This is a genomic window from Streptomyces humicola (assembly GCF_024436035.1).
Lineage (GTDB): Bacteria > Actinomycetota > Actinomycetes > Streptomycetales > Streptomycetaceae > Streptantibioticus_B > Streptantibioticus_B humicola.
On the sequence record NZ_JANFNG010000010.1, the window covers coordinates 115343 to 172778 of the forward strand.

A 57436-nucleotide genomic window follows, 5' to 3' on the forward strand; every position below is an offset into this window, starting at 1 on the left:
TCGCTGGTGATCGACAAGACCGAAGCGATGGTCGTGATCGATGTCAACACCGGCAAGTTCACCGGCCAGGGCGGCAACCTGGAGGAGACCGTCACCAGGAACAACCTGGAGGCGGCCGAGGAGATCGTCCGCCAGCTGCGGCTGCGCGACCTCGGCGGCATCGTCGTCATCGACTTCATCGACATGGTGCTGGAGTCCAACCGCGATCTGGTGATGCGCCGGTTGCTGGAGTGCCTGGGCAGGGACCGCACCAAGCACCAGGTTGCCGAGGTGACGTCGCTCGGCCTGGTCCAGATGACCCGCAAGCGGGTCGGGCAGGGGCTGCTCGAGTCCTTCTCCGAGACGTGCGCCCACTGCAACGGCCGCGGCGTGATCGTGCACATGGACCAGGCCACGACCAGCGGCGGTGGGGGCGGCAAGCGCAAGCGCAAAGGCCGTGCGGCCGTCGCGCCCGCGCCCGCTGCCGAGGCCGCCGAGACCGCTGAAGCCGTGGAGGAGCCGCAGGCCGCATCGCCGGACGGTGAAGTCGCCGAACCGCGGCCCGAGCTCGAAGCGGCGGCCGTCGCCCCGGCGCCGGGTGACGAGGAGGAGTGGTTCGGCAGCGCCGCCGAGGCCGAGGCGGCAGCGGCTTCACGCGGCCGTGGCCGCCGCCGCGGACCGCGCGCCGCCAGCGCACCGGCGGGCCCGCCGAAGTCGGCGGAGGCCCAGGTGGTCGTCGTGGCCGAGCAGCCGGAGCAGCCGGCGGAGGAGCCGGTTGCCGTGGTTGCCGAGGTGGCCGAGCCCGCGCCGGTGCGTACGCGGCGCCGTGCGACCCGCAAGGCGACGGCCCCCGCCGGCTCGCCGAAGGTCGCGAACGAGCCGGCCGAGGCCGCGGTCGTGGTCGTGCCGTCGGCGGGCAAGCCCCAGGAGCAGCCGCAGGAGCAGTCGGTGGCCGAGCCGGTCGCGCAGGCCGCGGAGCCGCTGCCTGCGCGGCGGCGCGCCACCCGCAAGGCGACCGCTCCCGCGGGTCCGCCGCCGACCACCGAGGGCGAGGCCGTCATCGTCGTCCCGGCCGCTTCCGAGGCGCAGTCCGAGCGCGTCGGCGAGACCGAGGCCCTGCCGAAGAAGCGGGTCCGCAAGTCGGCCGCGAAGAAGACGACGACGGCCAAGAAGGCCGCGGCGAAGAAGACGACGGCGAAGAAGACGGCCGCGAAGAAGACCACGAAGAAGGCGGCGGCCAAGAAGACGGCCGCGGCGCCTCAGACGCCTCCGGCGTCGGTCTCCGCCACGGCCGACGAGTAGTCGACCTCCAGGGGCCGCTCGTCCCGTCCCCGGGACGGGCGGCCCGGTTTGACCGGGGTGAATGCGCCCCGTAACCTTGTCCTTCGGCGATTCTGCGCCCGCTCCTGAGCACCTTCCTTCCGGTTCGCCGGGAGAGGCCCCTCAACCTTTGGCCCATGCCATCCGGGGTGGCTGGCATCAGGAGTGCCACTTCGAGCGAGAGAGTGAGATCCGCGTGTACGCAGTTGTGCGTAGCGGTGGCCGTCAGCACAAGGTTGCGGTCGGCGACATCGTTGAGGTTGACAAGCTTTCCACCCACAACGTGGGTGACACGGTCGAGCTCTCGACCCTGCTGCTCGTCGATGGCGACTCCGTCACCAGCGACCCGTGGGTCCTGGCGGGCGTGAAGGTCCAGGCCGAGGTCGTGGACCACCACAAGGGTGCGAAGATCGACATCCTTCGGTACAAGAACAAGACCGGTTACCGTCGGCGCCAGGGCCACCGCCAGCAGTACACGGCGCTGAAGATCACCGGCATCCCCACGGCTGCGAAGTAAGGGACTGAGGAGAGATGGCACACAAGAAGGGCGCATCGTCCACCCGGAACGGTCGCGACTCCAACGCCCAGCGGCTCGGCGTCAAGCGCTTCGGCGGCCAGCTGGTCAACGCGGGCGAGATCATCGTCCGTCAGCGCGGCACCCACTTCCACCCGGGCCTGAACGTCGGCCGTGGTGGCGACGACACGCTGTTCGCCCTGGCCGAGGGCGCGGTGCAGTTCGGCACCAGCCGTGGCCGCAAGGTCGTGAGCATCGTCCCGGCTGCCGCTGAGTAAGCACCAGCCGTAGACATCCACCCGAGGGCGGGCCGCTCTCCTCGTCTCCACGGCGAGGAAGACGGCCCGCCCTCGGTGCGTCAGCCTGCACATGGGAACCCTCAGGAGGCCCAGATCATGACCACCTTCGTGGACCGCGTCGAGCTGCACGTCGCCGCGGGTAACGGAGGCCACGGCTGCGCCTCCGTGCACCGGGAGAAGTTCAAGCCGCTCGGCGGCCCCGACGGCGGCAACGGCGGCCGTGGCGGCGACGTCATCCTCGTCGTCGACACCTCCGTCACCACGCTCATCGACTACCACCACTCGCCGCACCGCAAGGCCACCAACGGCAAGCCGGGCGAGGGCGGAAACCGCTCCGGCGCGGACGGCCAGGACCTGATCCTGCCCGTCCCCGACGGCACCGTCGTCCTCGACAAGCGCGGCAACGTGCTCGCCGACCTCATCGGCGAGGGCACCTCGTACGTCGCCGCACAGGGTGGCCGCGGCGGCCTCGGCAACGCGGCGCTCGCCTCGGCCCGCCGCAAGGCACCCGGCTTCGCGCTGCTCGGCGAGCCCGGCCGCAGCGAGGACATCGTCCTCGAACTGAAGACCGTCGCCGACGTGGCGCTGGTGGGCTATCCGAGCGCCGGCAAGTCCTCGCTGATCTCGGTGCTCTCGGCGGCCAAGCCGAAGATCGCGGACTATCCCTTCACCACGCTCGTGCCGAACCTCGGCGTGGTCACGGCGGGCGACATCGTCTACACCATCGCCGACGTGCCGGGGCTCATCCCCGGTGCGAGCCAGGGCAAGGGCCTGGGCCTGGAGTTCCTGCGGCATGTCGAGCGCTGCTCGGTGCTGGTGCACGTGCTCGACACCGCGGCGCTGGAGTCCGAGCGCGACCCGGTCACCGACCTCGACGTCATCGAGGCCGAGCTCGCGCAGTACGGGGGTCTCGACGACCGGCCGCGCATCGTCGCCCTCAACAAGGTCGACGTGCCCGACGGCCAGGATCTCGCCGATCTCATCAGGCCCGACCTGGAGGCCCGCGGCTACCAGGTCTTCGAGGTCTCGGCCGTCGCCCACATGGGGCTGCGCGAGCTGTCCTTCGCGCTCGCCCGGATCGTCGCCGAGGCGCGGGCGGCCAAGCCGGTGCAGGAAGCGACCCGGATCGTCATCCGGCCCAAGGCCGTCGACGACGCGGGCTTCACCGTCACCCGTGAGGGCGACATTTACCGCGTGCGCGGTGAGAAGCCCGAACGCTGGGTGCGGCAGACCGACTTCGCCAACGACGAGGCCGTCGGCTACCTCGCCGACCGGCTGGACCGCCTCGGTGTCGAGGAGGAGTTGATGAAGCTCGGTGCCCGCGCCGGCGACGAGGTCGTCATCGGAGACGAGGACGACGCCGTCGTCTTCGACTGGGAGCCGTCCCTGGCCGCGGGCGCCGAGATGCTCGGCCGGCGCGGCGAGGACCACCGCTTCGAGGCGCCCCGCCCCGCGGCGCAGCGCCGCCGGGAGCGCCAGGCCGCGCGCGACGAGTCCGAGCAGGAGTACGAAGGGTTCCAGCCGTTTGGTGAGTGACGCACCTGAGCGAGCGGAGCCCGTCCACGGGCCGATACACGGAGGCAGCGGCCGCTGCAGCTCGCGTAGCATCAGCGCACGGCCGATAGTTGTGGGGTACATGAGGTGTCAGGCGTACAGCAGCGGCAGCACGACGGGACGACGGTCCGGGACGACGTGGCGTCGGCCCGCAGAATCGTCGTCAAGATCGGCTCGTCGTCGCTGACCACCGCCGTCGGCGGGCTCGACGCCGACCGGGTGGACGCTCTCGTCGACGTGATCGCCAAGGTGCGCGGGGGTCGCGAGAACGCGGCCAAGGAGATCGTGCTGGTCTCCTCCGGCGCGATCGCCGCCGGCCTCGCCCCGCTCGGCCTCGCCAAACGCCCCCGCGACCTCGCCCGGCAGCAGGCCGCCGCCAGCGTCGGGCAGGGTCTGCTCGTCGCCCGCTACACCGCCTCCTTCGCCCGCTACGGCGTGCGGGTCGGCCAGGTGCTGCTCACCACCGACGACATCAGCCGCCGCGCGCACTACCGCAACGCCTACCGCACGCTGGAGAAGCTACTGGCGATGGGCGCGCTGCCGGTCGTCAACGAGAACGACACCGTCGCCACCGACGAGATCCGCTTCGGCGACAACGACCGGCTCGCGGCGCTCGTCGCCCACCTGGTACGGGCCGATCTGCTCGTCCTCCTCTCCGACGTCGACGGGCTCTACGACGGTGACCCGCGCAGGCCGGGCACCAGCAGGATCGCCGAGGTCACAGGGGAGGCCGACCTCAAAGGGGTCGTGATCGGCAGCGCGGGCAAGGCAGGTGTCGGCACCGGCGGCATGGTGACCAAGGTCGACGCCGCCCGGATCGCCGCCGAGGCCGGCATCCCGGTCGTCCTCACCTCCGCCGTCCATGCCGCCGACGCGCTTGCCGGCCGTCCCACCGGCACCCTCTTCCACCCCACGGGGAAGCGCTCGGCGAACCGGTTGCTCTGGCTCGCCCACGCCTCCGCGCCGCGCGGAGTCCTGCACCTGGACGACGGCGCCGTCACGGCGGTCGTGGAGCGCCGCACCTCGCTGCTGCCGGCCGGTCTCACCGGGGTGGAGGGCCATTTCGTTGCAGGTGACCCGGTGGACCTGGTGGACGAGTCGGGGCGCACGGTCGCCCGCGGCCTGGTCAACTTCGACGCCAAGGAACTGCCGCGGCTGCTCGGCCGCTCCACGCATGAACTCGCCGCGGAACTGGGCCCGGCGTACGAGCGCGAGGTCGTCCACCGGGACGACCTGGTCGTCCTCGGCTGAGCGCCGGGGTGCCCGCGCCCGCAATCATCCGCGATCCGGTGTCTTATTGCCGAAAAGCGCCCCGCGACCGTCCGGAGGCTGGTCAACTTTGATGCGGGGGACCGAGGGATACGCACACAGGAGGCCGCCGTGAGACGAGCGCGCCCGGGGGCTGTGCCCCGTGGAACCGGGGGGACCTCCTCAGCCCGCCGGACTGGGGAGGAACGAGCACTGGCCAGCGTCGACGGCATACACGCCGAGAACAGCCGGCGGGAGCCGGCGGCCGACGCGGAGCCGCAGGCCCGTGAGCGCAACGCATCGCGGCTGTGGCATGTCACGCTCAGCGTCTCCGGTGCAAAGGCGCCGGTCACCGAGGTCAGAAGAGCCCTGGAGCAGCTCGCGCACGATCACCCCTTCCTGCTGACCAGCCGCTACGCGGGTGATCACGCGGAGATCCGCTACTGGGAGGAGGCTCGCGACCTGCACGACGCGGCCGCGATGGCGCTGCGGCTGTGGGGCGAGCACCGGGCCACGGCCAAGCTCCCGCCATGGGAGATCGTGGGCCTTGAGGTGATCGACCGCGAGACGTACCACCAGCGCGTCGCGGAGGGCTACGGCCCGCCACCGGCGACATCCGTCGGGGTGCACCCGTACTGACATCGGTTCCGTGAGATCTGCGAGGTCCGCGAGAAGCTGCGGGTCCGCCATCTGAAATGGCGGCGCGGTACCGGCCGCGAGCTCAGTACCCTTCCCACATGACCCGTAGCGCATCCTCGCCCGTGACCGACACCGCCCGCCGTGCGAAGGCGGCCGCCGCCGTGCTCGCGCCGCAGCCGCGGACGGTACGGGACGGTGCGCTGCTCGCGATCGCCGACTCCCTCGAAGCGCGTTCCGGCGAGATCGTCGCGGCCAACGCCGACGACATCGCCAAGGCCCGCGCGGCGGGAACCAGCGAAGCGATCACCGACCGGCTCACCCTCACCCCGGAGCGCATCGCGGCGATCGCCGCGGACGTGCGGCACGTGGTGGGGCTGCCCGACCCCGTCGGCGAGGTGGTGCGCGGCTCCACCCTTCCGAACGGCCTGGAGCTGCGGCAGGTCCGGGTCCCGCTCGGGGTGGTCGGGATCATCTACGAGGCCCGGCCCAACGTCACGGTGGACGCCGCCGCCCTGTGCCTGAAGTCCGGCAACGCGGTGCTGCTGCGCGGCTCCTCCTCCGCGTACGCCTCGAACAGCGCGCTCGTCGCCGTGCTGCGCGACGCCGTGGAGAGCGCCGGGCTGCCGGCCGACGTCGTCCAGCTGGTGCCGGGGGAGAGCCGGGAGTCGGTACGGGAGCTGATGCGCGCCCGTGGCCTGGTCGACGTGCTCATTCCGCGCGGCGGTGCCTCGCTGATCAGGACGGTCGTGGAGGAGTCCACGGTGCCCGTCATCGAGACGGGCACGGGGAACTGCCATGTGTACGTCGACGAGCACGCCGACATCGAGATGGCTGTGAAGATCCTCGTCAACTCCAAGGCGTCCCGGCCGAGCGTGTGCAACGCCGCCGAGACGGTGCTCGTCCACGCCGGGATCGCCGACGCCTTCCTGCCGCGCGCGCTGGCCGCGCTCTGCGAGGCCGGCGTGACGGTGCATGGCGACGACGCCTGGCAGCGCGCGGGCAAGGACGCCGGGACGCACGTGATCGCGGCCACCGAGGAGGACTGGGCGGCCGAGTACCTCTCGTACGACATCGCGGCGGCCGTCGTGCCCGGCCTCGAGGCCGCTGTGGAGCACATCAGGCGCTGGAGCTCCGGCCACACCGAGGCGATCGTCACCCGCGACCAGGGCGCGGCCCGGCGCTTCGTGGCGCTGGTCGACTCCACTGCGGTCATGGTCAACGCCTCGACGCGGTTCACCGACGGCGGTCAGTTCGGCTTCGGCGCCGAGATCGGCATCTCCACGCAGAAGCTGCACGCCCGCGGTCCTATGGGGCTGCCGGAGCTCACCTCGACGAAGTACGTGGTCACCGGCGAGGGCCACATCCGCTGATCCGCGCCGGCCTCCGGCCGTGGCGCGTCAAATCGTGCGGTCCGCCGCGGATTTCGCCGGCGCCCTGCCCAAGGCGCCGCCATCGGGCTTACCCTGGTGGGGTGTCTGAGGAAGTGGGCGGCACGCCGTTCCCGGACGGTGAGGACCACGGCGGCGCGGACGACGAGTTCGCATCCGTGGTCTTCGACGAGGCCTTCATACGCGCTGCCGTGATCCACGAGCCCACCGCGCACGAGCGCATGCTCGCCGCCGCCCAGGCGCGTGCGGAGGCCGATGCGGCCCGTACCCGTGTCGGCGCGGTCGACGACGAGGGCGTGGACGACGACGGCGGCCCCTACGACGGCTACCGAGCGGGCCGCCACCACTATCAGGACGACGAGGACGAGGACGACGAGGGCCGCCTCTGGCAGCGCGGCCCGCACCGCCACCGTCGCCCGTACGGCGGACACAGCCGCTGGCACCGCACCGTGGCCTGGCTGCTCGCTCTGGTCATGGGCATAGGCGTGGTCGCGCTGACCTTCGCCGCCGTCTACCGCGGGGCGGCAGGCGGCAGCCGCCAGCCCTCCCCGCCGCCCGCGAGCGGACGCGTCGACACCCCGGCCACCCCGACCGCGCACCCGTCGGTCCGCGCCGCCTCACCCGCGGCCGCCCCCTGACCTCCGGTCATACGTTCGACATACTTCTGTCATTCCCCGGCGTGCAGCCATGAGCTGTGCTGACGTGAATTCAGAAGTTGTCCCGTACCGGGACGTTTACCTGGGCCATGACAGACCTACTCTTGTCGTATGGCCGGGCGTGGAGACCCTCCGGAGGGGACACCGCAGGGCGTCCCGGGGGGTGGTGACGACGAGTACGGGTCCGTCGTATTCGACGAATCGTTCGTCCGTGCTGCCCGCATACAGGAGTACTCGGCGCGCGAGCGCATGGGCGACGCCGCACGTGCGGTCCGCACCCGGCACCCATGGTCGCGCGGCGGCGCCCAGCGGCAGGTCTTCGTCCTCCTCCTGCTGATCGTGCTGGCCTTCGGTACCGCCGTCTACATGGGCGTACGCCACCCGTACCGGCCGCCGCTGCCCCCGCAGGCCCAGCCGCTGAGGATCACCCTGATTCCGCTCGCCCCGCAGGGCCCGGTGCCCGAGGCCTCGGCCGACCCGCTCTTCACCGCCGACGGAGGCGCCCGCTACCGGGTCGGCGCCGACGGGTACACCCTGCCGCCCGCCCACGCCACCGCGGACTTCTCCGAGGGGGAGGTGCTGCAGGCGCTCACCATAGCCAAGGACTACCTCGTCGCCTCGTCCCTCGACCCGGCCGCGCTCACCGGCGGCGATGTGCGCGGGGTGCGTGAGCTGCTCAATCCCGGCCAGCTCGACCAGTTCGACCGCAGCCTCGCCCGGCCCGCCGACGACGGGCAGTACGCGGCGACCGGCTGGCTCGTGCGGTTCGACCCCGCCCGTTACGCCCTTGCCGCCCAGCAGGTGCTGGTGCAGGGCACGATGTCGGTGAGCGAGCCGAGCGCCGACGGCATCCTCGTCACCACCGACCACACGCTGGTCTACACCGTGCGGTCCGTGGTGGACGGCGCGGTCGCGGGCGCCGCGCTGGGGGCCGACCGGCCCGTGGCGACGCCCGCCTCGCACTTCACCGTCAGGCGCCAGCTGCAGCTGTACTTCACCCGCGACGATCTGCAGGGCCACGAGGCCGAGGTCCTGCAGGCCGCAGTCGAGGCCGGTCCGCTCGCGTGCACCGCCGACTCGGCCGCGTACTTCCGCCCCCTGCTCGCCGGTCAGGCCGCCGGTGCCCAGGCGGCGGGCATCGACCCGTACGACCACGGCAGGCCCGTCGCCTCCGGCTGCGGTCTGCTCAATCCCGGTCCGGTCCCGTCCCGGACTCCGTCCCCGTCCCCGGCTCGTCCGTCCCGCCCCAGCCGCTGAACCGGCCGCGCAGCCTGCCCCCAAGGTCGCCCGCACCTGACGAGAGGTCACGGATCAGCCCCATCAGCGGATCCTTGCTGCTCTTCACCGAGTCGGCGTAGTGGCCCGCGGACTCCTTGAACGACTCGTACACCGAGGCGTCCTTGTCGTCCTCGCGGCGTGGGTAATGCCCGTCCATGATGCGCTGGTAGTCACGGCTTTCCGCCCATCTCTTCAGCTCGGCGGCGCGTACCGTGGTAAACGGGTGCGTGCGGGGCAGCATGTTCATCAGCTTCAGCACGGAGTCGCGCAGATCACCGCCCGCCTCGTACTCCTGCGCCTGTTCGAGGAAGGCGTCGACATTCATCTGGTGCAGATGGTCACCGCCGGCGAGTTTCATCAGGCTGCGCAGCGACGCCTGCAGATCCTGGCCGACGAGCAGGCCGGCCCGGTCGCCCGACAGCTCCGACTTGCGGAACCACTCGCGCAGCGCGCTGACCACGGCCGAAACGGCCAGATTGCCCAGGGGTATCCACGCCACCCGGATCGCCAGGTTGGTGAGGAACAGCAGGATCGTGCGGTACACGGCGTGGCCCGACAGCGCATGGCCCGTCTCATGGCCCACCGCGGCCCGCATCTCCTCCTCGTCGAGGAGCTCCATCAGGCCCGTGGTCACCACGATCACCGGCTCGTCGAGCCCGATGCACATCGAGTTGGGCTGCGGGTCCTGGGTGACGTACAGCGGCGGGACCTTCTCCAGATCCAGGATCGAGCAGGCGTCGCACAGCATGTCGTACAGGTGAGGGAACTGCTGCTCGCTCACCCGCACCGAGTCCGAGAGGAACAGCAGCCGCAGCGAGCGCTCAGGCAGCAGCCCGCCGACGGCCTTGAGGACCGTCTGGAAACCGCTTACCTTGCGCAGCGCCACCAAGGCAGAGCGGTCCGCCGGATGTTCGTAGGCGCGCGACGACATGCCCGGGTAACGCGTGCGGGTGCGGGCGGGCACGTGCGGCTGCTCAGGTCCCTGCGGCTCGGTCATCGGCTCACGCTCCCCTGCGGTCGGTCCCACACCCCACCATAGGCCGGGCCGGCGACAGGGCTACTCTGCTTCTCATGTTCCCGATGCACCATCTCGCCGCGCTGCTCGCCGACGCCTCCGCCGACTCGCAGCAGGGCCCCGGCACGCTGCTGCGCGTCGTCATCGTCGTCGCGGTCCTGGGCGCGGCCTTTCTCGCCTGGTTCCTGCTGCGCGGCTACGGCGACAAAGACTGATCGCCCGACACGGCTACACTCCTGATCGCACAACCGACCGCAACAGAGCACTGACAGACGACCGCGAGGGGCACCGCCGATCATGACTGCCGCACGCATCCCCGCCGCCCTGGCCTCGCTCGCCGAGGGCGGGCACCACAACAGCCTCAACCCCTATCTCACGGGCGGCGGCGCGCTGTTCGCCCTGCTCCTCCTGCTGTGGATCACCACCCGCTTCAACCGGGACCGCTGAGCCGTCCGCGGCTCTTCGCCCCTCTCGGCGCCACGCGGGGCCACGCCAAGTAGGGTGTGCTCGCATGGGAGAGCAGGCAGTGCCCGTGCCCCCCTCCGCGAACGCCGACGGAGGGGTCGGGCCGGCGAGGAAACGACTCGGCGTGATGGGCGGGACATTCGATCCCATCCACCACGGCCACCTGGTCGCGGCCAGCGAGGTGGCGCACCTCTTCCGCCTCGACGAGGTGGTCTTCGTCCCGACCGGTCAGCCCTGGCAGAAGGAACACAAGCGGGTGTCCCCGGCGGAGGACCGCTATCTGATGACGGTCATCGCGACCGCGTCCAACCCGCAGTTCTCGGTCAGCCGGATCGACATCGACCGCGGCGGCCGTACATACACCATCGACACCCTGCGCGATCTGCGCGACGAGCATGGCGAGGCCGACCTGTTCTTCATCACAGGGGCCGACGCGCTCGCGCAGATCTTCTCCTGGCGCAACGCCGAGGAGCTCTTTTCACTCGCACATTTCATCGGGGTAACCCGGCCGGGACACACTCTCACCGACCCGGGCTTCCCCGAGGGGGGCGTCTCGCTCGTCGAGGTTCCGGCGCTCGCGATCTCGTCGTCGGACTGCAGGGGGCGGGTGGCCAAGGGGGAGCCGGTCTGGTACTTGGTGCCGGACGGCGTCGTGCGCTACATCAACAAGCGCAGGCTCTACCGGGACACCTGATGAGCCTGCGGCACTGAAACGATCTGGAGGGGCGCTGGTGAGCGGCGAGCAGGAGCAGTACGGGCAGGACCCCTATGCCCAGCGGTACTACCCGGCGCCCGAGGACCCGTATGCCGCCGGCGGCTACCAGCAGCAGTACCCCCATCCGCAGGTGCCGCCGCAGCAACCCTCCTACGACTCCTACGACCACGCTGCCGGCTACTACCAGGAGCAGCAGGGCCAGGGCCATGCGCACCCGCAGCAGCCCCAGCAGCAGTACGCACAGCAGCAGGTGCACGGCTACCCGGTGCCGCCTCAGTACCAGCCCCAGCCCCACCCCCAGACGGAGCCGCAGCCGCAGCCCGAGCCGCAGCCGCAGGCGGAATCGCAGGGCGGCTTCGACACCGAGATGTTCGCGTTCATCGAGGAGGAGAACGAGCAGGCCGAGGACGTCATCGACTGGCTGAAGTTCTCCGAGTCCCGCACCGAGCGGCGCGACGAACGCAAGCGGCGCGGCCGCAAGCGGGTGACGGCGCTGGTCGTGGTGCTCGTCCTCGCCGCGGTCGGCGGTGTCGGCTATCTGTGGAAGACGGGCCGGCTGCCCGGCCTCGGTGGGGCATCGGCGGCTGCGCAGGCCGCCACGGGCGCCCAGAAGCGCAACGTGATCGTGGTGAATCTGCGTCCGGTCGACAGCAACGACAGCTCCACCGCGCTGCTGGTGGACAACCAGACCACCGGCAAGGGCTCGACCGTCCTGCTGCCCAACTCTCTCACCGTCCCGACCGACACCGGCGGCACCACGACCCTGGGCAACTCGGTCATCGACCAGGGCGCGGGGCCCACTCGTGATGCGCTGAACACCCTGCTCGGCGCCAACATCCAGGGCATCTGGCGGCTCGACACCCCGTACCTGGAGATCCTCGTCGACTCGCTCGGCGACATCACCGTCGACACCGACGCCACCGTCAAGGCCGACGCGCAGGACGGGGGGAAGACCCTGGTCACCCCCGGTAAGCAGCAGGACCTCGACGGGCAGGCGGCCGTCGCGTACGCCACCTACCGCGGCCCCGGGGAGTCGGAGCAGAAGCAGCTCGCCCGCTTCGGGCAGGTGATGCAGGCGGTGCTGATGAAGATGCCCAGCGACGCGGAGAGCGCGACCAAGATCGTCGACGCCATGGGGGCGATCCTCGACCCGTCGCTCACTGACCAGCAGCTCGGCGCGAGCCTCGCGCAGCTGTCCAACCAGGTCAAGAACGGCGGCTACCAGACCGCGATGCTGCCGGTGCAGCCGAACGGCACGCTCAGCGCGCCGTCGAGCGACAGCGTGGTCAAGGACATCCTCGGCGGAGCGGTGAAGAACAGCGACCCGAGCGGGACGCCGACGGTCGCCGTCAAGAACGCCAGCGGTAACGCGGGGGCGGCGAGTTCGGCCCAGGTGGCCGTTGTCAACTCCGGCTACACCTATGTCGACGGCGGCACGGCCTCGCCCGTCCAGAGCAGGTCCCAGATCGTGTATACCGCCGACGCACAGGCGCAGACGGCGCACGAGCTCGCCAAGACCCTGGGGCTGTCCGACAACGAGGTCTCCAAGGGCCAGGGCCAGCCGAACGCCACCATCACCGTGGTCCTCGGCAGCGACTACAAGGGCTGACCGACGACAAGCGCGGCGGGGAGGACGCCGGGGCGGTGCGAGAACTGGAGGCGGGCATGTCACTGGGACATGAGACCCTTGAGGGGTACCCGTCTCCGACCGGAAAGCTTGGCTTGTGACCGCCACGGACCGCTCCATCGAGCTCATCAACGTCGCCGCTCAGGCGGCGGCCGACAAGCTCGCGCACGACATCATCGCCTACGACGTCAGCGATGTGTTGTCCATCACAGACGCGTTCCTCCTCGCCTCCGCGCCCAACGACCGGCAGGTCAAGTCCATCGTCGACGAGATCGAGGAGCGGCTCCAGAAGGAGCTCGGCGCCAAGCCGGTGCGCCGTGAGGGCGAGCGTGACGGCCGCTGGGTGCTGCTCGACTACGTCGACATCGTCGTGCACGTTCAGCACTCCGAGGAGCGCGTCTTCTACGCACTGGAGCGGCTGTGGAAGGACTGCCCGGAGATGGAGCTTCCGAAGGACGCCGTGGCCACCCGCGGCAAGGGTGCGGAGTACGCCGCAGCGCGGGCTGCCGAGGCGGACGGAGACCTGAGCTGAGCACGCAGCAGACCTCACGCAATCACGACGGCGGCCGAGGCCGCCGCGTCGTGCTGTGGCGGCACGGCCAGACCGCATGGAACCTGGAGCGCCGTTTCCAGGGCTCGACCGACATACCGCTCACGGAGACCGGCCGCGCCCAGGCACGGCGTGCCGCGCGGCTGCTCGCGGCCCTGGGGCCGCACCGGCTGATCGCCTCCGACCTGCAGCGGGCCGCCCACACGGCGGCCGAGCTGACCGCCGTCACGGGTCTGGAGCCCACGTTCTACGAGGGCCTGCGCGAGACGTACGCGGGCGCCTGGCAGGGACTGACCAGTACCGAGATCAGGGCGCGCTACGGGGACGAGTACGCGGCGTGGAAGCGCGGCGAGCCGGTCAGGCGCGGCGGGGGAGAGCTGGAGACCGAGGTGGCCGACCGCGCGGCGCCCGTCGTGCTGCGCGAGGCCGACAAGCTGCCCGACGACGGCACGCTCGTGGTCGTCAGCCACGGCGGCGCGATACGCGTCACCATCGGGCGGCTGCTCGGCCTCGAACCGCACCACTGGGAGTCGCTGGGCGGGCTGTCGAACTGCTGCTGGTCGGTGCTGGGCGAGGGCGCGAGCGGCTGGCGGCTGCTCGAACACAACGCGGGCACGCTGCCCGAGCCCGTCCTCGGCGACGACGACTGACAGCTGCTGATTTCGTATCCGGGCAGGTCACACGCTAAGCTCTCCTCGTTCCCGGCAGGAAGCGCCGGGAACGGCGGGGCTATAGCTCAGTTGGTAGAGCGCTTGCATGGCATGCAAGAGGTCAGGGGTTCAAATCCCCTTAGCTCCACACCTTCAGAAGGTTCAGACGCTGCTGCATGTTTTCGCGGCGAGTATCTGTGACACCGGCCGTGCGTGAGCGGGGCACCCCACCAACGGGTCCGCCACTGCGCGCAACCGCTCGACACGCTCCCGGGACTCCTCGTCGTTCGGCGTGTAGACGACGATCCGGTGCTCCGGCATTCCGTCGATCGTCAACGACGAAGCGGTCAGCCGCATTTCGCCGACCGAGGCGTGCTGCACCATCTTGATGCGCGGTCCCGGCGCCGCCACGTCACCGGTGGCCCACATCTGCGCGAACTGCGAACTGGCCCTGGTGAGCCGCTCGATGAAGGACTCCCAGGCCGGCTCGCCGACATGCCGCCCGTACGCGGCACGGTCGGCCAGTCGGCGGGCGGCCTGCTGGTCACCGTCACCCAGCTCGGCCGGCTCATCGGCGTCGCGACACTCGGAACGCTCTTCCTCAACCGGCTGGCCACGGAGCACTCCTCAGCGCATGCGCTGTGGGCGACATCGGTGGCGCTGACCGCGACCGCCCTGGCGGGAGCGGCGGCCGGAGTGTTCCGGCAGCGCGGCCAGGCGCGGCCGGGTGCGGTCAGGGGACCCTCGCGAAGCCGGCCTGCTCGGTTCGGGTCTGGCCCAGGATGGCGGGCCCCGCGTACGGGGTTCGCAGCGCCCGCAGCGCCTGTACCCCCGCCACCGCGAGGAAGGCGATGCCGGCCAGCGGGTAGGCGGCCGAGAGCGCCATCTGGCCCACGTTCTGGTGGAGTTCGGGGCGGCCGGGGGCGTGCGGCACGAGCCACAGCACGTACGAGCAGAACAGCAGACCGGACGCGACGGCTCCCGCCCGCCAGACGGCGCTGCGCCGCCGCAGCGCCTCCGAGGCCAGCAGCAGCACCATCGGCACGCACCACACCCAGTGATGCGACCACGACACCGGGCTCACCAGCAGTGCGGTGGCCGCGCACGCGCACGCCGCCCAGGCGCGGGCCGACGGCAGCCGGTCGCCGGCCACCGCCGCCGCGACGGCCACCGCGAGGCCGAGGACCCCGACCACGGCGGCGGTCAGCAGCCAGGAGCGGCCGGGGTCTGTGGTGTGCAGCAGACGCGCCAGCACCCCGCGTACGGACTGGTTCGCGGTGTCCTCGGCGCGGCCCACCCGGTTCGCTGCGAAGACCATCCGGGTCCAGAAGGCGTGCGAGTCGCGCGGCAGCGTGAGGGCCGCGACCGCCGCCGTACCGGCGAAGGCGGCCGCCGCCACCGAGGCGCGGCGCAGCGCCGTGTTCCACAGCGCTCCCTGACCGGTGCGCAGGCTGCGCCACGCCTGCGCCGCGCCCACCAGCGCGAGGAAGACGGCGAACAGCGCCGGGGTGAGCTTGATCCCCGCGGCGACTCCGATCCCCGTCCCGGCCCAGCGGTGGCCCGAGCGGCGGGTCAGGTCCCACAGCACGAGCACCGCGAGCAGCAGGTTGATCTGCCCGTAGCGCAGCGTCGTCCACACCGGCTCGCACCAGACCGCGACGGCGGCGACGGCGAAGGTGGCGGCGGTGCGCGGCACATGCTGCGGCCGGCCGATCAGGCGGAGCGACAGATCGACGACGACCAGCAGCAGTCCCAGGTTGACCACCGTCGCCGTGGTGCGCACGGCCGGGACGCCGATCCAGGTGAGCGGCTCGAACAGCAGGGCGGCGAACGGCGGGTACGTGGTCGGCAGATCGGCGTGGGTGGCGACCATCGCGTACAGGTCCTGCCCGGTGCGTACCGTCCACCCCTCGGCCCGGTACACCATCAGGTCGATCATGGACACGTGCGCCGCCCGCTGGGCGACCCAGAACGCCGTGAACGACGCCAGGCATGCCACGACCGCGAGCGGCGTCGCCCGGCGGGCGGCGTACCCGCGTGCGGCCGCCAGGGGCCGGCGGCGTCCGGCGGTCGGCGGCGGCGCGGTCACGGCCTGCGGCTCCCTGTCGTGTCCCGTGGTGCTCTGGAGTGCTCTGTGGTGTGTGAGCTCGGAACGCCGACAGTACCCGTTGGCGCCTGCGCTCAGCAGGCCCCGTCTTGCCCGGGAATGGATTTGGCGAAACGCCCCCGGGTCCGTGTAATGTTTACGCAGTCGCCAGGACCGAGGACTGGCGGCGACGCACCTGGGGCTATAGCTCAGCTGGTAGAGCACTTGCATGGCATGCAAGGGGTCAGGGGTTCAAATCCCCTTAGCTCCACATTTCGGGAAGGCCTCCTGGACCGGCGGAAACGCAGGTCCAGGAGGCCTTCTGCTTCGTCGTTGTCGGCCGTCGGGCCAGGTCGGCGTACCGGCGTCACCAGCCCCGCATTCGGTTGTTCGCGGCCGCCTCCTCGCGCCTGCGGACCCGTCGTTGCCGCTCGGCCGCCAGCTCTCCCACCGCCTCATCGACGGCGTCGAGCACGGTCTGCACGGCGTCGTCGGCCACGCCCGGCGAGTCTCCCGGCTGCTCGTCGCGGAGCCCGACGGACGCCGCAAGCGAGGCCAGGACGGGCTCCTCCGCTGCCCAGCGGTCCTCCGCCCGGCCGCGAGCGGACGAATCGACGACCGTAACCCGAGTGGTACGGAAGAGCAGCCAGCGGCGGCATGGCTCCCGCGTGATCTGTCCTTCCGCCTCCAGGTCGGCCAGATAGGCCACGGACAGGCCGCGGCCTCTGCGCCACAGCCACTCGGCGACCGACTCGTACGGCGTCTGCCGCACGAGCGACGTCGCGGCCTGGTCCAGCATGCGATCAGCTGTCACCGGCGGGCCGTTGGGCACGATGCGATCGCCGTCCAGTCCGACCGCCTCGGTGCCCAGGAGGTCGATCACCTCGGCTCCCGCCAGCGCCAATGACAGATCGCCTTGCTCCACAGGGCGAACGGGCGCCTTGTCCAAAGCGGTGATCAACAGGTCCCGTGCTGTGGTCATGAACGTCTCCGAGCCGCGTGTTCGGGTTCGGCGTCAGGTGCTGTGCAGCGCGTCCCGCAGCGCGGTGGTGGCCACGCGAGCGTGGCGGGCATGGGATCTCCTCGTTGAATCGAGGCGGGCCGGGGGCGGGGGGCAAGGGCGGTGCGGCGACGTCCGGTGCACTGCGACGCGAGCGGCATATGACCCGTATGTGGAAATCGTACGGGCTTTTGGGTCGCGTCGCCCCCGCGAAGGGTGTGGCGGGGCGGCCTGCGGGGGCGGATGATCGTCGCATGGGCGTGGTGTGCCGGGAGGCACCGACTACCTATCGCATGGGGACCAGCCGAGGCCGGTGGGTCATCGTCGGCGCTGTGCTCGGGTCGGGCATGGTGATGCTGGACGGGACCGTCGTGAACGTGGCGTTGCCCCGCATTGGAGCGGACCTGGGCGCGTCCATGGCGGCCCTGCAGTGGATTCTCACCGCCTACCTGGTGACGCTGTCGGGGCTGATCCTGCTCGGCGGGTCGCTCGGGGACAGATATGGCCGCCGCAGGGTGTTCCTGACCGGGGTGATCTGGTTCGCGGCGGCCTCCGCGCTGTGCGGCCTCGCACCCGGTACGGGAGTACTGATCGCGGCCCGGGCGCTCCAGGGGTTCGGCGGCGCGCTGCTGACGCCCGGCTCCCTGGCGATCATTCAGGCGACCTTCCATCCCGACGACCGGGCGGCGGCGGTCGGCGCGTGGTCGGGTCTCGGCGGTGTGGCCGGTGCGGTGGGGCCGTTGCTCGGCGGCTGGCTGGCGGGGGGCCCGGGCTGGCGGTGGGTGTTCCTGATCAACGTGCCGGTGGCATTGGTCGTGCTCGCGGTCTCGCTCCGGCGCGTCCCCGAGAGCCGGGACGAGGCCGCGACAGGGGCATTCGACCTCTGGGGCGCGGTACTTGCGGCTCTTGCGCTGGGCGGTGTCACCTACGCGCTCACCGCTGCCGGCAGCGGTCGGCTCACGGCGGCGATCTGGCTGCTGGGGATCGCCGGTCTGCTGGCGGGCGGCGTCTTCGGTGCCGTCGAGCGCCGCCGGGCCGCGCCGATGCTGCCGCCTGAGCTGTTCCGCTCGCGGCTGTTCACCGCCGTCAACGCGGTGACCGTCTGCGTCTACGGGGCCTTCGGTGGCGTCCTGCTCCTGCTGATGGTGCAGTTGCAGACCGTCGCGGGGTTCTCCCCGCTCGTGGCGGGCCTGGCCATGCTCCCTGCCACGGCGCTGCTGCTGGCGCTGTCCCCGCGAGCCGCGCGCCTCGGCGAGGCGATCGGGGCCCGCCTGCCGCTGACCGTGGGTCCGGTCGTCGCCGCCGGGGGTGTGCTGCTGATGCTGCGGATCGGCGCACACGCCTCGTACTGGCGGGACGTACTGCCCGCGACGGCCGTGCTCGGCATCGGGCTGACCATGCTCGTCGCTCCGCTGACGGCGACCGTTCTGGCATCGGTCGACGTGCGGCGGGCCGGGATCGCCAGCGGAGTCAACAACGCGGCGGCCCGGGTGGCCGGGCTGCTCGCCGTGGCCGCATTGCCTCTGGTGGTCGGCCTGTCGGGAGACGGCTACCGGGTGCCGGCGCAGGTGGACCACTCCTTCCGCGGGGCGATGGTCATCTGCGCGGCAGTGCTGGCCGCGGGCGGCGGTCTGGCATGGCTGACCGTGCGCGGTGGCCGGCCGGCACCCGAGCCGGAACACCCGGTCGCCGAACCGCAGTGCGTCTGGAGCTGCGGCGCGCCCGCCCCGCCGCTCGACCCGGGAGAGCCCTCCGCACGACAAGGTCCCCCCTGACCGCGGATGCGAGGGGGGGCCTTCTCGTGGAGTGCGCCTCAGCCGGTGGCGATCGCCGGGTCGCTGGTGCTGGGGCTGCCGGTCTCGACGTGGCCGGCGAGACGGCGGAGGAAGCCGGCGTCCTGGGCGCAGGTCACGCTCAGGTCGTACCAGCCGTGGCTGCGCCGGGTGGGCGCGGCGTGGACGACGGAGGCGCCGGGGGCGAGCCGGTACGTTGCATCGGGCGCGTTGCCGTAGGCGTCGGCGACCGTGAGCCGGGCGGGCGTGGTGGCGTGGTTGGCGAGGCGCACCTGGACCAGCGCGCCCTCCGCGTCGTGGCGGGCGCTGACCTCGGGGCCGTTGCTCGTGGCGTGGCCCTGGTACTGGCGCACGAAGCCGCCCGGCCCGTGCACCGAGAAGTCGTAGACGCCCTGGGCCTGGGACCCCGTGCTCCAGGAGTCGGAGAGCGCGCGTCCGGCGTCGGCGGTGTAGGTCCACGGTCCGCCGGCGTGGGTGGCCGAGGTGACGTGGAAGCTCGCGCCGGCCGCGCCGTGGTTGGCGAAGCCGATCGACAACTGCCCGGTGGCGGTGTCGACGCCGGCGTCGGCGGCCAGGTCGTACGGCAGGGGGCGGGCCGGGCGCAGCCCGGGTTCCTGCTTGGGCAGTACGGGATTGGCCGGAGGCGTCGGCACGTAGCTGGAGTGCCGGTTGTGGTCCGGGGGTATGTAGCCGCTGGTGTCGGGGAGCGGCGGCATGGCCGCGTCGGTGCGGGAGAAGTCGAACGCAGTGGTCAGATCCCCGCACACGGAACGGCGCCAGGCCGAGATGTTCGGCTCATGGACCCCGAAACGGCGCTCGATGAACCGGACGATCGAGGTGTGGTCGAAGACTTCCGAGCAGACCCAACCGCCCTTGCTCCAGGGGGAGACGACGAGCATCGGCACGCGCTGGCCGAGGCCGTACGGGCCCGCCGCATAGCTGCTCGACCCCGAGGGGGTGTAGTGCTCCCCGGTGGTGTCCGCGGTCGACTGCCCCTGGTCGGGGGAGGCCGGGGCGTATGGCGGGACGACGTGGTCGAAGAAGCCGTCGTTCTCGTCGTAGGTGAGCAGCAGCGCGGTCCTGCTCCACACCTCCGGGTCGGCGGTGAGCGCGTCGAGGACCTGGGAGACGTACCAGGCGCCGTAGTTGACCGGCCAGTTGGGGTGCTCGGTGAAGGCCTCGGGGGCCACGATCCAGGAGACCTGCGGAAGCCGTCCGGCCTGCACGTCGGCCTTGAGGATCTCGAAGAAGCTGTCGCCGTTCTTGGCGTCGGTGCCGGTGCGGGCCTTGTCGTAGAGCGGGGTGCCGGGGGCGGCGTTGCGGTACTGGTCGAAGTAGAGCAACGAGTTGTCGCCGTAGTTGCCCCGATACGCGTCCTCGATCCAGCCCCAGCCGCCGGCCGCGTCGAGGCCGTCGCCGATGTCCTGGTAGATCTTCCACGAGATCCCGGCCGCTTCGAGCCGTTCGGGGTAGGTCGTCCAGGAGTAGCCGGCCTCGGCGTTGTCGATGACCGGTCCGCCGCCCTTGCCGTCGTTGCCGACGTAACCGGTCCACATGTAGTAGCGGTTCGGGTCCGTGGGACCGAGCAGCGAGCAGTGGTAGGCGTCGCAGATGGTGAACGCGTCGGCGAGGGCGTAGTGGAACGGGATGTCGTCCCGCGTCAGATACGCCATCGTTGTAGCGGTCTTGGCCGGCACCCACTGGTCGTAGCGGCCCTGGTTCCAGGCGGAGTGGCCGCTGTTCCAGTCGTGGGCGAGGTCTTCGAGGAAGGTGAGCCCGAGGTTGGTGGTGTCGGGCCGGAACGGCAGGACGTCCTTGGTGCCGTCGGACTGGTACCAGACCGGCTTGCCGCTGGGGAGGGTCACCGGCCGCGGGTCGCCGAATCCGCGTACCCCGCGCAGCGTGCCGAAGTAGTGGTCGAACGAACGATTTTCCTGCATCAGGACGACGATGTGTTCCACATCGCGCAGACTTCCCGTACGCCGGTTGGCGGGAATCTCCGCGGCGCGCGCAATACTCGCCGACAGCGCGGACATGGCGGCGGTGCCGCCGGCGAGTTGCATGAATCTTCGACGGTTGATGCCGGTCATGAAGGGTTCGCCTCCTGGGTCGCCCGAGATCGCTGATCGCTCCGATGCGGCGGGACAGTCTGGGCAGGTTTGACGGAATGCCCCGCCATGGTTGAGTGACGCTGCGGTGAAGCCTGGGCCAACCGTAGTGGCGGCAAACATGGTTGGCGGCCGCGTTCGGTGTGAACGCGGCCGCCGGAGTGGACGGCAAGGGCGGTCTGCAGGTCACTTCACGGTGACGGTCCCGTGCATCCAGTTGTGGAAAGTGCAGACATAGCGGTATGTGCCGGCCTTGGTGAAGGTGTAGCTGTAGGAGGCGCCTTTATTGAGTGTCGGCGAGTGCAGCGGACCGGAGCCACTGCTGGTCACGTTGTGCGCGACCGGATCGGTGTTGGTCCAGGTGACCGTCGTACCGGCGCGGACGGTGAGGTTGGCGGGCGAGAACTTCAGGCCCGCGATGGTCACCTTCTGTGAGGTGGCGGCCGGTGCCTGAGGTGAAGTTGCCACAGCGGCCGCAGTGTTCGGGTGAGCGGCGAGCGCCGCCGCTCCCATCGGGCTCCACGCACCGAGGGCCGAGATCCCCAGGGCGGCGGTGGCAGCCACCAGTATCTTCGCGACAGGGCGCCGCGGCGGATCGCCACCGGCGCGCGGACCTGAACAGAGTGTCATGATCTCCACCCATCCGACCCGCCAGATGCGGGTCTGATCACGGCGACCCGCCTGATGCGGGTCGCGCATTCAGGTACAAACCAGGATACTCGCAGATGATCAGTCAGCTGATCGGTCGGATGCCCGAGCAAGCGGTCGGTCAAATGGCCGGTCCCATGGACGGTGAACGGCATGGCTGCGACGTGCTCTGTGCGGCTGCTGCGGTGGGTGACCGTGGCGGGTCTCGTTGTGGACGCCTACGTGCACGCGCACCTCGCCGGCGCCTACGACCCCGTCAGGGCGACGGTCAGCCAGGGAACGCTCTTCCGAGCCGAGGCTGCGGCCGCCGCACTCGCGGCGCTCCTGCTGGTGGTGGCCGGCAGGCGGCGGCTGGTGTGGGCGTATGCGCTGGTGGTCTCCGCCGCGGGTCTCGCCGCCGTGTTGCTCTACCGGTACGTGGACGTCGGCGCGTGGGGGCCCTTCCCCAACATGTACGAACCGGCGTGGTTCACCGAGAAGACGGTGTCGGCGGTGGGTGAGGCGGTGAGCACCGTGGGCGCGGCCCTCGGTCTTCTGGTCCTCCCCCGCTCCCGTCGTGGCTCACCGCAGCTGTGACAGGAGATCCGGCCTGTGCTCGTCCTCGCCGCGTCGGCGTGCCGGATACCGGCGCCTGCCCGAGCTGAACGCGCGGCGTGCCCGGCGCACGGCGGCGGTTGAGTGGCGAGGTGGAGCTCGTAGCGCCAGGGCGGCTGGCCGCCGTGGCGTACGGACATCGCGTGAGCGAATGACACCGCATCACGGTCGATGTACTGGTCGACGTGCTCGAACCACGCCATGCTGCTGCGCGCCGCCGCCTGCAGCGGGTGCAGATCCGCACGTCGCAGGCGGTCGTACCCCTGCAGGGCCACCTCCAAGTCCTGGTGCTCGCGCAGGGCCTCGGCGAGTGCGATGGCGTCGAGCACGGCCAGCCGGGAGCCCTCACGGACGCTCCAGCCGAAGCGCCATCGCCGGGCAGCGGCGCACCGCCCGGCGGGCGCGGTCACCCAGGTGGCGGGGGAGCGGCGCGGCGGAGGACACGGGGTAGCCGTCGGCGTCGAGTCGTACGATCTCGGGCAGCAGATCGGCGCAGAGGCCGTGGCCCTCGCAGAGTGTCCGGTCCACCGTGAGCCGGTCGCCGCTCGGCCCGGGCGAGAGCAGCTTCGGAGCCTGCAGGACCGGCTGCGTCGCGGGACGCGGCCGCCGCCGTCGCCCGAGGGGCGAGGCGAGCCGTGCGACCAGCGCGCCGCCCACGGCGAGCAGGCAGACGGCGTAGGAGGCGACCACCCAACTCGCTGCCGGACGGCCTGCCTTGAGCCCGTGCGTTATCGCCGCGAACCATGAGGGGTAGGCGCACACGTGCAGTACGCGCCACCACGGCGCGCGCCCGCGCCCGCGCCCGGCGAAGGCGCTGCGCAACGCGCCCGTGGCGAGGGCGAGGACGAGCAGGTAGCCGGCGAGCGTCCCGAGCCCGATGAGCAGTGCATGCCCTCGCGCGCCGTACGGAACGTACGGAACGAGGGATTCTATGAGCCTCACATGACGCTCGGCGACCTTGACCGCGATGTGCAGGAGGAGGAATCCGAATGCCGTCACCCCGGTCGCCCGGTGCACGGCCTGGGCCGCCAGTCGCCGACGTGAGCCGAGCACAACCGTGTCCGTACTGATCAAGCCCCATGCGACGGTTGCGGTGAGCGCCACCAGAGTGAGCACACCCGCGTAGTAGTCGAGAAAGGCGCGCAGCGCCGACGCGGAGGCGCGGGCCGTGACGCCGATGACGGCGGCGGTCGCGACGACGACGCCTGCCGTCGCCAATGGCCTGCCGCCGCGGGGTAATCGGGGCCCCCGGGACGGCCCGCGGGATGACGGACGGCGGCGTCTACGGGAAGTCGAGCGATGAGAGCGAGCGGGCATGGCGTCTCCAAGCCGGTGAGAGGTGCAGGGGGGAGGGATTCGGCCGACCGACGCTGAGGCGCCCATGAAACCGCCCAACTCTCGGCGCATTGCAAGCACTTGACAATCTCTTTACTTGATCATTCCCCTGACGTGAACAGTTCAGCGGAAGAGTTCCGCTTCGTGGCTCGCCTTTCGCCGTTATCCGGTGAACCGACCTCGAACCACATCGTGCGACGATTCGTTTCGCAGGGGGTTTCATGAAGCGTTCCCGTTCCAGAACCCGCGCCGGACTGGCGGCGGCGGCGACACTGCCGCTGGTAGCCGGTGCGCTCGCGCTGGGCATACCCAACGCCCAGGCCGACGCCCACCCTCGGCAGGCGCTGGCCAACACCAAGCCGCAATGGGCCACCGCCCAGGCCGATAAGGGTGCGGCGCCGGCATCGACCGCGGTCGATGCCCGTGTCTACCTCGCGGGCCGGAATGCCAAGGGCCTTGCCGCATACGCCCAGGCCGTCTCCGACCCGCATTCCGCGAGTTACGGAAAATACCTGACGCCGCAACAGGCGCAGGCCCGCTTCGGCGTGACCAAGCAGCAGACCGACGAGGTCACCTCCTGGCTGAAGTCCGCGGGCCTGACGGTGACGGGCGTGAACGAGCACTACATCTCGGTCAGCGGTGACCAGGCCGCCGTCGAGAAGGCGTTCAACACCCAACTACACAACTACACCAAGGGCGGCCACGTCTATCACGCGCCGTCGAGCACCCCGTCCGTCCCGGCATCGCTGGGCGGCGCCGTGCTCACTGTCACCGGCCTGGACAACGCCCCGCAGCAGGTCAGGCACGACGACACGCTTCCCCCGCCGTCCGCGGTCTTCAAGAACTCCGGGCCGTACTCCACGTACTACGGGTCCACCATTGCCAAGAACTTGCCGTCGGCGTTCGGCGGCAAGGCCCCCTACGTCATCAAGGGCTACACCGGCAAGGACCTGCGCGCCGCCTACGGTGCGGGGAAGTGGACCGGCAAAGGCGTCACCGTCGCGATCACCGACGCGTACGCCTCGCCGACCATCGCCCAGGACGCCTCCGAGTACGCGGCACGCAACGGCGACGCCTCGTACAAGCCGGGACAGCTGACCCAGGTGCTGCCCAGCGCCTACAACAGCGTCAGCCAGTGCCAGGCGGCCGGCTGGTACGGCGAGGAGACTCTCGACGTCGAGGCCGTGCACGCGGTCGCCCCCGGCGCCGGCATCACCTACGTCGGCTCGGCGTCCTGCAACGACAACGACCTGATCGACGCCCTCACCAAGGTCGTCGACAACCACCTCGCCGACATCGTCTCCAACTCCTGGGGCGACGTGGAGTCCAACGAGACGCCGGACATCGCCGCCGCCTACGACCAGGTCTTCCAGCAGGGCGCGGTGGAGGGCATCGGCTTCTACTTCTCCTCCGGCGACGACGGCGACAACGTCGCGGCCACCGGCACCAAGCAGGCCGACACCCCGGGCAACTCGCCGTGGGCCACCTCCGTCGGCGGCACCTCGCTCGCCCTCGGCAAGAACGACACGTACGAGTGGGAGACCGGCTGGGGCACCCAGAAGTCCCTGCTGTCGAAGGACGGCACGTCCTGGACGGGCTTCCCCGGCCCCTTCACCTCGGGCGCGGGCGGCGGTACGAGCACGATGTACGCGCAGCCGTTCTACCAGCGCGGGGTCGTCCCGGACGCGCTCTCCAAGGCGAACGGCGCGACCGCGATGCGCGTGCAGCCCGATATCGCCGCGGTCGCCGACCCGAACACCGGCTTCCTCGTCGGACAGACCCAGACCGACCCGGACGGCAAGCAGCGCTACAGCGAGTACCGCATCGGCGGCACCTCGCTCGCCGCGCCCACCATCGCCGCCATCCAGGCGGACGCCCAGCAGGCGCAGCACGGTGTGCCGATCGGCTTCGCCAACCCGGCGATCTACGAGCGGTACGGCACGCCCGCGTACCACGACGTGACCGACCACCCGCTGGGCCAGGGCCAGGGCATCGCCGAGGTCCGGGTGGACTACGCCAATGGCTACGACGCCGCGGGCGGCTTGATCACCTCGCTGCGCACGCTCGGCACGGACAGCTCACTGCACGCCACCGTGGGCTATGACGACGTGACCGGCGTCGGCAGCCCGGGCGCGGGGTACGTCACCTCGTATGCACGCCGCTGACCGAAACGGTCCCGAGGGGGTCCGGCCGCAGAATGGGGCCGGACCCCTTCCCGCGTCCTGGTACCCTGACCCCATGCGTGCCGTACGCCTTCTCCTTGCGCGGCCGCGCTGATCGCACCCAGTCGGCGCGGCGTCCCCTCCTGTGCGAGGGGATTTTTCATTTGGACATGCATGTGGACATCGATGGAGCTTCGAGGGACATGAGCGAGACCACCCCCGCCGCAGAGGCGGCCGCGCCTCATAGGTACACGGCCCAGCTGGCCGCCGGCATCGAGGCGCGCTGGCAGGAGCTCTGGGAGCGCGAGGGCACCTTCGACGCGCCCAACCCGGGTGGCGGCGAGCTCGGCGGCCCGGCCGAGGTCACGAACCGGCCCAAGAAGTACATCATGGACATGTTCCCGTACCCTTCCGGTGCGGGGCTCCACGTCGGCCACCCGCTGGGCTACATCGCCACCGACGTCTATGCCCGCTACCAGCGCATGACCGGCCACAACGTGCTGCACACCCTGGGCTTCGACGCCTTCGGCCTGCCCGCCGAGCAGTACGCCGTCCAGACCGGCACCCACCCGCGCGTCACCACCGAGGCGAACATCGTCACCATGCAGCGCCAGCTGCGCCGCCTGGGCCTGGGCCACGACCGGCGTCGCTCCTTCGCGACGATCGACCCGGACTACTACAAGTGGACCCAGTGGATCTTCCTGCAGATCTTCAACTCCTGGTACGACCCGGAGGCGAAGAAGGCGCGCCCCATCGACGAGCTCGTCGAGCAGTTCGCGTCCGGCGCGCGCCCGACCCCCGACGGCAGGCCCTGGCAGGAGATGACCGCTGCCGAGCGCGCCGACCTGCTGGGCGAGTACCGGCTGGCGTACGCCTGCGACTCGCCCGTCAACTGGTGCCCGGGGCTGGGCACCGTGCTGGCCAACGAGGAGGTCACCGCCGACGGCCGCTCCGAGCGCGGCAACTTCCCCGTCTTCAAGGCGAACCTGCGCCAGTGGATGATGCGCATCACCGCCTACGCCGACCGCCTGCTGGACGACCTGGACGCGCTGGACTGGCCCGAGGCGATCAAGCTGCAGCAGCGCAACTGGATCGGGCGGAGCGAGGGCGCGCGCGTCGACTTCCCGATCCACTACGGCGGCGAGGCCGACGGCGATGCGAAGATCACCATCTTCACCACCCGCCAGGACACCCTGTTCGGCGCCACCTACATGGTGCTGGCTCCGGAGCACGACCTGGTCGAGAAGATCGTTCCGGCGGCCTGGCCCGAGGGCACCCACGAGGTGTGGACCGGAGGGCACGCCACGCCGGCCGAGGCGGTCGCCGAGTACCGCAAACAGGCCGCGGCCAAGTCCGACGTCGAGCGGCAGGCCGAGGCGAAGGAGAAGACGGGCGTCTTCACCGGCGCGTACGCGGTCAACCCGGTGAGCGGCGAGCCCGTCCCGGTCTTCATCGCCGACTACGTCCTGATGGGGTACGGCACCGGCGCGATCATGGCCGTCCCGGCGCACGACAGCCGTGACTTCGCCTTCGCGCGCGCCTTCGAGCTGCCGATGCGCTGCGTCGTCGAGCCCAACGACGGGCGCGGCACGGACCCGGCGCAGTGGGACGACGCCTTCGTCTCGTACGACGCGGCGATCGTCAACTCCACCGGCAACGGCGTGTCGCTCGACGGGCTGAGCGTCGTCGACGCCAAGGCCAGGATCACCGAGTGGCTGAGCGAGCGCGGTATCGGCGAGGGCACCGTCAACTTCCGGCTGCGCGACTGGCTGTTCAGCCGCCAGCGCTACTGGGGCGAGCCCTTCCCGATCGTCTACGACGAGGACGGCGTCGCCCATGCACTGCCCGCATCGATGCTGCCCGTCGAACTCCCCGAGGTCGACGACTACTCGCCGCGCACCTTCGACCCCAACGACGCGGACACCTCTCCGGAGACCCCGCTCTCCCGCAACGAGAAGTGGGTCAACGTCCGGCTCGACCTGGGTGACGGTCCGAAGACGTACCGCCGCGAGACCAACACCATGCCCAACTGGGCCGGTTCGTGCTGGTACGAGCTGCGCTACCTGGACCCGCACAACAGCGAGCGCCTCGTCGACCCGGAGGTCGAGCGCTACTGGATGGGCCCGCGCGAGGGACAGCCCGCCGGTGGTGTCGACCTGTACGTGGGCGGCGCCGAGCACGCCGTTCTGCACCTGCTGTACGCGCGTTTCTGGCACAAGGTGCTGTACGACCTGGGCCACATCTCGTCGTTCGAGCCGTTCCACAAGCTCTTCAACCAGGGCATGATCACCGCGTACGTCTACCGCGACGCGCGCGGCTTCCCGGTGCCGGCCGCCGAGGTCGAGGAGATCGACGGGCAGCTGGTCTTCAACGGCGAGCCGGTCACCCGCGAGGCGGGCAAGATGGGCAAGTCGCTGAAGAACACGGTGACCCCGGACGAGATCTGCGCCGACTACGGCGCCGACACGCTGCGCCTGTACGAGATGGCGATGGGTCCGCTGGATGTGTCGCGGCCCTGGGAGACGCGTGCCGTCATCGGCTCGTACCGCTTCCTGCAGCGGCTGTGGCGCAACGTGGTGGACGAGGCGACCGGCGAGGTCACCGTCGTCGACGAGGAGCCGGACGAGCAGACGTTGCGGGCGCTGCACAAGGCGATCGACGGGATCCGCGGCGACATGGAGGCGCTGCGCTTCAACACCGCCATCGCCAAGGCGACCGAGCTGAACAACCACGTCACCAAGTTGGAGCGGGTGCCGCGGTCGGTTGCCGAGCAGATGGTGCTGCTGATCGCGCCGCTGGCCCCGCACATCGCCGAGGAGCTGTGGCACAGGCTGGGACACGAGCAGCCGCTGGCGTACGAGCCGTACCCGGTGGCCGACCCGGAGCTGGTGCAGGACGAGACGGTCACCTGCGTCGTGCAGGTCAAGGGCAAGGTGCGGGCGCGGATCGAGGTGCCGCCGGCGATCTCCGAGGGCGAGCTGGAGAAGCTGGCCGTGGAGAACGAGGCGGTCGTGGCGGCACTGGGGGGCGCCGGCATCCGCAAGGTGATCGTCCGGGCGCCGAAGCTGGTCAATATCGTGCCCGCATGATCGAGGGCTGCTCGCGAACCGGTTGCAAGCTGATCGAGCCCTGATCGCGCGCCGATCAGGGCTCGAGCGAACCCATCCCGTAGGGGCTGCGTCGGGGCCGGCCCAGGGTTCCACTGGAACCCTGGGCCGGCCCCGAGCGTCTACCGTGGAGTCACCGGAAGTGGCCGGGGACGGCGGGGAAGGGGAGCGCCCATGGAGGCCGTGCTGAGCGTGATCGCGCTGATGTTCGTGCTGTTTGTGGCGGCGGGGCTGGTGGTGGCCGTCAAGACGGTACGGGCCGTGCGGCGCGGCGTGGAGCGCACCGGGACGCAGGCGCGCCGGGTGGTCGAGGAGACCGCGCTCAAGGCGAAGGTCTACACACAGGCCGGTCCCGCGGGGGAGTTGGCCTCGCTGCGCCTGGGCCTGCGCACCTGCATGGTCGGCACCCGCCAGGCGCTGGAGGCCGGGGTGGCGAGCGACCCGTCGCTGAAGGAAGCGCTGGGCCTGCTCGACCGGCTGCGGGCCCACGCCCACGCGCTCGACGACGAGCTGAAGCTGCTCGAGCGCGAACCGGACCGGGGACGCGTCGAGGTGCGGCTGCCGGAACTGCGGGAACGCACCCAGAGGGTCACCCACTCGGCGGACTCGCTGCGGTGGGCGGCGCAGGACCGTGCACGGCAGTTCGCCGACGACGAGCTGGCGGCGCTCGGCCGGGAGATCGAGATCGAGGCGGGCGCACTGCGGCACTGGGTACCACAGGGCGTCACCGAGCCGCAGGACGCGGCCGCACAGGCCGAGCTCGGCAGCCGCGATCGCCGCAACGCCCGCTGACCGCCGCTGAACTCGAAGGATTCACACACAGTCATGTCGCGGCCGTACTGTCGCAAGGCACGCACCGGCCGGTAATCTCCGGATCATGTCCGCCCATGTCGCGATCGTCACCGATTCCACGGCCTACCTGCCCCACAACGAGCTGGACCGTCATTCCATCACGGTCGTACCGCTCACGGTGATCCTCGGGGACGAGGCGCTCGAAGAGGGCACCGAGGCGTCCGCGCGCTCGCTGACCGCCGCGTTGCAGCGCCGCAGCACGGTGACGACGTCCCGGCCGGCCCCCGAGCTCTTCGCCGAGGCCTACCGGAAGGCGGCGGACGCCGGGGCCACGGGGATCGTCTCGCTGCACCTGTCGGCCGAGCTGTCCGGCACGTACGAGGCGGCCTGCCTGGCGGCGGAGGCGGCGCCGGTGCCGGTACGGGTGGTCGACACCAGGATGGTCGCGATGGCGCTCGGCTTCCCGGTGCTCGCGGCGGCGGAGGCGGCAGAGTCGGGCGGGAGCGTCGATGAGGTGGTGGCGGCGGCGCAGAAGCAGGCCGCGGACACCAGCGCGTACTTCTATGTCGACACCCTGGACTACCTGCGACGGGGCGGGCGCATCGGCGCGGCCGCGGCGTTGCTCGGCTCCGCACTTGCGGTCAAGCCGCTGCTGCGGCTCGACGGCGGGGGGATCGAGCTCATGGAGAAGGTGCGCACGACGTCCCGCGCGATCGCCCGGCTGGAGGAGGTCGTGGCGGAACGGGCGGGGGAGAGCCGGGTGGACATCGCAGTGCACCATCTGGCGGCTTCGCCCCGGGCGGAGGCTCTCGCGGAGCGGCTGCGGGCCCGGGTGCCGGGACTTGTGGAGCTGTATGTGAGCGAGGTGGGCGCGGTGATCGGCGCGCACACCGGACCCGGGCTGCTCGGCGTCATCGTCTCGGCCCGCTGACCACCCTGCCGGGTGACCGGGTTATCCACAACTGGCCGGTTGTCCACGGAATTCGGGCGGCTTGGGACGGGAACGCCGATGACGCCTACGGTCAGGCCGCATGGGAACGCAAACGTCAACGCCCTCCGCGGTCGCCGAATCCGCACGGCAGCGCGCGGGCGCGCTCTTCGGCCGCCCGCCTGCCCGCAATGATCCTGAGTCGCCGGGCCCGGCGGGCACGAGCCCGGCGGGCACGAGCCCGGCGGGCAGCCCACGGCGGCCGTCGTGGCGGGAGGCGGTCTTCGAACGGCTGCCGCTGTGGGTGCAGTTGCGGTGCGGCCTGGAGCTGAAGACGGTCGCCGCAATCGCGGGGGTCCTCGCGCTGGCGGCGGCCTTCGCCGTGCACCACTTCTGGACGGGACGGCCGCGCGCGATCCAGGTGCCCACCGCATCGCACAGCGCCGTCGCCGAACTCCCGGCGCCCGCACAGGCGTCGGAGTCCGCTGCGCCGTCCGGAAGCGCCTCCCCGGGCGGCGGGGTGGTCGTGGACGTGGCGGGCAAGGTACGGCAGCCAGGAGTACGTCATCTGCCCGCGGGCTCACGCGTCATCGACGCTCTGACGGCGGCGGGCGGAGCCCTCCCAGGTGTCGACACCAGCTCCCTCAACCTCGCGCGCATTCTCGCCGACGGCGAACAGGTCGTCGTCGGCCGGCCCGCGGCGCCGGACGCGGTGGCTCCCGCGAGCGGCGCCGTCGGCGCCGTCGGCACCGGGCCCCTCAGCCTCAACTCCGCGACCGTGGACCAGCTCGATGCCCTCCCGGGTGTCGGCCCCGTCCTCGCACGCCACATCATCGACTACCGCAATCAGCACGGCGGATTCACCTCGGTCAACCAGCTGCGGCAGATCGGCGGCGTCGGCCAGCGCAAGTTCGACGAACTCAAATCCCTGGTACGGCCATGACGGCCGCCGCGCAGTCCTCGCAGACGCCGCACCGGGCCGCCCGCGCCGAGGTGCACCAGGCGTCGGGATCCAGGCTCGGCGACTCCCACCCCCATCAGGAAGGTGCCCCCGATCTGCGGCTCGTACTGCCTGCACTGGCCACCTGGGGCGCCGCCGTGCTGGTGCTGGGCGCCCCCGGCTCACGGGCAGCCCTCGCAACGGCGGCGTGCCTCGCCGCAGCCGTGGCTGTCCTGGCCGCCCGCAGACTGCGGCCGCGCGCCGCAGCGGGCGTCGCGGCAGCGGCGCTGCTGTGCGCGGGCGCGTCGGCGGGCGCCGCCGGGCTGAGCACCGCCGAGCTGCACCGCGGGCCGGTTCCCGCGCTCGCCGCCCGGCAGCGCCACGCCGCCGTCGAGGTGACGCTCACCGGCGACCCGCACGAGACCCGGGCCCGCGTCCGGGGATCGGCGCTCGCCGCACCCTCGGTCGTCGCCGAGGCCGACGCCGTCCGCGTCACCGCCGACGGCGCAACGACGGCGGTCCGCACCCCGGTGCTGGTCATCGCCTCGTCCCGGGCGGGCGCACCCGGCGGCGACGGCGGACAGGATGCATGGCTGCGGCTGTTGCCGTCCACCGGCCTGACGCTGGACGCCCGCCTCGCCCCGCCGGTCCGCCCCGACGACCGCATCGCCGCCGTCGTGTACACCGACGGGCCGCCGCAGATCACCGCCCGGCCCTCACTGGTCCAGCGCATCGCGGGCTCGCTGAGGGCAGGACTGCGCCGCTCCGCCGACGAACTCGGGCCGGACGCCCGGTCGTTGATCCCCGGGTTCGTCGTCGGCGACACCTCGGGCATCCCACCCGAGCTCAACGAGGCCTTCGAGGCGACCGATCTCACCCACCTGCTCGCCGTCTCCGGTTCCAATCTGACGCTCGTCCTCACGCTGCTCATCGGACCGCCTGCGCTCGCCGTACGCGCCGAGCGGCGCGGGCTCGCCGCCCGCCTGGGCCTGCCGCTCCGCCTCACTGCACTGCTCGGCGGGGCGCTGACCATCGGCTTCGTGGTGCTGTGCCGCCCGGACCCGAGCGTGCTGCGGGCCGCCGTCTGCGGGCTGATCACATTGCTGGCGATCGGCACCGGCCGGCGTCGCTCGCTGCTGCCCGCGCTCGCCGCCGCTGTGATCATCCTGATTCTCTACGACCCGTGGCTAGCCCGCTCCTACGGCTTCGTGCTCTCTGTGCTGGCCACGACGGGCCTGCTCACCGTCGGCCCGCGCTGGAGCGAGGCGCTGCAGCGCCGCCGCGTGCCGGCCCACGTGGCCGAGGCGCTGGCCGCCGCGGCCTCCGCGCAGGTGTTCTGCGCGCCCGTCATCGCCGTACTTGCCGCGCACATCAGCCTCGTCGCCGTCCCCTGCAACCTGCTCGCCGAACTCGCGGTGACCCCGGCCACGTTGCTCGGCTTCGGCGCCCTGGTGACCGCTCCGCTGTCGATGACGGTGGCCAGGGGATTCGCCTGGGCCGCGGGCTGGCCCGCCGACTGGGTGGCCGCCGTCGCCCGTACCGGCGGATCCCTGCCGGGTGCTGCGCTCGCCTGGCCGGGCGGCTGGACCGGAGGTGTGCTGCTGGCGGCGGCCACCGCGGCAGCGCTCTTCCTCGCGCGCCGGATCCTGCGCCGCCCTTGGGCGTGCGCGGCGGTCGCGCTGCTGCTCGTGGTCGTCGTGCTGCAGCCGGCTCCGCTCACCCGCATCGTCACCGGCTGGCCACCGCCCGGCTGGCGGCTCGCCGTCTGCGACGTCGGCCAGGGCGATGCGCTGGTGCTGAACTCGGGTGACGGCGACGGCACGGCGGTCGTCATCGACACCGGTCCCGAACCCACCCTTGCCGACCACTGCCTGCGCTCGCTCGGGGTCACCGACATCCCGCTGCTCGTCCTGACCCACTTTTTCTCTCCGTAGTTCATAACTGTCTCAGTCGAGAAGAGAAGGCGGTGGCGAACAGACGAGAGCTGGTGTTATCTCTCATGGTTCACGAAGGGCTCAGGGAGGGATTGTGGATCTGTACTTCGTACGTCCCAGGCTGGCTGAGCGACTGCCGGCAGGGGTGGGTCCGGGCCCAGTGGTTGTCCGACAGCTGTTGGAGCATCGGGCGATCCCGGAGGGAACCCCGGTGTTCTTGGACGAGCAGATGCGACCGGTCGAGCCGGTCAGTTCGTGGTTCCGACGCTTGGCGGTTGAGCGACGCGATCCCGAGACGCTGCGTTGCTACGCGTACATCGTGCGCCGGCTGTGTGCGTTCCTGGCTGAGCGAGGCAGCGATCTGCTGTCGGTGACCGAGGCGGACCTGCTGGCCTACCGGGCCGCACGGACCGAACTGCAGGATGTGCCGGTCGACAACGAGACCTGGCGGCGCGAGGCGAGTGTGCTGAACGCGCTGTTCACGTGGCTGGTCGAGGAAGGCCATCTCCGCCGTCGCCCGTTCCGCATGCACAACCAGTCGAATCCCCTGAACTTGGGGATCAAGCACGAGATGCAGATCCGTCATCTTTCGCTTGAGCAGTATCTGTACTTCCGCGATGTCGGTATGGGCGGGCAGTTGCCCGACGGCGGGGTCGACCATACCTTCCGCGGCTGGGCGCCGCACCGCCACCGGGCCGCCGTCGAGCTCGCCTTGATGACGGGAATGCGCAAGCAGGAGTGGTCGACTCTGCTGCTGCCGGAGCTCACGGAGGGAACACGCCGACCCGGCGATCCGGTCGAGGTGGTCCTGCAGGCCTGCGCGAAGTACAAGAAGCGACGCATCGTCTACGTGCCTCCCGCCGCACTGGAAATGGTCGAGACCTATCTCCTGCTGGAGAGACCAGAGGTCGCGGCCAAGGCTGCGAAGACGCTGGCCCGGCGACACAAGGACCTGTTCGTGGTCACCGAGGTGGACCATGCGCACGGCAGGATCAGTGGCATCCTCGAAGGCAAGCGCCGAACCTTCGCCATCGCCGCGATGCCTCCCCGTCTGCGCCGTCTGGCGGTCCGGGACACCGATGGCGGCCTGGAGCCGCTGGCCGTGTTCATCGGGCACGGTGGGCGGATGCTGGGGCCGTCGTCCTGGGACCGGATCCGGGAGGACGCATGGAGGCGAATGGACGAGCACTCCCACACGAGTGCGGCGCCGATGCTGCCGAAACGCCCATGGCGCTTCCACGACCTGCGGCACACCTTCTGCCTGCAGCTTCTTAAGTACTTGATGCGGCTGGTGGCCGACCGGGAAGCAGCCACACCGTCACTCGGGCTTCCGACCCTGAGCGAGCACATCGCCTTCAACCCTCTCCTGGTCGTTCAACGCAGGATGGGTCACTCCAGCCCCGCCACCACCTATCTCTACCTGCGCTATCTGGAAGACCCCATGAACTACGTCGACGCGGCCTTCGCCCAGTGGGCCGAGCACGACGGCGCCACCTACGCCGAGATCGCGCGCCAGGCCTTTGTCCGGGAAGGAGATGACAATGCCTCGTAGAGGCGAGATGCGTCGCACATGGGTCCAGCCGGATCCTGCCGAACCGGCACCTTCCCGCATCGGACCGCGAATCGTTACAGCGCGGCCGAATACAACTCGCCCGGGAGGAAGGGTAGTTCTCGACCCGACTCAGTTCCGTTGCTTGACGCTGGCATCCGAGCTGGCGGACGAGTGGGTTGGCTACGTGGAGTTCACCCAGGCAAAGCACTCCACTGTCCGTGACTACCGAACGGCGATCACACGTCTGGCCACGTGGGTCGACGAGCATTGCGGCACACCCGAGAAGGTGTCCTTGGGGGCGCCCGAGCCGGACGCGGCAGGTCTGATCCGGGAGTGGAGCCGAGGGCTTCCGTCCGGGTTCAAGCCGGGCTCGATGCGGCCCTCGCTCCTCGGCGAGAACATCCGGACGCTGATCCGGCTCCGGGCCCAGCGCGAGGACGCGCCGCTGACGGATTCCTTGCGGCGGCTCCTGGACGGCCCTATGTGGGTGCCGCTGGGCCGCGCGCAGGAGCTTGACGAGTTCACCCTTCAGGAACGCAACGCGATGGTCAGGGCCGCCTGGACGGACGTCCGGGCACTGGAGGAACGGCTGGCCCGGGGTCGGGCGCTGATCGCGGCGGCCGACGGGCACCCGAAGCAGTTCGGCTACACCGCGGCGAACATGCTGCGGGCCTTGGCCGACGGGCTGATGACGATGCCTGAGATCGGTGCCGCACTGCCGCGCTTCGCCGAGTGGCCGCAGGAACTGATCGACCTGGCCCGGATGCGCGGCACCCCGGTGAAGCCGAACACGGCGGTGTGGCAGTTGCGGTCATCGCTGGCGAGCCTGCTCTACCCGCGCAACGGGGACTATCAGGCCTTCCGGATCCTGCTGATGGCGGCGACCGGTCATACGCCGGAGGAGGTCACCGGCCTGAATGAGGACGACGTGGAGTTCGTCCCCGGCGGGGTGCACTTGACCTTGACCAAGATGAGGGCCAGACGAGTACGCCATCGGATGTTCCGCGACCGGGAAGTGGCCCTCCACACCGCGCACGGCCGAGTCAGCGCGCCAGAGGTCGTGCGACGTCTGCTTGCAGTGACTGAACGTGTCAGAGCTGATTGCGGGCTGGAGCCAGCGCCGCTGTTCGTGTCTGCGTCGGTGCAGGCCCGGGGAGAGGTGAGGTTCCTGCGCTTCCAGACTGGCAACTCCGACGGCCGGTTCGGGCTATGGGTCCAGGAACACGGCCTGGAAGTCTACGGGAAGCTGGATATCCGCCGCTTGCGCAAGACGGTCAAAGTCGAGAAGGCCATCGCACTGGGCGGCCGGGTGTCGGACGTGGCTGACGATCACACGGAGCAGACCTTCTGGGGGCACTACGCGCACGGCACCACCTTGCATCTGATCTCCGGCGACACCATCACCCGAGCACAGCGCACGTGGCTGGACAAGGCACTGACCGGGCCCATGGTCGTCGACCAGCGGGCCGAAGACAAGCTGGAAGTGCCGGAGGCCCTGGACGCTCTCGGATTGACCCGGGAGGAGGCGGAAGAGCTTCGTTCCGGGGCCCTTGACATGGGCGTGACCAGCTGTCGAGACCCGTTCGCCTCGCCCTACAGCCGTCCCGGCGACCTTTGCGCGGTGGCCCCGTTGCGATGCCTGGAGTGCCGCAATGCGTTCATCCTCCCGTCCAACCTCCCGCAGCTGCTTCTGTTCTCCGATTACCTGGACGGACTGCGGCAGCGGCTGACGCCGCGGCATTTCCACGCGCTCTGGGGCCAGAGCGCGGCCAATCTCACAGCTGTTCTCGCCGAGCGGAGCGAGATCGAGATAGCCAACGCCCGCCGTCAGATCGACAGCCAGGCCATGCACCTCCAACTGCCGCTGGCCGCTTACACGGAGTTCGACCAATGAATGAATCCCTCGCAACTGTCCCGCCGCTGCCGAGCTCGGTGTTCGCCGACGACGAGCTCGTACTGCAGTCGCACCCTCTGATCGACGGGGTCGAGGTCCCCCTCTTCGGACGGATGGACATGTGGCCGCTCGTGGCGACCCGCAAGCCGGCCAACGTCGCCGTCTCCGCCTGGTGTGCACCTTTCACCGGCTTGGAGGGTGTTTGGAACCTGAGGGCTCGCGAAGTCGCCATGGTGCTGCTGAATCCCCGCCATCCGGCGGTCCTGGCCGCCGGGATCAATCGGAAGGCCAGACCTGCCTCGGTCAGCACGGTCTTCAACGCGATGTTCTTGCTGAGGCATCTTGCGAGCTGGGCAGCTGGGCGCGGACTGTCAGCGGACCTGGCCGAGTGGCAGGACGACGACGTCCGGGCATGGGTTGACCATCGCCGCGGCGAGTTGAGCGCGAGCGGGTTGGTGGGCTACGTGTCTGCCGCCCGGTTGCTACATCAACTGGGCCCAGTGCTGACCGGCGGCGGTCTCGCCCGCGACCCATGGCGAGGTCAGTCTGCGCGGCAGGTCGTCGACCTCCCCGTCGACAAAACCGTTCGGACACCGAACATCGACCCGCAGGTCTGGCATGCACTGGTGAAGGCAGCTTGGACTTACGTCCATACCTTCGCGCCGGACATCCTGAAGGCGCGTGCGCGGGCCATCGAGCTTGAGCAGGCAGCGATCGCGACCGCTGCGGGGCTCGAAGCCCGGGTCGACCAATACCTCGCTGATCCGGACAACATCATCCCGCTCCACCCTCCGCGCTACCTCGTCTACTGCAATCGGCATCAACCCGGCGAGTTCGGAACAGAGTTGGAAGTGAACTGGTCATTCCTCGGTGTCCTCCTGGGCATCCGCCGCGAGCAACGAGCTCTGACCACGCTCACTGGCTACCGCAGCCACGTTGGCCGGGCTCGGGCCAAGATCCTCCAAGCGGTGCGGGAGGGCCGAGGGCGTCCGGGAGGCCTCGTCGACTCCTACGCGACGGTCACCCGTCCGGACGGCAGTATCGGGCCTTGGCATCCCGGCCTGTCGCCCCGGGGCGTCCGGGAGGAGTGCGTCACCCTGCGCGCAGCCTGCTACGTGATGGTTGCGGCACTGTCGATGATGCGCGACAGCGAGATCCGCGAGATCACCCGAGGCTCGGTCGTCGAGCATTACGGGGCGTCGGCGGTGGCGTCCATGAAGCGCAAGCACGATCCGAACCAGCCGCGCGAGCACTGGTGGATCATCGAACCGGTCGCCGAGGCCATCGCGGTCGCGGAGGCCATCTCCCGACATGTCGACCTGGTCTTCTCCAGCGACGTGGGCGGCGGTGTCAACGGCGAGAGCGTCGACACCGAAGCCGGCTTCAAGAGCGGCCAGATGGTGAGCCGATTCATCGAACGGATCAACGACCGCAGCGAGTTCACCGGCCTGACCATTCCCGAAGGGCACGTGGCGCCGCACATGTTCCGAAAGACGATGGCCATGCTGACCGCCACCGAGCCCAGCGCGGAGATCGCACTCGGCCTCCAGCTCAAGCACGCGGCGACTCGCGCACTGGCCAACCGATCCACCCAGGGATACATGGCCACGGACACAACCTGGGCGAAGCTGCTGGACTCGGCTGTCGACGACATCCGCTTCACCAGGCTGCGGGAGTTCTACGACGACTATCACTCGGGCAAGGCCATCGGCTTCGGCCCAGGCGCTGAACGGATGATGGCCGCCTTTGACACCATCCGCCGAACGGCTCAGGCCCGGCAGGGCGACGCCCGGGTCGAATACGACATCCTTCGCAAGACGCGGATCTCGATCCGGCTGGGCAAGCTCAACCACTGCATGTTCGACGAGAACAGTCCGGCCGGCGCGAAGTGCCTCGAAGAGGCCATCGTCCCCGAGGGGCACCGGGGACCCCTGGTCGACCGATGCCAGCCAGGCCGATGCGCGAATAGCGTCATCGGACGAGAACACCTCCCCATCTGGAAGGCCGAGCAGCACAGTCTCCTGACTCTGCTGGATCAGCCGAAGATCGCCCCATGTCGCAGGGCGGCCCTGCAGAACCAGCTGGAAGACGTGAAAGCCGTGATCCGGAAGGCAGAGTCATGAGTGTTTCAGCGGCCACCGAGAAGGCCCTGCGCGAGGCCATGACACGGCTGGTCGAGGGCCACCCGCGCTTCACCGATGGCGCCCTCACCAAGGAGAACCTCTACCGAGAAGCCCGAGTCAGCCGGGCGACCATGAACCGAGCGACGGCAGTATTGGCGGACTGGGACACCTACGTCTCCGAGCACGGCCGTCGCACCCGAGGCGAATCCCAGCGCGACGCCGAGATCGCCGAGCTGACCAGGAAGCTCAAAGCGAAGACCATGGAGTGCACACAACTTCAGCAGAAGCTCGATGCTGCCGCGACTGTGATCGCCGCCCTTCACCACGACAATGAGGCCCTCCGCGAGCACATTCACAGCCGATCCGACGGGCGGGTTGTCGCCTTCCCCGGCCGGTGGCGAGGCGAGGACCATGAAGTGCGGTGACGCTCGTCCCGGCTCTCCTGGAGACACAGGCAGTGGCATTTTGGTCGGCCGGGCCGACCAAAATGCCAATATTCCCGACACTTGAGCCGTTTGTGTCCCTGCTGGGGCAACAGAACGCCCCTCGGAACTCGCCCCGTCGGCCGCGGGGTCCCCTGCAGGATGGGTACGTTCGGGATTCGTACACGGCTGGGCACGTTCGCCGGTACTTCCCCCTCTCCGAGGAGGGGGGAGGTGGTGTCGCTCAGGCGACGGACCGCAGGTCGCCCAGAAGGGCTGCGGCTCGCATCTGGTCGGCCAGGGGCTTGGGTCCGATGCGCATCAGGAAGTGGACCGCGCTGATCTGGCGCCCGGCCTGCCACGCCCCGGAGGTGGGCGGCCGGAACGGGATCACCTCGATGCCGCGGGTGGTGAACACATCGGTCTCCAGGTATTTTAGGCCGCCGGTCCCACATAGATAGCCACGGGCGCCAGTGGCCTCGGCGAGGTCGGCAAGCCGCCTGGTCCGGCCGGGCCGGGCAGGCAGGCGGCTGCTGCGGAGGATCTTGCCGCTCCACCCGAGGAGGCCGAGCAGCACTCGGGTGGATGCCTCGGCGACCTCCGCGGTCTTGTCCGTCATGGTGAACAGGTCAAGCACGGAGGCGAGTTCGCGGCCGAAAACTGGCCAGTGCCGGCTGGCCTGGTAATAGTGCGGCAGCATCTGGCCCAAGCGCCGCCGCGACCGGGCCAGGTCGGCGATCTGAGCCTCGCGGATGGCCGTCTGGCGGCCATCGGGCAGGTGGGTGGGGATGGTGAGCCACTGGCGCCGCTGCGGGTCGTCCAGGGACGCCAGGCGGGTGCGGTGCTGGTAGTCGCGGCGGGCGAATTGGACGTCGTCCAGGACGATCCAGTAGTCCGCCGCGAACAGCTTGGCCAGCGTCGTCAGCCGTGGAAAGAGGTTGGGCTGGTGGATCGCGCACAGCCCGCCCGCAGGCGGGAGGTCAGGAGTTGATGAGGCGGCTGGTGAAGCCGTCGTGGATGAGAGATTCGTACGCGGCATGAACATCCCCCGGAACGTCTTGCTCGACGGCGAACCCGAGCTTCGGATACTCGATCACTCGCTGCAGGTCGCCGACGAGCATGTCGATGACGAGCTTCTCGTCGCCGATGCTCTTGAGGTAGTCGTCGAACTCCAGCGGCTCCGAGGCGCAGACGACCTCGACCTCGGGCCACAGTTTGCGGGCGGTGGCGAAGGAACGTCGCTCCATATATGGCTTGGAGACCAGCAGCACCGAGGACGGAGCGATCCCGGCGGCGGTCAGCACCTGACGGGAGAAGGTGATGTTCTGCCCAGTGTTTGCGGCCTTGGGCTCCAAGAGGATCGCGGAGTCCGGCACTCCCAGCTCCAGCGCGTGCTCGCGGAAGTGCACGGCCTCCCCGCGGGGGAAGCGGGCAGCGGTGGTGGGGCTGTTGCCGCCGGTGAAGACCAGGGTCGGGAAGAGCCCGGCGCGATACAGCTCGGCGGCGAAGCCGGCCACCCCCAGGTCGTGGCTGCCCAGGCCGATCGCCACATCGCACGGCCGCACATCGTGGTGCATCTGGTGGTAGTCCCAGATCAGCATCGCCCGCTGCTGCTCGTCATCGGTGATGGCCCGCTGGTTGTCCGTCACTCGCTTCTCCCTGGTCACCGTCGCCGGGGGCCGGTCGCCCCCTCGCTCGTGTTCCGGATGCCCTCGATGCTGCGGAGTTGGTGGCTGAGCCCGTACTGGGCGGCCCTCTTCGCGGCCTGGTCGAGTACCTGCAGTCCATCATCCCGGGTGGCCGGGTCGGACAGCAGGATGTGACCGTGGGCGGTGTCCAGACGCACGCGCTGCATCGGTGAGTCGGTCGTCGCGGTGCTGCGGGCGATGTCGATGAAGTGCAGGGCTTTGGTCAGGTCGCCGACGCCCCGGTGGGCGAGGGCGAGCTTCTGGTGGGCGACCGACCAGTCGTCGGGCTCGGACAGGTCTTCGAATTCGCGAGTCGCCGCCAGCATGACGCGGGCTGCATAGTCGTGGTTGCCGTCCTTGCTCAGCGCGGTGCCCACCCACAGCCGGGCCCTCGCGCGGTCGCGGCGGGAGAGCCGGTCGTCCACGGCGAGGGTTTCGTAGTGGCGGGCCGCAGTCTCCAGCTTGCCGGACATCTCGGCGACCACCGCCAGCGACAGGTCGAGCTGGGCGACGCGGCGGGGGATGTCGAGCTGGGTGAAGACCGAGCGGGCGCCGACATACGAGTGCTGGGCCGAGATCGGCCCGATCACGGAGCCCTGGTCACGCTGCAGGTCACCGAGGAGGGCAGTGGATCGGGCGAATAGATACAGGCCCTGCTCGTCCAGCTCCGGTGGCTTGAAGCGGGTCAGCCACCGGTTCAGCAGGTTGTCGGCGAAGGCGAAGTTCTGGCGGGAGAGGGCGACCACCGCGCGGTCGAGGTCGTCGGTCCACGACTCGTACTCCCATGCCCGCGGCCCGGTTGCGGTGACGCGCTGCCCCGGCCGGACAGCGGGTCGCCCGGCCTCCGACAGCAGGGTCTCGAACCGCAGATGCACCGCGGCGTCCGCGCGGGCGAGCGCGGTGTCCAAGATGGCCTGGGTGTCGGGGCGGGGCTCGGTGGCGGCGAGGAGTTTTTCCCACTTGGAGACGGTGCCGACGGCGACGCCGAGCTCGTCAAGGGCGAACGTGCGGACGCTCAACCGCAGGGCGAGTCGCAGTGCCCGGGCCTCCAGGCCGGTCCAGTGGTGCACGGTCGCCACGCGTCGCTCCCTTCCATCCGTCATGGAAGCACGGCGCCTGCGGGCGGGGGGATGGAAGTGCAACGCAAGTGCAACAGCCGGTGATTCTCTGTCGGTAGGTACACCGCCAGGCTCGAAGCATCACTACCCCGAGTCCTGGACGGTTGAACAGCATGGAACCCCTCACGGAGCACCGCCCGGTCAACGGCCCCGTCGTTTATGGCTATCTGCGGCTGGTGAAGGTCTCGCCAGCCCGGGAGATCGCCCTGGCCGCCTCGCTGGCCGAGTACTGCCGCAAGCACGAACTGGTGCTGTCCGGCATCTTCACCGAACGCCACGCGGGGGCCGGGCCGATGTCGCCGGCGTTCACCGGGCTGCTGGACGTGCTCGCGCTGCCCGACGCCTACGGCGTCGTGCTGCCCGCCACCTCCCACCTGGGCCCGAAGCCGATAGCGGCCGAGCGGCGAAGGCGGATCGAGGCGGCCGGGGCCCGGTTGCTGCTCGTCCGCGGCGGACGCAAGCCCCGACCGGCCGCCCATGGGACTTCCAGCCCGCCCAGCGGACGGTCCCGCCGCCGCAGCCAGGCGCCCGCCCCTGCCCTGGACGCCGAGACGTGAGGCTCGCCATGCGCGATTCGACGCAGCGATTCTTCGACGCCACCCCCGAATCGGTCGCCCTCGCCCGCGACTTCACCACTAACGCCCTGGCCGCCTGGGGACTGACCCGAGCCGCCGACGATGTCCGGCTGTGTGTCTCGGAGCTGGCCTCCAACGCTCTCGTCCACGGCACCGTCCCCGGCTACGGCTTCCTGGTCCGTCTGGTAGTCGACGACGACTTCGTCCGCCTGGAAGTACACGACAGCCGCGACCACCGGCCCCAGCTGCGGCACCCGGCCGACACCGACACCTGCGGCCGGGGGCTGATGATCGTCGAGGAGCTCTCGGACGGCTGGGGCGTCGAGGGCCGCGAGCCGTCGGGGAAGGTCGTCTGGTCGCGGTTCAAGGCCGCCTCCGCAGACCGGGGGGCTTCATGCTGACCCACCGCCCCGCACAGGCCACTGCCTCCGCCACCGGTCCGGGACTGGGACTGCTGGCCGCCCTGGGCGCCTGGACCTGGGCGGGCACCGACCCGGCCGGGCAGGGCATCGCGCACATCTTGCTTGCCCATCCGCCCGGTCGCACCGGTCACGACACCCCGCAGGCCATCGAGGCCCGCATGCGGCACATCGCCGGCTGCCTCGGCGGCCTGGCCGACCCGCTAGACGCCGTCCCTGACCTCGGCGAGCGTCTGCAGGTCGCGGGCTGCTGGGTGCTGCTGCGGTTCCCCGGCGCTCGCTACGGGATGCGACTGCCGAGCCACCCCCGCTGGACCGACCTGGTCACCAGTCGCCGCCAGGCCGTCCTCCTCGTCGGCCTGAACCCGCTGACACGCTCCGCCGACGCCACACGCGTCGACGCCTACCTGGACTCCGTACTTGCCGCCGACCGGCTGCTGTTCGGCCTGGTCCGCACCGCCTGAAACCCAGCCTTCCCCTGCACGGTCCGCGCTGACGGATGAGAGGGAACTGCCATGGAATCCTTCGAACGCGCCCGGCTGGACGCCTACTTCGCCAAGATCACCGCCCAGTTCACCCCCGATGAGCAGGTGACATCCTTCCTGGTCACGCACCTGCTGCCGGAGCGGCCTGCTTTCGTCCGCGCGGTCGGCACTCTCACCCGGCTGCGAGCGGTGTTGCCCAAACCGAAATCGATCAACACCGCTGCCCGGCGAGAGGTTGAGAAGACCATCCCGGTCGACGAGCTCTCCCGCGAGTTGTTCAGCGACCCTGATACCTCGCTGGACTACATCGAGTCCCGGGCTGCCGCCGAGCCGATCGTGCTGCTGGACGTCGGTGGCTACTTCGCACCCGTCCTGGCCGATCTGCACGGACGCTTCTCCGGCCGCCTCCTTGGCGTGGTCGAGGACACCGAGAACGGCCACCGCCGCTATGCCGACCTCGACAAGCTGCCCTGCCCGGTGACCTCGGTCGCCCGCTCGCCGCTGAAGGACCCCGAGGACTTCCTCGTCGGCCAGTCCGTGGTCTTCTCCACCGAGGCCGTCATGCGCGGCCGCGGTGACATCCTCCACGGCCGCCCCGCCCTGGTGATCGGCTTCGGCAAGCTCGGCTCCTCCATCGCCCGGCTGCTGCACGCCAAGGGCGTCCAGGTCACCGTCTTCGACATCGACCCCGTCCGCCGCACCCAGGCCCTCTCCCAAGGCTTCACCGTCGCGCGTGACCGCGAGAGCGCGCTCACCGGGGCCGGGCTGGTGCTCTGCGCGACCGGCGCGATCGCCCTGCGGGGCGAGGACTTCCCCCACCTGCGCAACGGCGCCTACGTCGCCACCGTCACCTCCAGCGAGGACGAACTGGAACTGAACGGACTCCCGGAGGTCTACACCCGCACGATGGTCGGCGAGCACGTCACCCGCTACCAGACCACCGGCCACTACTTCTACCTGGCCAACGGCGGAAACGCCGTCAACTTCCTGCACGGCGCCAGCGTCGGGCCATTCATCTTCCTGATCCAAGCCGAAATACTCGCCTCGATCAGGATGCTCACCCGCGGCGACCTCGCCCCCGGCATGCACAAGGTCCCCGCGGCCGACCGAGCCGCCATCGCGGCAACCTGGCTCAACTACTTCAACAGGTGATCGACTTGGCCATCACGGCAGACCACATCCGCACAACCCTCGGCGACTACCTCGACGAGCACCCGGAGGAGAAGGACAGCCTCGCCCCGGTCGTCGAGCTGCTGGACGCCGGAGCCGACCTCACCAGCCGCAAGGAGTTCCGCGGCCACGCGACCGCCGGCGCGATCCTCGCCGGTCCGGACGGACGCATCCTGCACATCCACCACCTCGCCCTGGACAAGTGGCTCCTGCCCGGCGGGCACCTCGAACCCCAGGACGAGACCCTGCTGGACGCCGCCCGGCGCGAGCTGACCGAGGAGACCGGCATCCCCACCGAGACCGTCACCCCTATCAGTGATCGTCCCGTCCACATCGACGTTCACCCCATCCCCGCCAACGACGCCAAGGGCGAACCGGACCACCAGCACGTCGACTTCCGGTTCCTCTTCCGCACCACTGCCGACGTCCGCCAGCTGCAGACCGAAGAGGTCACCGACGCCGCATGGCGGGATGTCGACACCCTCGGCGACGACCGCCTCCGGCACCGCGTTGCCCAGGCACTTCGCTGACGTTCGAGCCGGCCGCCCCTGCGCTGCCCCGAGCGCGCAGGGGCGGCCTCCCATGTCAGAGTCCCGCGCGAACATGGGCCCATGACTGACAGCCTCGCGTTGCATCCCCTGCAGATCCCGGACTGTCTCCACTCGGTCGGCCCCGGATGGCAGCCCCTGTTGATGCGGCTGCACAAGCAGCTGAAGGCCCTGGCCAGCGACTACCGCGTCGAAGACGTCAAGGAGAAGTTCGGCGGCCTGCGCGTCCGCGTTGCCGACCGCTTCGACGCCGACGGCGAGTTCGACGGCGACTGGGCCGATGCGTCCAGTCCGCTGATCCGCGCGGCAGAGGCCATGTCCCAGACGATCTGCGAATTCTGCGGAGCCCAAGGCCAGCCCCGATCACGCGGAGACCGAGACGGCGGGTGGATCAAAACCGTCTGCGAACGGTGTCACCCGATCCGCCGGCCTGGAGCCATCCCAGCGACCTTTTCCCCGGAGGAGCAGTGCGCCATCGCTGACCACGCCGACGAGCTCGGCCTATCCGTCATCCAGTACATTCGCCAGACAGCAGCGAGCAAGGCGACGCAGTGGCAACGCGAACGCGACGGCCTCCACGAGATCGCAGAACGGCGCGGGACGACCGTCGAGGAGATGCTGCAGCGCGGCTTCCTCATCGACGACACACCCTGACCACGGCGACCCCGCCATCGCCGCAGGGACCGAAGGGACTCACTACCCGAATCACGGCGACGCACCGCGCTCGCCGCCTGCCCGCCGGGCCTACACTGAACGGCGAAAGCCCCGGTGGACCGCTGACCTCCGTCGTCATGTCGCCGGGGCCAAGCCATGTCCGGCCCGTGCCTGGCCATCGCACACGGCCTCGCGAACGCACCGGCACTGACAACACGCCCCGGAAGAAGCGGATGCCGCAGTTAGCAGGGGTAGATCAGCTGGCGGCGTCGGCGTTAGGGTCACGAGCCACAAGAAGGTCACCAGGGGCGGAGTGGCGCGCGTGGGAGTACAGCTCGTCGAGCGACAGACCCAGCTCGGTGGCCAGGGCGGCGACGGTAAAGAACTCCGGTGTCGTCGTGCGGCCCTTCTCGATACTCCGCACGGTCTCGACGGAGATCCCCGCGCTGCGGGCGACGGCCTCGGCCGAGCGTCCGGAAGCGCGACGGGCCTGCGTCAGGCGGGAGGCAAGCCGTTGCCCGCGGTGCTGGGCGGCGGGATCGAGGCTCCTACGCGACATGGGTGTAAGTATACCTGTATAGTTACACCATGACGGTGATCGCGGCGGCTCCTTCCCCTAGCTGGCCTGAAGATGCACTGCGGCTCAACGCCGTCTGCCCGTACTACACGATGTTCCCGCTGGACTTCCCGCTCCAGCAGCTCGCCGCCCATCCCGAGGCCACCCGGGTGCTGGACCCGTTCTGCGGCCGGGGAACCACTCTGTACGCGGCCCGCCTGGCCGGGCTGCCGTCGGTGGGCATCGACATCAACCCGGTTGCCGCTGCTATCGCGCAGGCCAAGCTCATCCAGGCCACGCCGGGTGCTGTGGTCCGTCTCGCCCGGCAGATCCTTGACGGCGGCCCGCGCGGTGAGGCCCCCGAGGGCGAGTTCTGGCAGTGGTGCTTCGAGCGCGAGACGCTACGCGAGCTGGTGACACTGCGCGAGGCCCTGCTGGAGATGACCACGCCGACAGCGGCGATGCTGCGGGCGGTCCTGCTGGGCATCCTGCACGGCCCGCGCAACAAGAACCTTCCGTCGTACCTCTCCAACCAGATGCCGCGTACCTACGCTTCCAAGCCCGCGTACGCGGTGAAGTTCTGGGCCAAGCGCGACATGAAGCCGGTGCGCATCCCGGCCCTGGAGGTCATCGAGCGGCGGGCCAACCGTCTGCTGGATGCGTCCCCGCTAGCCCACGGCGGGAAGGTCTACCTGGGCGACTCCGTTGAGACCCTCGACGCCCTGCGGCAGCGCTTCGACCTGGTGGTCACCTCCCCGCCGTACTACGGGATGCGCACCTACGTGGCCGACCAGTGGCTGCGCTCATGGTTCCTCGGCGGGCCGGCGGAGGTCCCCTATGGCACGCACGGGCAGATCGCCCGCCAGCCGAACCAGGAGGCGTTCATCCAGGCCCTTGCCGAGGTATGGGCCGCCGCAGCCCGCCGTTGCAACCAGGGCGCCCGGCTCGCGATCCGCTTCGGCGCCCTTCCCTCGGCCCGCACCGCCCCGGAGAAGATGCTGCTGGCCTCCGTCAAGGAGGCGAAGGCCGGGTGGGTCGTCAAGGAAGTCCGGCAGGCCGGCATTCCACCCAAGCGCACGCGGCAGGCCGAGCAGTTCGGCAAGGCGGGCTCTGCCATCGACGAGATTGACCTCATCGCCGAACTGATCGGACTGCCCCGCTGAGCGGGTAACCCGGTTACTTCCCACAACTCCGTAACGGATCGTCAGTGCCTCGTGCCATGCTGTGGGGGCCATACGAGTGAACCACTCGCCTGTGACAGTCAGAGCGTGGTGTTGGGGAGAAGCATGTTCGACGCGGACCAGATCAAGCAGCTCAAGCAACTGATCGGCGACCAGGTCGAAGCCGGCCGCGCGGAGCTGGACAAGCTGATCGAGCAGGCCCGCGTTATCGGCACCGGAGTGAAGGTCATCAAGCCGCGTGCGGCCACGTCGGTCGCGCTGATGGCCTCCGACGGCGGCAACAACAAGGTCGCCTTCAACCCCTTCTATCTCCAGGTCGTCCGCGTCGTGGACTCCAGTGGCAAGGAGCTGTGCCTGGAGGTCGTCTCCCCGATCTCCGACATCGAGGACCTGGGGCGGCGCCAGTTCGACGAAGACGGCAATCCGCGTACCGCCCTGGGCAAGTTGATGAAGGGCCTGGGGGTGGAGAGGCTCAAGGATCTGTCGCCGATGTTGTCCGGCGACTCGCCCAGCTGGGTGCTCGTCTTCCGCGACCTGTGTGAGTGGGCCACGCTCTACGACCTGATCTGCCACCGCGACTACGCGGTCGACACCCTCATCGTCCGTGACGGCTTGCTTCGCAGCAAGATCTTCTCCGGTGATCTGTTCGTGAAGATGGGGGAGCAGATCTACGAGGCCATCGAGCGGACCTGGCGCCGTGACCGACGCAAGGTGTGGCTGGTGGGACTCGCGAAGCGCACCCAGGTGCTGGAGTACTACCGGCTGGCGATCTCCCTGTCCGGTGTCTTCGATAACGGCGCCGCCTGCTTCGCCAAGGTGCCCTACGCCATGCTCGACCACGTCTACAAGTGGGAGGAGTACATCCGCGGCGTCGATGACACCACCTCCGGCGAGGACCCGAAGTTCAACTTCGGCTCGATGTACTTCGTCCGCTTCGGCCCCTACTCCGGCGACCCCATCTGGAGCGTGGACCTGATGTCCCGCCAGGACAAGGAGGCCCAGGCCATCTTCGGTTACCTGCAGGCCGACGCCGTCGCGGGCTTCCCTATCCCGCTCTACCCCAACTGCATCCAGCAGGCCGACAGCTTCTCCCGCGTCGCCGACCTGGACCTGGACATCATCGAAGACCATCTCGTCGACGCCGTCCGCGACCAGGTCGGCGAGGACAAGGCCCCGGTCATCGATGCCCTGCGGCTGGCCTCTGATGTCGCTGCCCGCCGCTACGAGTAACGCACCCTGCCCGTCCCGAATCCCGCGGAGTCACGAACCACCATGAGCCTGTTCGAGCGCGACAAAATTGTCGGAACCTTCCGCGGCTTCGCAGAAAGCGGCATGGAGTTCCACGCTGACCTCGTCCTGCCGCACCACGACGACTTCCAGAGCATGGCCATGCACGGCCAGTTCGTCCTTGTGCAGCTCGAACACGAGCGGGAGGCCATCCTCGGACGGATCACCACCATTTCCTCCCAGGGGCGCCTCGTCTCTCCCATCGGAGAGGACTACGCCACCCGCGCGGTGCGCGACCAGCGCCCCATCCCCGACGAACTGCGCGAGCGCTACCTGAAGTACAAGGTCGACATCCGCATACTCGGCGTGCTCCGCCAGGAAGGCGACAAGCACATCTTCGTCCCCAGCCACCGCCGTCTTCCGCACGTCGGGGCTCAGGTCGCATTGCTGGGCGACGACTTGCTCGCCGAGGTTGTCAACGCCAACGACACCGACGACGGCGCGGTCCCCATCGGCTACCTCGCCTTCGGTGAGTTCGTCTATGCCGGCAACGACAAGCGCGTAGGCGACACCTCGTGGATGCAGATCCAGCAGCCCGCGATCATGCCGACCTTCCAGATCGGCAAGCTCGTGGCACGCCGCAGCTTCGTCTTCGCCCGCGCCGGCTTCGGCAAGTCCAACCTCGTCAAGCTGCTCTTCTCCGCCCTGTACGAAGACCAGCCGACGGTTCCGCGGCGCAACGGCGAAGCCCCGGTCGGCACGATCATCTTCGACCCCGACGGCGAATACTTCTGGCCCGACTTCAAAGGCCGCCCCGCCCTGTGCGACGTGCCGCACCTGCGCGACAAACTGGTCGTCTTCACCAACCGCAAGGGCCCCAGCGACTTCTACCAGTCCTTCGTCGTCAACGGCGTCAAGATGAACATCAAGGAACTGCAGGCGTCCCGCGTGCTGGGCATCGCCCTGCCGCCGGAGAAGCAGGACCAGCAGAACGTCGTCAAGCTCAAGTCCCTCGACGGCCCCAAGTGGAGCCGGCTCGTCGACCTCATCCACCGTGAGAAGTACGGCGCAGACCGTGCCCAGGTCCAGGAGATCCTCAACCTCGATTCCGGCCAGGAGGCGGAGACCAACGCGGCGATCGGCAACATGACCCGCGTCGTCAACGCCCTGCACGACCCCGACAGCCAGCTGTTGAGCGCACTGAAAGACTGTCTGGCCCAGGGCAAACTGTGCGTCGTCGACATCTCTCAGATGCGCGGCTCACAGGGACTCCAGCTCGCCGGCGTCATCCTCGGCGACATCTTCGAGCACAACCAGAACCAGTTCACCGAGGCCGAACCGAAGTCGATCCCCACCATCGCCGTCATCGAAGAAGCCCAGTCCGTCCTCGGCGGCTCCTCCCAGAGCGAAGACGGCCCGTTCGTCTCCTGGGTCAAGGAAGGCCGCAAGTACGACCTCGGTGCCCTGCTGATCACCCAGCAGCCCGGCAGCCTCCCCCAGGAACTCCTCAGCCAGGGCGACAACTTCTTCGTCTTCCACCTTCTCTCGCAGGGCGACCTCATCTCCCTGAAGAAGGCCAACGCACACTTCTCCGAAGACCTGCTCGCGACCCTGCTCAACGAGCCGCTCGTCGGCAACGGCATCTACTGGTCGAGTGCCCCCGGCACCGACCGCCACTCGCGCCCCTACCCCGTCTCCGTCCGTGTCCTCAGTTTCGAGGACTCCTACGCGATGGCAGATCCCGGCTACAACACCCCGGCGCCCAAGAGCTTTGCCTCCCAGTCCCGTGCCTCCGTCGAGAAGCGACGCACGGAAGCGCGGGCTGCTTCTGCCAGCCTCGCCGCAAACCACCCTCAAGGCAGTACCGGGAACACCGGCGGAGACGACTTCGCGGTGGACGACAGCGCGATCGCGATCGTCCACCTGCGAGACAGCAAGCCCGAGTTCCACAAACTGATCAACAGCGCCCGCGGCATCAAGTGGGGACACATCGCCCACATGCTGGCCGAGAAGGCACCCGAATACGCCAAGCGGTCCGGATCCGACTTCGACTGGGGCAGGAGCCTGGTCAAGCAGGCACTGGATGAGTTGTACCCAGGACAGTGGATCACGGAAGCCCGTGAGGATGAGAAGAAGCCGGGCAATTTCCCCAAATACATCATGCTCAAGGAGCACGCTCCGACGAAGGAACCGACACCGGACATGGACGCGCCGCAGAGCGACGCGCTGTTCGATGCCGAGCAGAGTGAGGAGGAACCCCCCTTCTAAGCTCGTTCCACTGTCGAGGAAGGAGGGTCATGACCGCCAGCAACCGCAGCACCCCTCTGACTCGGGCCGAGAACGACCTTCTCCAAGCCCTCTCAGTCCGGTGGGCGATGCACATCCTGCTCGCTCTCCGCGCTTTCGGTGATTCTGGGCGATTCAGCGAGATCCAGGAACGCGTCCCCGGGATCTCGAACCGTGTGCTCTCCGGGCGCCTTGCCGACCTGGAGAGCAACGGGCTGGTATCCCGCGATGTGGCGGCAACCCGGCCGGTCACCATCATCTACCGGCTCACCGGCCATGGTCAGCAAGTAGCCGGTGTCCTGACCCGTCTGCGCGAGGTAGCCGAGAGTTCACTCGACACGTGATGTACGTCACTCGCTGGGAGTGCCTTGATGTCTCACCGAGGCTGCCGAGATGCATGCCTCGTGCAACCTTGCCGTCGTGCAACATCGAGGGCTGAGCTTGCACTGCATGTCTCATGAGACATGCGAATTGTGGAGAACGCCTGCACGCCGACCACGTCTCGGGGCTTCCGGCGGTTCTCGCGGGGCGTACGGTGGGCGCGATCGAGACCACCACGCTCGACGCGCCGCCGGCCGAAGCCGCCACGGTGCTCCGGCGTGCCGCCGCAGCCCACATCCCCCTGCTGCGCGCCTCGGCGGGAGAGCACCGCACGCTGGGCGGCCTCGACTGGCAGGTGCTCTGGCCGCCTCCCGTTCCGTCCGCCCTGCCCGACCAGGGCCCCAATGACGCCAGCGTGGCGATGCTGGTGCACACCGCCGGCCTCAGCTTCATGCTGCTCGGCGACCTCGAACCCCCCGCCCAGCGGGAGCTGTTGACCGAAGTGCCCGATCTGCCGCGCGTCGACGTCCTCAAGGTGGCGCACCATGGGTCGTCCTACCAGGACCCGGAGCTGCTGCGCCTCCTCCACCCCCGCCTGGCCATCGTCTCGGTGGGCAAGGACAACCCGTACGGCCACCCGTCGCCCCGCACGATCGACGCGCTCCGGGCGGCCGGTGCCACCGTGCTGCGTACGGACGACGACGGTTCCATCGCCGTCACCGGAAGCGGTCCGGACGACCTGAGGGCCGTCACGCAGAAGGGATGAGTCTCATGCCCGCCCGCCTCATGCCCGCCCGCCCTACGACCGCTGGGCTACTCCTCCTCGAGCCAGCCGTCGTACTCGGCCGCGAACTCGTCGAGCTTTTGCGGGGAGAGTCCGTCGGACGGATCCTCGATCACGACGAGCCACTGGGCGTCCTCCGCGTCGTCCTCGCCCGCGAGCTCGTCGCGGACGATGCGTGGCTCCGCGCTGAGGGAGAAGCGCTCCATCGCGTCTTCGGCCGCCTCCTCCGCCGCATCGCGTTCGGGCAGCACAAGCACATGTCGTCCATCGCTCACCAGCACATTCTCCACGACGCCCGAAGTGTCAGTGGCGCGTGGGATGCTTGGGCGCGATGGCCAAGAAGACTTCCGACGACCCGCTCGCCCCCGTCACGATCGCCGTGGGCCAGGAGGGCCTGCTGCTCGACCGCGCCGTGGCCGACGTGGTGGCCGCCGCGCGCGCCGCCGACGCCGACACCGACGTGCGCGAGCTGACCCCCGACGCGCTGGCACCCGGCACCCTCGCCGAGCTGGTGAGCCCTTCGCTCTTCAGCGAGCGGAAGGTCGTCGTGGTACGCGACGCCCAGGACCTGTCCGCCGACACGGTCAAGGACGTCAGGGCCTACCTCGCCGCGCCCGTCGAGGAGATCACCCTGGTGCTGCTGCACGCCGGCGGGGCCAAGGGCAAGGCCCTGCTCGACGCCGCCCGCAAGTCCGGGGCCCGCGAGGTGGCGTGCCCGAAGATGACCAAGCCGGCCGACCGGCTGGCCTTCGTACGGGCCGAGTTCCGCAGCGCGGGCCGCTCCGCGACCCAGGAGGCGTGCCAGGCGCTCGTCGACGCGATCGGCAGCGATCTGCGGGAGCTCGCCTCCGCCTGCGCTCAGCTCGCCGCCGATGTGGACGGCACGATCGACGAGGCGGTCGTCGCGCGGTACTACACCGGCCGCGCCGAGGCGACGGGCTTCGAGGTCGCCGACCTCGCCGTCACCGGCCGCGCCGCCGAGGCGCTGGAACGGCTGCGGTGGGCGCTCGCCGTCGGCCAGCCGCTCCCCGGCATCACGTTCGCCCTCGCCTCCGGCGTGCGCGCCATCGGCAGGCTCGCCACCGCACCGCGCGGCGCGCGCTCCGGCGACCTGGCGCGCGAGCTCGGCATGCCGCCGTGGAAGATCGACCGGGTGCGCCAGCAGATGCGCGGCTGGACGGGTGACGGGGTCGCCGTGGCGTTGCGGGCGGTCGCGGAGGCGGACGCGGCAGTCAAGGGCGCGGGGGACGATCCCGCGTACGCGCTGGAGAAGGCCGTGGTCACCATCGCCCGCGCTGCCCGCTCTCGTTAGCAACACGTTCCCGTCGGCGGGCCGCTCCCGCCGGCGGAGGTGCCCGGACATGCCGATGGCCCGGACACCGTCGGGGGAGAACGGTGGCCGGGCCATCGGCTGAAGCTGTGCGCCGCACCCGCGTGGCGAACGCAGGCCGCGTGCGGCGCCGGGTCGGAAGTGGTACCGGTTCGGGGCGGTGTGAGAGGGGCCGCCTGGTCCTCACCGGCGTGAGGCACGCGCCTCAGCCCTTGACGGACGCGACCTTCGCAGCCAGGGCCGACTTCTTGTTGGCGGCCTGGTTCTTGTGGATGACGCCCTTGCTCACGGCCTTGTCGAGCTTGCGGGAGGCGGCGCGCGCGGCCACGGTGGCCTTCTCGACGTCGCCGGCCTCGACGGCCTCGCGCGTACGGCGGATGGCGGTCTTCAGCTCGGACTTGACGGCCTTGTTGCGCAGGCGCGCCTTCTCGTTGGTCTTGTTCCGCTTGATCTGGGACTTGATGTTCGCCACGTAAAGAGCCTTTGCAGCTTCGTCGGATGTTTGTCGGATGTCGTTGTGTGCCCCGGGTGAGAGGGCCACGAGGCACAGCAAACCAGGTTACCAGCCGCAGGTAAGGCCGCCCAAACCGGGATCCGCGCCCACCGGACCCGGTGCCGCCCGCCTCACGTGGGACTATGGAGGGCAACGTATCGATCCGTCCAAGCCGAGTAGCCGAGAAACAGGACCCTGCGTGCCCGCGACCCCTACCAACGTGCCGGAGCCGAGCCGTACCGACCCGGCTCTGATCCGCAACTTCTGCATCATCGCGCACATCGACCACGGTAAGTCGACGCTCGCCGACCGGATGCTCCAGCTCACCGGCGTGGTCGAGCAACGCCAGATGCGCGCGCAGTACCTCGACCGCATGGACATCGAGCGTGAGCGCGGCATCACGATCAAGTCGCAGGCGGTCCGGCTGCCCTGGGCGCCCACCACGGGCGAGGGCCAGGGCACCACGCACGTGCTCAACATGATCGACACCCCGGGGCACGTCGACTTCACCTACGAGGTCTCCCGTTCCCTTGCCGCCTGCGAGGGCACCATCCTCCTGGTCGACGCCGCCCAGGGCATCGAGGCCCAGACCCTCGCCAACCTCTACCTGGCGCTGGAGAACGACCTCCACATCATCCCGGTCCTCAACAAGATCGACCTGCCGGCCGCGCAGCCCGAGAAGTACGCCGCCGAGCTCGCCCACATCATCGGCTGCGACCCCTCCGAGGTGCTCAAGGTCAGCGCGAAGACCGGTGAGGGCGTCACCGAACTGCTGGACAAGGTCGTCGCCGAGGTCCCGGCGCCCGTCGGCAAGGCCGACGCGCCCGCCCGGGCGATGATCTTCGACTCGGTCTACGACTCCTACCGCGGTGTCGTCACCTATGTGAAGGTCGTCGACGGCAAGCTCAGCAAGCGCGAGCGCATCCGGATGATGTCCACCGGCGCCGCACACGAGCTGCTGGAGATCGGTGTCTCCTCGCCCGAGATGGCCCCGGCCGACGGCCTCGGCGTCGGCGAGGTCGGCTACCTGATCACGGGTGTCAAGGACGTGCGTCAGTCGAAGGTCGGTGACACCATCACGCAGTTCACCCGCGGCGCGGAGGAACCGCTCGGCGGCTACAAGGAACCCAAGCCGATGGTGTTCTCCGGCCTGTACCCGCTGGACGGCTCCGACTACCCGGAGCTGCGCGACGCCCTCGACAAGCTTCAGCTCAACGACGCCGCCCTCGTATACGAACCGGAGACCTCCGCGGCGCTCGGCTTCGGCTTCCGTGTCGGCTTCCTCGGCCTGCTCCACCTGGACGTCATCCGGGAGCGGCTGGAGCGCGAGTTCGGCCTCGACCTGATCGCCACGGCACCTAATGTGATCTACCGGGTGATCATGGAGGACGGTACGGAGCTTTCGGTCACCAACCCCAGCGAGTTCCCGACCGGCAAGATCGCCGAGGTCTTCGAACCCGTCGTCCGCTCGACGGTCCTCGCGCCCAGCGAATTCGTCGGCGCCATCATGGAGTTGTGCCAGAGCCGCCGCGGGACGCTGCTCGGCATGGACTACCTCTCCGAGGACCGCGTCGAGCTCCGCTACACCCTCCCGCTCGCCGAGATCGTCTTCGACTTCTTCGACCAGCTGAAGTCCAAGACCCGCGGCTACGCCTCGCTCGACTACGAGCCGACCGGCGAGCAGCGCGCCGACCTCGTCAAGGTCGACATCCTGCTCAACGGTGACAAGGTCGACGCCTTCTCCGCGATCCTGCACAAGGACAAGGCGTACGCGTACGGGGTGCGGATGGCCGGCAAGCTGCGCGAGCTCATTCCGCGGCAGCAGTTCGAGGTGCCGATCCAGGCCGCCGTCGGAAGCCGCGTCATCGCCCGCGAGACGGTCCGCGCGATCCGCAAGGACGTCCTCGCCAAGTGCTACGGCGGTGACATCTCCCGCAAGCGCAAGCTGCTGGAGAAGCAGAAGGAAGGCAAGAAGCGGATGAAGATGGTCGGAAGCGTGGAGGTGCCGCAGGATGCCTTCATCGCCGCGCTGTCGACCGACGAGGGCGACGGCAAGACCAAGAAGTAGCCTGCCCGTCCGTCACGCATGTCCACCGACTCTGCTCCGTCTCTGTGCTCCATCGGAGTGAGGCCCCGGTTTCCTATCGCCCGGTGACGGCGTTACCGATGCGTCGGCATCTCGCAGGGTAGAAAGGGACATCACAGTGGGTAACTCTTCGGTGGCCAAGCGTGCGGTCTTCGTCGCGGTCGGTTCCGCGGTGGGCTCGGCGGTGGCGCTGGGATCGGCCGCTCCGGCGGCGTTCGCCGACAGCGACAGCCTCGGGGGCGCCACCAACGTCACGGGCGCGGCCTGCAACACCGCCGACGGCGTCAGCGACCTCGCGGACGGCGTCGTGATCAAGGGCAGGTCGCCGGAGTCCATCCGGGGCAGCGATCTCGCCTCGGGAGTGACCGGGGCGGTCAGGACGCTGTGCTCGGCGACCAATCCCTCCGCCGCCGCACAGAAGTACGCCACCTACACCACCCCGCAGAACGGCCCCCAGCAGAGCGCCCCGATGATGCTGGGCGGCATGCCGGTCGGCGTGCCGAACAGCTGACACCGGCGCGCCCGGCTTCGGCGGCGGAGCCCGCCGCAAACCGGCAGACGGGGCATGGGCAGACAAGTGTGACGGGCGGACCCCGGCGCGAGCGCGCCGGGGTCCGCCATGTGATGTCACTTTTTGAACGAACGCTTCGAGACCCTTACGCGCGGCGGGTCGTGCGTCTACTCTGACCTGTGCTTGAAGGTTACTCGTGAGTCACAAGCAATGATGCGGGCCTCGGAGGAATTGTCGTGACCGACACACAGACCTTGATCGAAAACCGGCCGGCCTCCGTGGCCACGCTCTTCCTCGAACGCGTCGAGAAGACTCCCGACATCGAGGCCTACCGCTACCCCGTCGCGCCCGCCTCCGGCGGCCCGGAGGAGTGGCGTTCGTTCACCTGGGCGCAGGCCGCGCAGCACGTCTTCGCCATCGCCGCGGGCCTGATGGACCTCGGCGTCCGTCCCGAGGAGCGGGTGGCGATCGCCTCGAACACCCGCGTCGAGTGGATCATCTCCGACCTCGCAGTGCTGTGTGCCGGCGCGGCGACCACCACCATCTACCCCAGCACCAACGCCGACGAGTCGGCCTTCATCCTGGGGGACTCCGACAGCAAGGTTCTGATCGCCGAGGACGCGAGCCAGCTCGCCAAGGCGCGCGAGCGCCGTGCCCACCTCCCTCACCTCGCCCACGTCGTCGTCATC

The 57436-nt window shown here is 70.0% G+C and carries 54 protein-coding genes, 2 tRNA genes and 1 pseudogene (2 of these 57 cut by a window edge); 44 read left to right on the forward strand and 13 right to left on the reverse strand.

Going from position 1 to position 57436, the window contains the following annotated elements:
• The 9 genes from NGB36_RS15320 to NGB36_RS15360 form a co-directional block, all read left to right on the forward strand.
• Positions 1–1281: the 3' end of a ribonuclease E/G gene (locus NGB36_RS15320; RefSeq protein WP_255920822.1), read on the forward strand. The gene continues 2304 nt to the left of window position 1, outside the view; only the last 1281 of its 3585 coding nucleotides appear in the window; the start codon falls outside the window, past its left edge; it ends in the stop codon at positions 1279–1281.
• 214 nt (positions 1282–1495) lie between these two features.
• Positions 1496–1816: a 50S ribosomal protein L21 gene (rplU, locus tag NGB36_RS15325; protein ID WP_255920823.1), complete on the forward strand. Its 321-nt coding sequence runs from the start codon at positions 1496–1498 to the stop codon at positions 1814–1816.
• A 14-nt stretch (positions 1817–1830) separates the two neighbouring features.
• Positions 1831–2091 carry a 50S ribosomal protein L27 gene (gene rpmA, locus NGB36_RS15330; protein WP_255920824.1) on the forward strand — a complete coding sequence of 87 codons (261 nt, stop codon included), beginning with the start codon at positions 1831–1833 and terminating at the stop codon, positions 2089–2091.
• Between the two features lie 117 nt (positions 2092–2208).
• Complete coding sequence (gene obgE / locus NGB36_RS15335) at positions 2209–3648, forward strand: GTPase ObgE (RefSeq protein ID WP_255920825.1); 1440 nt, start codon at positions 2209–2211, stop codon at positions 3646–3648.
• Positions 3649–3804: 156 nt separating this feature from the next.
• Positions 3805–4917: a glutamate 5-kinase gene (gene proB / locus NGB36_RS15340; protein WP_255920915.1), complete on the forward strand. Its 1113-nt coding sequence runs from the start codon at positions 3805–3807 to the stop codon at positions 4915–4917.
• A 129-nt stretch (positions 4918–5046) separates the two neighbouring features.
• Entirely contained in the window at positions 5047–5553 is a 507-nt protein-coding gene (locus NGB36_RS15345; RefSeq protein ID WP_255920826.1) for a DUF8830 family protein, read from the forward strand.
• A gap of 98 nt (positions 5554–5651) precedes the next feature.
• Positions 5652–6923: a glutamate-5-semialdehyde dehydrogenase gene (locus NGB36_RS15350; RefSeq protein ID WP_255920827.1), complete on the forward strand. Its 1272-nt coding sequence runs from the start codon at positions 5652–5654 to the stop codon at positions 6921–6923.
• Between the two features lie 101 nt (positions 6924–7024).
• Positions 7025–7579, forward strand: coding sequence for an SCO2584 family spore wall biosynthesis protein (locus NGB36_RS15355; RefSeq protein WP_255920828.1), 555 nt, complete (start codon positions 7025–7027; stop codon positions 7577–7579).
• A gap of 129 nt (positions 7580–7708) precedes the next feature.
• Positions 7709–8854, forward strand: a complete 1146-nt coding sequence (locus tag NGB36_RS15360; protein WP_255920829.1) for an SCO2583 family membrane protein — start codon at positions 7709–7711, stop codon at positions 8852–8854.
• On the opposite strand, the gene NGB36_RS15365 is transcribed toward NGB36_RS15360, so the two are convergent.
• Positions 8784–9872 carry a M48 family metallopeptidase gene (locus NGB36_RS15365; RefSeq protein ID WP_255920830.1) on the reverse strand — a complete coding sequence of 363 codons (1089 nt, stop codon included), beginning with the start codon at positions 9870–9872 and terminating at the stop codon, positions 8784–8786. The two genes, NGB36_RS15360 and NGB36_RS15365, sit on opposite strands and share 71 nt — an antisense overlap.
• A gap of 74 nt (positions 9873–9946) precedes the next feature.
• On the opposite strand from NGB36_RS15365, the gene NGB36_RS15370 reads away from it, so the two are divergent.
• From NGB36_RS15370 to NGB36_RS15400, 7 genes are all read left to right on the forward strand, one after another.
• Complete coding sequence (locus NGB36_RS15370) at positions 9947–10105, forward strand: hypothetical protein (protein ID WP_255920920.1); 159 nt, start codon at positions 9947–9949, stop codon at positions 10103–10105.
• Positions 10106–10187: 82 nt separating this feature from the next.
• Positions 10188–10337, forward strand: coding sequence for a hypothetical protein (locus NGB36_RS15375; protein WP_255920831.1), 150 nt, complete (start codon positions 10188–10190; stop codon positions 10335–10337).
• Positions 10338–10401: 64 nt separating this feature from the next.
• A complete protein-coding gene (gene nadD / locus NGB36_RS15380; RefSeq protein ID WP_372509449.1) occupies positions 10402–11049 on the forward strand; it encodes a nicotinate-nucleotide adenylyltransferase in 648 nt (215 codons plus the stop codon).
• 37 nt (positions 11050–11086) lie between these two features.
• Positions 11087–12679 carry an LCP family protein gene (locus NGB36_RS15385; protein ID WP_255920832.1) on the forward strand — a complete coding sequence of 531 codons (1593 nt, stop codon included), beginning with the start codon at positions 11087–11089 and terminating at the stop codon, positions 12677–12679.
• Positions 12680–12794: 115 nt separating this feature from the next.
• Complete coding sequence (gene rsfS / locus NGB36_RS15390; protein ID WP_255920833.1) at positions 12795–13229, forward strand: ribosome silencing factor; 435 nt, start codon at positions 12795–12797, stop codon at positions 13227–13229.
• Positions 13226–13897, forward strand: coding sequence for a histidine phosphatase family protein (locus tag NGB36_RS15395; protein WP_255920917.1), 672 nt, complete (start codon positions 13226–13228; stop codon positions 13895–13897). Before rsfS ends, NGB36_RS15395 begins: the two co-directional genes overlap by 4 nt.
• Positions 13898–13972: 75 nt before the next feature.
• Positions 13973–14045 (forward strand) — tRNA-Ala (locus NGB36_RS15400).
• 14 nt (positions 14046–14059) lie between these two features.
• Here NGB36_RS15400 and NGB36_RS15405 read toward each other — a convergent pair.
• Positions 14060–14521, reverse strand: coding sequence for an MmyB family transcriptional regulator (locus tag NGB36_RS15405; protein WP_255920834.1), 462 nt, complete (start codon positions 14519–14521; stop codon positions 14060–14062).
• Between the two features lie 109 nt (positions 14522–14630).
• On the reverse strand, positions 14631–15986 hold the full coding sequence (locus NGB36_RS15410; RefSeq protein WP_372509450.1) for a glycosyltransferase 87 family protein: 1356 nt from the start codon (positions 15984–15986) through the stop codon (positions 14631–14633).
• 195 nt (positions 15987–16181) lie between these two features.
• Between NGB36_RS15410 and NGB36_RS15415 the strand changes: the two genes are divergently transcribed.
• Positions 16182–16254, forward strand: a tRNA-Ala gene (locus NGB36_RS15415).
• A 96-nt stretch (positions 16255–16350) separates the two neighbouring features.
• On the opposite strand, the gene NGB36_RS15420 is transcribed toward NGB36_RS15415, so the two are convergent.
• A complete protein-coding gene (locus NGB36_RS15420; protein WP_255920836.1) occupies positions 16351–16965 on the reverse strand; it encodes a GOLPH3/VPS74 family protein in 615 nt (204 codons plus the stop codon).
• A gap of 311 nt (positions 16966–17276) precedes the next feature.
• On the opposite strand from NGB36_RS15420, the gene NGB36_RS15425 reads away from it, so the two are divergent.
• Positions 17277–18758: an MFS transporter gene (locus NGB36_RS15425; protein WP_308288858.1), complete on the forward strand. Its 1482-nt coding sequence runs from the start codon at positions 17277–17279 to the stop codon at positions 18756–18758.
• Positions 18759–18796: 38 nt separating this feature from the next.
• On the opposite strand, the gene NGB36_RS15430 is transcribed toward NGB36_RS15425, so the two are convergent.
• Together NGB36_RS15430 and NGB36_RS15435 are read right to left on the reverse strand one after the other, a co-directional pair.
• Positions 18797–20866, reverse strand: coding sequence for a phosphocholine-specific phospholipase C (locus NGB36_RS15430; RefSeq protein WP_255920838.1), 2070 nt, complete (start codon positions 20864–20866; stop codon positions 18797–18799).
• Positions 20867–21070: 204 nt separating this feature from the next.
• The gene (locus NGB36_RS15435; RefSeq protein WP_255920839.1) at positions 21071–21514 is read right to left on the reverse strand and encodes a cupredoxin domain-containing protein; all 444 of its coding nucleotides are present in this window, start codon (positions 21512–21514) and stop codon (positions 21071–21073) included.
• A gap of 171 nt (positions 21515–21685) precedes the next feature.
• Between NGB36_RS15435 and NGB36_RS15440 the strand changes: the two genes are divergently transcribed.
• Positions 21686–22108 carry a hypothetical protein gene (locus NGB36_RS15440; protein WP_255920840.1) on the forward strand — a complete coding sequence of 141 codons (423 nt, stop codon included), beginning with the start codon at positions 21686–21688 and terminating at the stop codon, positions 22106–22108.
• Positions 22109–22471: 363 nt separating this feature from the next.
• Here NGB36_RS15440 and NGB36_RS15445 read toward each other — a convergent pair whose 3' ends face one another.
• On the reverse strand, positions 22472–23344 hold the full coding sequence (locus tag NGB36_RS15445; protein ID WP_255920841.1) for a ferredoxin: 873 nt from the start codon (positions 23342–23344) through the stop codon (positions 22472–22474).
• Positions 23345–23682: 338 nt separating this feature from the next.
• Between NGB36_RS15445 and NGB36_RS15450 the strand changes: the two genes are divergently transcribed.
• The 10 genes from NGB36_RS15450 to NGB36_RS15495 all read left to right on the forward strand — a co-directional run bounded on the left by NGB36_RS15450 (position 23683) and on the right by NGB36_RS15495 (position 39318).
• On the forward strand, positions 23683–25626 hold the full coding sequence (locus NGB36_RS15450; protein ID WP_255920842.1) for a S53 family peptidase: 1944 nt from the start codon (positions 23683–23685) through the stop codon (positions 25624–25626).
• A gap of 200 nt (positions 25627–25826) precedes the next feature.
• Positions 25827–28712 carry a leucine--tRNA ligase gene (gene leuS / locus NGB36_RS15455; RefSeq protein ID WP_255920843.1) on the forward strand — a complete coding sequence of 962 codons (2886 nt, stop codon included), beginning with the start codon at positions 25827–25829 and terminating at the stop codon, positions 28710–28712.
• Between the two features lie 192 nt (positions 28713–28904).
• A complete protein-coding gene (locus tag NGB36_RS15460) occupies positions 28905–29522 on the forward strand; it encodes a hypothetical protein (RefSeq protein WP_255920844.1) in 618 nt (205 codons plus the stop codon).
• 85 nt (positions 29523–29607) lie between these two features.
• Positions 29608–30453: a DegV family protein gene (locus tag NGB36_RS15465; RefSeq protein WP_255920845.1), complete on the forward strand. Its 846-nt coding sequence runs from the start codon at positions 29608–29610 to the stop codon at positions 30451–30453.
• A gap of 100 nt (positions 30454–30553) precedes the next feature.
• Positions 30554–31393 (forward strand): ComEA family DNA-binding protein, encoded by an 840-nt coding sequence (locus NGB36_RS15470; protein WP_255920846.1) that lies wholly within the window; start codon positions 30554–30556, stop codon positions 31391–31393.
• Positions 31390–33324 (forward strand): ComEC/Rec2 family competence protein, encoded by a 1935-nt coding sequence (locus NGB36_RS15475; RefSeq protein ID WP_308288859.1) that lies wholly within the window; start codon positions 31390–31392, stop codon positions 33322–33324. Before NGB36_RS15470 ends, NGB36_RS15475 begins: the two co-directional genes overlap by 4 nt.
• Positions 33325–33541: 217 nt before the next feature.
• Positions 33542–34876, forward strand: coding sequence for a tyrosine-type recombinase/integrase (locus NGB36_RS15480; protein WP_255920847.1), 1335 nt, complete (start codon positions 33542–33544; stop codon positions 34874–34876).
• Between the two features lie 184 nt (positions 34877–35060).
• Entirely contained in the window at positions 35061–36770 is a 1710-nt protein-coding gene (locus NGB36_RS15485; protein WP_255920848.1) for a hypothetical protein, read from the forward strand.
• A 131-nt stretch (positions 36771–36901) separates the two neighbouring features.
• Entirely contained in the window at positions 36902–38893 is a 1992-nt protein-coding gene (locus NGB36_RS15490) for a hypothetical protein (protein ID WP_255920849.1), read from the forward strand.
• Positions 38890–39318 (forward strand): hypothetical protein, encoded by a 429-nt coding sequence (locus NGB36_RS15495; protein WP_255920850.1) that lies wholly within the window; start codon positions 38890–38892, stop codon positions 39316–39318. Before NGB36_RS15490 ends, NGB36_RS15495 begins: the two co-directional genes overlap by 4 nt.
• A 241-nt stretch (positions 39319–39559) precedes the next feature.
• Here the strand turns inward: NGB36_RS15495 and NGB36_RS15500 are convergent, their stop codons facing one another.
• Genes NGB36_RS15500 through NGB36_RS15510 form a run of 3 tightly spaced genes read right to left on the reverse strand, consistent with a single transcriptional unit; the run spans position 39560 to position 42082 of the window.
• On the reverse strand, positions 39560–40354 hold the full coding sequence (locus tag NGB36_RS15500; RefSeq protein WP_255920851.1) for a WbqC family protein: 795 nt from the start codon (positions 40352–40354) through the stop codon (positions 39560–39562).
• The gene (locus tag NGB36_RS15505; protein WP_255920852.1) at positions 40296–40964 is read right to left on the reverse strand and encodes a YdcF family protein; all 669 of its coding nucleotides are present in this window, start codon (positions 40962–40964) and stop codon (positions 40296–40298) included. Before NGB36_RS15505 ends, NGB36_RS15500 begins: the two co-directional genes overlap by 59 nt.
• Positions 40965–40978: 14 nt before the next feature.
• Entirely contained in the window at positions 40979–42082 is a 1104-nt protein-coding gene (locus NGB36_RS15510) for a hypothetical protein (protein ID WP_255920853.1), read from the reverse strand.
• A 152-nt stretch (positions 42083–42234) separates the two neighbouring features.
• On the opposite strand from NGB36_RS15510, the gene NGB36_RS15515 reads away from it, so the two are divergent.
• The 6 genes from NGB36_RS15515 to NGB36_RS15540 all read left to right on the forward strand — a co-directional run bounded on the left by NGB36_RS15515 (position 42235) and on the right by NGB36_RS15540 (position 45972).
• Positions 42235–42678 carry a hypothetical protein gene (locus NGB36_RS15515; protein ID WP_255920854.1) on the forward strand — a complete coding sequence of 148 codons (444 nt, stop codon included), beginning with the start codon at positions 42235–42237 and terminating at the stop codon, positions 42676–42678.
• Positions 42679–42686: 8 nt separating this feature from the next.
• Complete coding sequence (locus tag NGB36_RS15520) at positions 42687–43097, forward strand: ATP-binding protein (protein ID WP_255920855.1); 411 nt, start codon at positions 42687–42689, stop codon at positions 43095–43097.
• On the forward strand, positions 43091–43579 hold the full coding sequence (locus NGB36_RS15525; protein WP_255920856.1) for a hypothetical protein: 489 nt from the start codon (positions 43091–43093) through the stop codon (positions 43577–43579). Before NGB36_RS15520 ends, NGB36_RS15525 begins: the two co-directional genes overlap by 7 nt.
• Before the next feature lie 51 nt (positions 43580–43630).
• Positions 43631–44752 carry an adenosylhomocysteinase gene (locus NGB36_RS15530; protein WP_255920857.1) on the forward strand — a complete coding sequence of 374 codons (1122 nt, stop codon included), beginning with the start codon at positions 43631–43633 and terminating at the stop codon, positions 44750–44752.
• Between the two features lie 5 nt (positions 44753–44757).
• Positions 44758–45300: an NUDIX hydrolase gene (locus NGB36_RS15535; protein WP_255920858.1), complete on the forward strand. Its 543-nt coding sequence runs from the start codon at positions 44758–44760 to the stop codon at positions 45298–45300.
• An 81-nt stretch (positions 45301–45381) separates the two neighbouring features.
• Complete coding sequence (locus NGB36_RS15540; RefSeq protein ID WP_255920859.1) at positions 45382–45972, forward strand: hypothetical protein; 591 nt, start codon at positions 45382–45384, stop codon at positions 45970–45972.
• Between the two features lie 256 nt (positions 45973–46228).
• Here the strand turns inward: NGB36_RS15540 and NGB36_RS15545 are convergent, their stop codons facing one another.
• Entirely contained in the window at positions 46229–46531 is a 303-nt protein-coding gene (locus tag NGB36_RS15545) for a helix-turn-helix domain-containing protein (protein ID WP_255920860.1), read from the reverse strand.
• Positions 46532–46560: 29 nt separating this feature from the next.
• Here NGB36_RS15545 and NGB36_RS15550 point away from each other — a divergent pair, with 29 nt between their 5' ends.
• The 5 genes and pseudogenes from NGB36_RS15550 to NGB36_RS15570 all read left to right on the forward strand — a co-directional run.
• Positions 46561–47691, forward strand: a complete 1131-nt coding sequence (locus NGB36_RS15550; protein ID WP_255920861.1) for a DNA methyltransferase — start codon at positions 46561–46563, stop codon at positions 47689–47691.
• A 123-nt stretch (positions 47692–47814) separates the two neighbouring features.
• Positions 47815–48939, forward strand: a complete 1125-nt coding sequence (locus NGB36_RS15555) for a hypothetical protein (protein ID WP_255920862.1) — start codon at positions 47815–47817, stop codon at positions 48937–48939.
• Positions 48940–48981: 42 nt separating this feature from the next.
• A complete protein-coding gene (locus NGB36_RS15560; protein WP_255920863.1) occupies positions 48982–51204 on the forward strand; it encodes an ATP-binding protein in 2223 nt (740 codons plus the stop codon).
• A 29-nt stretch (positions 51205–51233) separates the two neighbouring features.
• On the forward strand, positions 51234–51566 hold the full coding sequence (locus NGB36_RS15565; protein WP_255920864.1) for a winged helix-turn-helix transcriptional regulator: 333 nt from the start codon (positions 51234–51236) through the stop codon (positions 51564–51566).
• A gap of 143 nt (positions 51567–51709) precedes the next feature.
• Positions 51710–52309: pseudogene (locus tag NGB36_RS15570) on the forward strand (ComEC/Rec2 family competence protein); the annotation flags it as partial.
• Between the two features lie 47 nt (positions 52310–52356).
• On the opposite strand, the gene NGB36_RS15575 reads toward NGB36_RS15570, so the two are convergent.
• Positions 52357–52602, reverse strand: coding sequence for a hypothetical protein (locus NGB36_RS15575; protein ID WP_255920865.1), 246 nt, complete (start codon positions 52600–52602; stop codon positions 52357–52359).
• A gap of 56 nt (positions 52603–52658) precedes the next feature.
• Here NGB36_RS15575 and holA point away from each other — a divergent pair, with 56 nt between their 5' ends.
• Entirely contained in the window at positions 52659–53639 is a 981-nt protein-coding gene (holA, locus tag NGB36_RS15580) for a DNA polymerase III subunit delta (protein ID WP_255920866.1), read from the forward strand.
• A gap of 223 nt (positions 53640–53862) precedes the next feature.
• Here holA and rpsT read toward each other — a convergent pair whose 3' ends face one another.
• The gene (gene rpsT, locus NGB36_RS15585) at positions 53863–54129 is read right to left on the reverse strand and encodes a 30S ribosomal protein S20 (protein WP_255920867.1); all 267 of its coding nucleotides are present in this window, start codon (positions 54127–54129) and stop codon (positions 53863–53865) included.
• Positions 54130–54349: 220 nt separating this feature from the next.
• Between rpsT and lepA the strand changes: the two genes are divergently transcribed.
• The 3 genes from lepA to NGB36_RS15600 form a co-directional block, all read left to right on the forward strand.
• Positions 54350–56218: a translation elongation factor 4 gene (gene lepA, locus NGB36_RS15590; protein WP_255920868.1), complete on the forward strand. Its 1869-nt coding sequence runs from the start codon at positions 54350–54352 to the stop codon at positions 56216–56218.
• 151 nt (positions 56219–56369) lie between these two features.
• Positions 56370–56747: a hypothetical protein gene (locus NGB36_RS15595; RefSeq protein WP_255920869.1), complete on the forward strand. Its 378-nt coding sequence runs from the start codon at positions 56370–56372 to the stop codon at positions 56745–56747.
• A 236-nt stretch (positions 56748–56983) separates the two neighbouring features.
• A protein-coding gene (locus NGB36_RS15600; protein ID WP_255920870.1) for an AMP-dependent synthetase/ligase crosses the window boundary here: on the forward strand, positions 56984–57436 show its 5' portion. Its footprint extends 1428 nt past the window's final position; only the first 453 of its 1881 coding nucleotides appear in the window; it begins with the start codon at positions 56984–56986; its stop codon lies beyond the right edge, outside the window.

Excerpts from the sequence above, each read along its gene's own strand:
- NGB36_RS15450 (WP_255920842.1), top strand. The coding sequence starts at position 23,683 with ATGAAGCGTTCCCGTTCCAGAACCCGCGCCGGACTGGCGGCGGCGGCG.
- nadD (WP_372509449.1), top strand. The coding sequence starts at position 10,402 with ATGGGAGAGCAGGCAGTGCCCGTGCCCCCCTCCGCGAACGCCGACGGA.
- NGB36_RS15530 (WP_255920857.1), top strand. The coding sequence starts at position 43,631 with ATGGAATCCTTCGAACGCGCCCGGCTGGACGCCTACTTCGCCAAGATC.
- NGB36_RS15500 (WP_255920851.1), bottom strand. The coding sequence starts at position 40,354 with ATGCCGCGTACGAATCTCTCATCCACGACGGCTTCACCAGCCGCCTCA.
- NGB36_RS15540 (WP_255920859.1), top strand. The coding sequence starts at position 45,382 with ATGACTGACAGCCTCGCGTTGCATCCCCTGCAGATCCCGGACTGTCTC.
- NGB36_RS15350 (WP_255920827.1), top strand. The coding sequence starts at position 5,652 with ATGACCCGTAGCGCATCCTCGCCCGTGACCGACACCGCCCGCCGTGCG.
- NGB36_RS15375 (WP_255920831.1), top strand. The coding sequence starts at position 10,188 with ATGACTGCCGCACGCATCCCCGCCGCCCTGGCCTCGCTCGCCGAGGGC.
- NGB36_RS15525 (WP_255920856.1), top strand. The coding sequence starts at position 43,091 with ATGCTGACCCACCGCCCCGCACAGGCCACTGCCTCCGCCACCGGTCCG.
- rpmA (WP_255920824.1), top strand. The coding sequence starts at position 1,831 with ATGGCACACAAGAAGGGCGCATCGTCCACCCGGAACGGTCGCGACTCC.
- NGB36_RS15420 (WP_255920836.1), bottom strand. The coding sequence starts at position 16,965 with ATGACCACAGCACGGGACCTGTTGATCACCGCTTTGGACAAGGCGCCC.
- NGB36_RS15495 (WP_255920850.1), top strand. The coding sequence starts at position 38,890 with ATGAGTGTTTCAGCGGCCACCGAGAAGGCCCTGCGCGAGGCCATGACA.
- NGB36_RS15435 (WP_255920839.1), bottom strand. The coding sequence starts at position 21,514 with ATGACACTCTGTTCAGGTCCGCGCGCCGGTGGCGATCCGCCGCGGCGC.
- leuS (WP_255920843.1), top strand. The coding sequence starts at position 25,827 with ATGAGCGAGACCACCCCCGCCGCAGAGGCGGCCGCGCCTCATAGGTAC.
- NGB36_RS15555 (WP_255920862.1), top strand. The coding sequence starts at position 47,815 with ATGTTCGACGCGGACCAGATCAAGCAGCTCAAGCAACTGATCGGCGAC.
- NGB36_RS15565 (WP_255920864.1), top strand. The coding sequence starts at position 51,234 with ATGACCGCCAGCAACCGCAGCACCCCTCTGACTCGGGCCGAGAACGAC.
- NGB36_RS15545 (WP_255920860.1), bottom strand. The coding sequence starts at position 46,531 with ATGTCGCGTAGGAGCCTCGATCCCGCCGCCCAGCACCGCGGGCAACGG.
- NGB36_RS15370 (WP_255920920.1), top strand. The coding sequence starts at position 9,947 with ATGTTCCCGATGCACCATCTCGCCGCGCTGCTCGCCGACGCCTCCGCC.
- NGB36_RS15475 (WP_308288859.1), top strand. The coding sequence starts at position 31,390 with ATGACGGCCGCCGCGCAGTCCTCGCAGACGCCGCACCGGGCCGCCCGC.
- holA (WP_255920866.1), top strand. The coding sequence starts at position 52,659 with ATGGCCAAGAAGACTTCCGACGACCCGCTCGCCCCCGTCACGATCGCC.
- NGB36_RS15560 (WP_255920863.1), top strand. The coding sequence starts at position 48,982 with ATGAGCCTGTTCGAGCGCGACAAAATTGTCGGAACCTTCCGCGGCTTC.
- obgE (WP_255920825.1), top strand. The coding sequence starts at position 2,209 with ATGACCACCTTCGTGGACCGCGTCGAGCTGCACGTCGCCGCGGGTAAC.
- NGB36_RS15360 (WP_255920829.1), top strand. The coding sequence starts at position 7,709 with ATGGCCGGGCGTGGAGACCCTCCGGAGGGGACACCGCAGGGCGTCCCG.
- NGB36_RS15470 (WP_255920846.1), top strand. The coding sequence starts at position 30,554 with ATGGGAACGCAAACGTCAACGCCCTCCGCGGTCGCCGAATCCGCACGG.
- NGB36_RS15440 (WP_255920840.1), top strand. The coding sequence starts at position 21,686 with ATGGCTGCGACGTGCTCTGTGCGGCTGCTGCGGTGGGTGACCGTGGCG.
- NGB36_RS15430 (WP_255920838.1), bottom strand. The coding sequence starts at position 20,866 with ATGACCGGCATCAACCGTCGAAGATTCATGCAACTCGCCGGCGGCACC.
- NGB36_RS15465 (WP_255920845.1), top strand. The coding sequence starts at position 29,608 with ATGTCCGCCCATGTCGCGATCGTCACCGATTCCACGGCCTACCTGCCC.
- NGB36_RS15425 (WP_308288858.1), top strand. The coding sequence starts at position 17,277 with ATGGGGACCAGCCGAGGCCGGTGGGTCATCGTCGGCGCTGTGCTCGGG.
- NGB36_RS15520 (WP_255920855.1), top strand. The coding sequence starts at position 42,687 with ATGCGCGATTCGACGCAGCGATTCTTCGACGCCACCCCCGAATCGGTC.
- NGB36_RS15365 (WP_255920830.1), bottom strand. The coding sequence starts at position 9,872 with ATGACCGAGCCGCAGGGACCTGAGCAGCCGCACGTGCCCGCCCGCACC.
- NGB36_RS15515 (WP_255920854.1), top strand. The coding sequence starts at position 42,235 with ATGGAACCCCTCACGGAGCACCGCCCGGTCAACGGCCCCGTCGTTTAT.
- NGB36_RS15550 (WP_255920861.1), top strand. The coding sequence starts at position 46,561 with ATGACGGTGATCGCGGCGGCTCCTTCCCCTAGCTGGCCTGAAGATGCA.
- NGB36_RS15460 (WP_255920844.1), top strand. The coding sequence starts at position 28,905 with ATGGAGGCCGTGCTGAGCGTGATCGCGCTGATGTTCGTGCTGTTTGTG.